At 43.4% G+C, this 56845-nt stretch carries 55 protein-coding genes, 1 tRNA gene, 1 rRNA gene and 3 pseudogenes; 26 read left to right on the top strand and 34 right to left on the bottom strand.

Features of this window, described 5'->3' with window-relative positions; all coding sequences use genetic code 11:
• Positions 1-157: 157 nt before the first annotated feature.
• From MAS10914_RS33125 to MAS10914_RS0122305, 3 genes are all read right to left on the bottom strand, one after another.
• Positions 158-373, bottom strand: coding sequence for a hypothetical protein (locus tag MAS10914_RS33125; RefSeq protein ID WP_156818218.1), 216 nt, complete (start codon positions 371-373; stop codon positions 158-160).
• 89 nt (positions 374-462) lie between these two features.
• A complete protein-coding gene (locus MAS10914_RS0122310) occupies positions 463-1551 on the bottom strand; it encodes a glycosyltransferase family 4 protein (protein ID WP_026082740.1) in 1089 nt (362 codons plus the stop codon).
• 395 nt (positions 1552-1946) lie between these two features.
• A complete protein-coding gene (locus MAS10914_RS0122305) occupies positions 1947-2951 on the bottom strand; it encodes a metal ABC transporter substrate-binding protein (RefSeq protein ID WP_017318166.1) in 1005 nt (334 codons plus the stop codon).
• 147 nt (positions 2952-3098) lie between these two features.
• On the opposite strand from MAS10914_RS0122305, the gene MAS10914_RS0122300 reads away from it, so the two are divergent.
• Both MAS10914_RS0122300 and MAS10914_RS0122295 read left to right on the top strand, forming a co-directional pair.
• Positions 3099-3884 (top strand): metal ABC transporter ATP-binding protein, encoded by a 786-nt coding sequence (locus tag MAS10914_RS0122300; RefSeq protein ID WP_156818308.1) that lies wholly within the window; start codon positions 3099-3101, stop codon positions 3882-3884.
• A 56-nt stretch (positions 3885-3940) separates the two neighbouring features.
• On the top strand, positions 3941-4777 hold the full coding sequence (locus MAS10914_RS0122295; protein ID WP_026082739.1) for a metal ABC transporter permease: 837 nt from the start codon (positions 3941-3943) through the stop codon (positions 4775-4777).
• A gap of 115 nt (positions 4778-4892) precedes the next feature.
• On the opposite strand, the gene MAS10914_RS0122290 is transcribed toward MAS10914_RS0122295, so the two are convergent.
• Positions 4893-5603 carry a choice-of-anchor E domain-containing protein gene (locus tag MAS10914_RS0122290; protein WP_232224213.1) on the bottom strand — a complete coding sequence of 237 codons (711 nt, stop codon included), beginning with the start codon at positions 5601-5603 and terminating at the stop codon, positions 4893-4895.
• Between the two features lie 343 nt (positions 5604-5946).
• On the opposite strand from MAS10914_RS0122290, the gene MAS10914_RS0122285 reads away from it, so the two are divergent.
• The 4 genes from MAS10914_RS0122285 to MAS10914_RS0122270 all read left to right on the top strand — a co-directional run bounded on the left by MAS10914_RS0122285 (position 5947) and on the right by MAS10914_RS0122270 (position 9938).
• Positions 5947-6735 carry an HAD family hydrolase gene (locus MAS10914_RS0122285; RefSeq protein ID WP_017318162.1) on the top strand — a complete coding sequence of 263 codons (789 nt, stop codon included), beginning with the start codon at positions 5947-5949 and terminating at the stop codon, positions 6733-6735.
• A 206-nt stretch (positions 6736-6941) separates the two neighbouring features.
• Positions 6942-8132, top strand: coding sequence for a DNA double-strand break repair nuclease NurA (locus MAS10914_RS0122280; protein ID WP_017318161.1), 1191 nt, complete (start codon positions 6942-6944; stop codon positions 8130-8132).
• A 144-nt stretch (positions 8133-8276) separates the two neighbouring features.
• Positions 8277-9083, top strand: a complete 807-nt coding sequence (locus MAS10914_RS0122275) for an FHA domain-containing protein (RefSeq protein WP_017318160.1) — start codon at positions 8277-8279, stop codon at positions 9081-9083.
• A 153-nt stretch (positions 9084-9236) separates the two neighbouring features.
• Entirely contained in the window at positions 9237-9938 is a 702-nt protein-coding gene (locus MAS10914_RS0122270; RefSeq protein WP_017318159.1) for a Uma2 family endonuclease, read from the top strand.
• A gap of 1 nt (position 9939) precedes the next feature.
• On the opposite strand, the gene dacB is transcribed toward MAS10914_RS0122270, so the two are convergent.
• Positions 9940-11409 carry a D-alanyl-D-alanine carboxypeptidase/D-alanyl-D-alanine endopeptidase gene (gene dacB / locus MAS10914_RS0122265; RefSeq protein WP_017318158.1) on the bottom strand — a complete coding sequence of 490 codons (1470 nt, stop codon included), beginning with the start codon at positions 11407-11409 and terminating at the stop codon, positions 9940-9942.
• Between the two features lie 742 nt (positions 11410-12151).
• Between dacB and MAS10914_RS30820 the strand changes: the two genes are divergently transcribed.
• On the top strand, positions 12152-13291 hold the full coding sequence (locus MAS10914_RS30820) for a hypothetical protein (RefSeq protein WP_017318157.1): 1140 nt from the start codon (positions 12152-12154) through the stop codon (positions 13289-13291).
• Positions 13292-13335: 44 nt separating this feature from the next.
• Positions 13336-14022 (top strand): RodZ family helix-turn-helix domain-containing protein, encoded by a 687-nt coding sequence (locus tag MAS10914_RS32270; protein ID WP_017318156.1) that lies wholly within the window; start codon positions 13336-13338, stop codon positions 14020-14022.
• 115 nt (positions 14023-14137) lie between these two features.
• Here MAS10914_RS32270 and MAS10914_RS0122250 read toward each other — a convergent pair whose 3' ends face one another.
• The 3 genes from MAS10914_RS0122250 to MAS10914_RS0122240 all read right to left on the bottom strand — a co-directional run bounded on the left by MAS10914_RS0122250 (position 14138) and on the right by MAS10914_RS0122240 (position 16151).
• Positions 14138-14275 carry a photosystem II reaction center protein K gene (locus MAS10914_RS0122250; RefSeq protein ID WP_017318155.1) on the bottom strand — a complete coding sequence of 46 codons (138 nt, stop codon included), beginning with the start codon at positions 14273-14275 and terminating at the stop codon, positions 14138-14140.
• A gap of 59 nt (positions 14276-14334) precedes the next feature.
• Complete coding sequence (gene tgt, locus MAS10914_RS0122245) at positions 14335-15489, bottom strand: tRNA guanosine(34) transglycosylase Tgt (RefSeq protein WP_026082738.1); 1155 nt, start codon at positions 15487-15489, stop codon at positions 14335-14337.
• A 209-nt stretch (positions 15490-15698) separates the two neighbouring features.
• Positions 15699-16151, bottom strand: a complete 453-nt coding sequence (locus MAS10914_RS0122240; RefSeq protein WP_017318153.1) for a hypothetical protein — start codon at positions 16149-16151, stop codon at positions 15699-15701.
• 391 nt (positions 16152-16542) lie between these two features.
• On the opposite strand from MAS10914_RS0122240, the gene cobS reads away from it, so the two are divergent.
• Positions 16543-17331, top strand: coding sequence for an adenosylcobinamide-GDP ribazoletransferase (gene cobS / locus MAS10914_RS0122235; RefSeq protein ID WP_017318152.1), 789 nt, complete (start codon positions 16543-16545; stop codon positions 17329-17331).
• Between the two features lie 43 nt (positions 17332-17374).
• Here cobS and MAS10914_RS0122230 read toward each other — a convergent pair whose 3' ends face one another.
• The 4 genes and pseudogenes from MAS10914_RS0122230 to miaE form a co-directional block, all read right to left on the bottom strand.
• Positions 17375-17836, bottom strand: coding sequence for a PPC domain-containing protein (locus MAS10914_RS0122230; protein ID WP_026082737.1), 462 nt, complete (start codon positions 17834-17836; stop codon positions 17375-17377).
• Between the two features lie 178 nt (positions 17837-18014).
• Entirely contained in the window at positions 18015-18686 is a 672-nt protein-coding gene (locus tag MAS10914_RS0122225) for a ComF family protein (RefSeq protein ID WP_017318150.1), read from the bottom strand.
• Between the two features lie 49 nt (positions 18687-18735).
• Positions 18736-19055 (bottom strand): annotated as a pseudogene (locus MAS10914_RS31715) (GNAT family N-acetyltransferase); the annotation flags it as partial.
• Positions 19056-19072: 17 nt separating this feature from the next.
• Positions 19073-19276 (bottom strand): annotated as a pseudogene (miaE, locus tag MAS10914_RS33120) (tRNA isopentenyl-2-thiomethyl-A-37 hydroxylase MiaE); the annotation flags it as partial.
• A 450-nt stretch (positions 19277-19726) separates the two neighbouring features.
• On the opposite strand from miaE, the gene MAS10914_RS0122210 reads away from it, so the two are divergent.
• Positions 19727-20344 carry a YqhA family protein gene (locus tag MAS10914_RS0122210; protein ID WP_017318147.1) on the top strand — a complete coding sequence of 206 codons (618 nt, stop codon included), beginning with the start codon at positions 19727-19729 and terminating at the stop codon, positions 20342-20344.
• 164 nt (positions 20345-20508) lie between these two features.
• Here MAS10914_RS0122210 and MAS10914_RS0122205 read toward each other — a convergent pair whose 3' ends face one another.
• The 3 genes from MAS10914_RS0122205 to MAS10914_RS0122195 all read right to left on the bottom strand — a co-directional run bounded on the left by MAS10914_RS0122205 (position 20509) and on the right by MAS10914_RS0122195 (position 22550).
• Positions 20509-21225: an SDR family oxidoreductase gene (locus MAS10914_RS0122205; protein WP_017318146.1), complete on the bottom strand. Its 717-nt coding sequence runs from the start codon at positions 21223-21225 to the stop codon at positions 20509-20511.
• 69 nt (positions 21226-21294) lie between these two features.
• Positions 21295-21690 (bottom strand): VOC family protein, encoded by a 396-nt coding sequence (locus MAS10914_RS0122200; RefSeq protein WP_017318145.1) that lies wholly within the window; start codon positions 21688-21690, stop codon positions 21295-21297.
• Positions 21691-21779: 89 nt separating this feature from the next.
• Positions 21780-22550, bottom strand: coding sequence for a ZIP family metal transporter (locus MAS10914_RS0122195; protein WP_017318144.1), 771 nt, complete (start codon positions 22548-22550; stop codon positions 21780-21782).
• Between the two features lie 46 nt (positions 22551-22596).
• Between MAS10914_RS0122195 and MAS10914_RS35810 the strand changes: the two genes are divergently transcribed.
• Complete coding sequence (locus MAS10914_RS35810; RefSeq protein WP_017318143.1) at positions 22597-22866, top strand: hypothetical protein; 270 nt, start codon at positions 22597-22599, stop codon at positions 22864-22866.
• Here MAS10914_RS35810 and MAS10914_RS30805 read toward each other — a convergent pair.
• From MAS10914_RS30805 to MAS10914_RS0122165, 5 genes are all read right to left on the bottom strand, one after another.
• Entirely contained in the window at positions 22854-23213 is a 360-nt protein-coding gene (locus tag MAS10914_RS30805) for a PRC-barrel domain-containing protein (protein WP_017318142.1), read from the bottom strand. The two genes, MAS10914_RS35810 and MAS10914_RS30805, sit on opposite strands and share 13 nt — an antisense overlap.
• 222 nt (positions 23214-23435) lie before the next feature.
• Positions 23436-23729, bottom strand: a complete 294-nt coding sequence (locus MAS10914_RS30800) for a DUF1816 domain-containing protein (RefSeq protein WP_017318141.1) — start codon at positions 23727-23729, stop codon at positions 23436-23438.
• A gap of 349 nt (positions 23730-24078) precedes the next feature.
• Positions 24079-24735, bottom strand: coding sequence for a DUF1295 domain-containing protein (locus MAS10914_RS0122175; protein ID WP_017318140.1), 657 nt, complete (start codon positions 24733-24735; stop codon positions 24079-24081).
• Between the two features lie 39 nt (positions 24736-24774).
• Positions 24775-25545 (bottom strand): SDR family oxidoreductase, encoded by a 771-nt coding sequence (locus MAS10914_RS0122170; RefSeq protein ID WP_017318139.1) that lies wholly within the window; start codon positions 25543-25545, stop codon positions 24775-24777.
• Positions 25546-25642: 97 nt separating this feature from the next.
• Positions 25643-26455 (bottom strand): Cif family virulence factor, encoded by an 813-nt coding sequence (locus MAS10914_RS0122165; protein WP_017318138.1) that lies wholly within the window; start codon positions 26453-26455, stop codon positions 25643-25645.
• A gap of 80 nt (positions 26456-26535) precedes the next feature.
• Here MAS10914_RS0122165 and murG point away from each other — a divergent pair, with 80 nt between their 5' ends.
• The gene (gene murG / locus MAS10914_RS0122160) at positions 26536-27609 is read left to right on the top strand and encodes an undecaprenyldiphospho-muramoylpentapeptide beta-N-acetylglucosaminyltransferase (protein WP_017318137.1); all 1074 of its coding nucleotides are present in this window, start codon (positions 26536-26538) and stop codon (positions 27607-27609) included.
• 46 nt (positions 27610-27655) lie between these two features.
• On the opposite strand, the gene MAS10914_RS32265 is transcribed toward murG, so the two are convergent.
• On the bottom strand, positions 27656-31999 hold the full coding sequence (locus MAS10914_RS32265) for a PAS domain S-box protein (RefSeq protein ID WP_156818216.1): 4344 nt from the start codon (positions 31997-31999) through the stop codon (positions 27656-27658).
• Positions 32000-32355: 356 nt separating this feature from the next.
• Here MAS10914_RS32265 and MAS10914_RS33115 point away from each other — a divergent pair, with 356 nt between their 5' ends.
• Positions 32356-32586, top strand: coding sequence for a DUF6737 family protein (locus tag MAS10914_RS33115; RefSeq protein WP_071599847.1), 231 nt, complete (start codon positions 32356-32358; stop codon positions 32584-32586).
• Positions 32587-32860: 274 nt separating this feature from the next.
• On the opposite strand, the gene MAS10914_RS0122150 is transcribed toward MAS10914_RS33115, so the two are convergent.
• Complete coding sequence (locus MAS10914_RS0122150) at positions 32861-33463, bottom strand: thioredoxin family protein (protein ID WP_017318135.1); 603 nt, start codon at positions 33461-33463, stop codon at positions 32861-32863.
• Positions 33464-33645: 182 nt separating this feature from the next.
• Between MAS10914_RS0122150 and MAS10914_RS0122145 the strand changes: the two genes are divergently transcribed.
• A complete protein-coding gene (locus tag MAS10914_RS0122145) occupies positions 33646-34050 on the top strand; it encodes an NIL domain-containing protein (protein WP_026082736.1) in 405 nt (134 codons plus the stop codon).
• 60 nt (positions 34051-34110) lie between these two features.
• Here MAS10914_RS0122145 and MAS10914_RS0122140 read toward each other — a convergent pair.
• Positions 34111-34183 (bottom strand) — tRNA-Arg (locus MAS10914_RS0122140).
• 257 nt (positions 34184-34440) lie between these two features.
• Positions 34441-34932, bottom strand: a complete 492-nt coding sequence (gene ruvC, locus MAS10914_RS0122135) for a crossover junction endodeoxyribonuclease RuvC (RefSeq protein WP_017318133.1) — start codon at positions 34930-34932, stop codon at positions 34441-34443.
• A 174-nt stretch (positions 34933-35106) separates the two neighbouring features.
• Here ruvC and MAS10914_RS0122130 point away from each other — a divergent pair, with 174 nt between their 5' ends.
• Positions 35107-36474 carry a gluconeogenesis factor YvcK family protein gene (locus MAS10914_RS0122130; RefSeq protein ID WP_017318132.1) on the top strand — a complete coding sequence of 456 codons (1368 nt, stop codon included), beginning with the start codon at positions 35107-35109 and terminating at the stop codon, positions 36472-36474.
• A gap of 72 nt (positions 36475-36546) precedes the next feature.
• Entirely contained in the window at positions 36547-37008 is a 462-nt protein-coding gene (locus MAS10914_RS0122125; RefSeq protein ID WP_017318131.1) for a bifunctional alanine racemase/tRNA (adenosine(37)-N6)-threonylcarbamoyltransferase complex ATPase subunit type 1 TsaE, read from the top strand.
• A gap of 398 nt (positions 37009-37406) precedes the next feature.
• Here MAS10914_RS0122125 and MAS10914_RS0122115 read toward each other — a convergent pair whose 3' ends face one another.
• On the bottom strand, positions 37407-38729 hold the full coding sequence (locus tag MAS10914_RS0122115; protein ID WP_017318129.1) for a dihydroorotase: 1323 nt from the start codon (positions 38727-38729) through the stop codon (positions 37407-37409).
• A 253-nt stretch (positions 38730-38982) separates the two neighbouring features.
• On the opposite strand from MAS10914_RS0122115, the gene lepB reads away from it, so the two are divergent.
• The 4 genes and pseudogenes from lepB (at position 38983) to MAS10914_RS0122095 (ending at position 43334) form a co-directional block, all read left to right on the top strand.
• Positions 38983-39627: a signal peptidase I gene (gene lepB / locus MAS10914_RS0122105; RefSeq protein WP_017318127.1), complete on the top strand. Its 645-nt coding sequence runs from the start codon at positions 38983-38985 to the stop codon at positions 39625-39627.
• Between the two features lie 25 nt (positions 39628-39652).
• A pseudogene (locus MAS10914_RS35805) lies at positions 39653-39805 on the top strand (S26 family signal peptidase); the annotation flags it as partial.
• 522 nt (positions 39806-40327) lie between these two features.
• Complete coding sequence (gene ldpA, locus MAS10914_RS0122100; RefSeq protein ID WP_017318126.1) at positions 40328-41488, top strand: circadian clock protein LdpA; 1161 nt, start codon at positions 40328-40330, stop codon at positions 41486-41488.
• A gap of 106 nt (positions 41489-41594) precedes the next feature.
• Positions 41595-43334, top strand: coding sequence for a R3H domain-containing nucleic acid-binding protein (locus MAS10914_RS0122095; RefSeq protein WP_017318125.1), 1740 nt, complete (start codon positions 41595-41597; stop codon positions 43332-43334).
• Positions 43335-43440: 106 nt separating this feature from the next.
• Here MAS10914_RS0122095 and MAS10914_RS30790 read toward each other — a convergent pair whose 3' ends face one another.
• On the bottom strand, positions 43441-43818 hold the full coding sequence (locus MAS10914_RS30790; protein ID WP_017318124.1) for a hypothetical protein: 378 nt from the start codon (positions 43816-43818) through the stop codon (positions 43441-43443).
• Positions 43819-44412: 594 nt separating this feature from the next.
• Here MAS10914_RS30790 and MAS10914_RS0122080 point away from each other — a divergent pair.
• Both MAS10914_RS0122080 and MAS10914_RS0122075 read left to right on the top strand, forming a co-directional pair.
• Complete coding sequence (locus tag MAS10914_RS0122080) at positions 44413-44769, top strand: type II toxin-antitoxin system RelE/ParE family toxin (protein WP_017318122.1); 357 nt, start codon at positions 44413-44415, stop codon at positions 44767-44769.
• Positions 44759-45037, top strand: coding sequence for a helix-turn-helix domain-containing protein (locus MAS10914_RS0122075; RefSeq protein ID WP_198014995.1), 279 nt, complete (start codon positions 44759-44761; stop codon positions 45035-45037). Before MAS10914_RS0122080 ends, MAS10914_RS0122075 begins: the two co-directional genes overlap by 11 nt.
• A gap of 19 nt (positions 45038-45056) precedes the next feature.
• Here MAS10914_RS0122075 and MAS10914_RS0122070 read toward each other — a convergent pair whose 3' ends face one another.
• Both MAS10914_RS0122070 and MAS10914_RS0122065 read right to left on the bottom strand, forming a co-directional pair.
• Positions 45057-46133 carry a GUN4 domain-containing protein gene (locus tag MAS10914_RS0122070; RefSeq protein ID WP_017318120.1) on the bottom strand — a complete coding sequence of 359 codons (1077 nt, stop codon included), beginning with the start codon at positions 46131-46133 and terminating at the stop codon, positions 45057-45059.
• An 18-nt stretch (positions 46134-46151) separates the two neighbouring features.
• Positions 46152-46649 carry a hypothetical protein gene (locus MAS10914_RS0122065; RefSeq protein WP_017318119.1) on the bottom strand — a complete coding sequence of 166 codons (498 nt, stop codon included), beginning with the start codon at positions 46647-46649 and terminating at the stop codon, positions 46152-46154.
• Between the two features lie 520 nt (positions 46650-47169).
• Here MAS10914_RS0122065 and MAS10914_RS0122060 point away from each other — a divergent pair.
• A complete protein-coding gene (locus tag MAS10914_RS0122060) occupies positions 47170-49098 on the top strand; it encodes an alpha-amylase family glycosyl hydrolase (protein ID WP_017318118.1) in 1929 nt (642 codons plus the stop codon).
• A gap of 45 nt (positions 49099-49143) precedes the next feature.
• Here the strand turns inward: MAS10914_RS0122060 and MAS10914_RS0122055 are convergent, their stop codons facing one another.
• Positions 49144-49824, bottom strand: coding sequence for a helix-turn-helix transcriptional regulator (locus MAS10914_RS0122055; RefSeq protein ID WP_017318117.1), 681 nt, complete (start codon positions 49822-49824; stop codon positions 49144-49146).
• A 106-nt stretch (positions 49825-49930) separates the two neighbouring features.
• Between MAS10914_RS0122055 and MAS10914_RS0122050 the strand changes: the two genes are divergently transcribed.
• The gene (locus MAS10914_RS0122050; protein ID WP_017318116.1) at positions 49931-50587 is read left to right on the top strand and encodes a DUF3386 domain-containing protein; all 657 of its coding nucleotides are present in this window, start codon (positions 49931-49933) and stop codon (positions 50585-50587) included.
• A gap of 545 nt (positions 50588-51132) precedes the next feature.
• On the opposite strand, the gene MAS10914_RS0122045 is transcribed toward MAS10914_RS0122050, so the two are convergent.
• Complete coding sequence (locus MAS10914_RS0122045) at positions 51133-52620, bottom strand: aminotransferase-like domain-containing protein (RefSeq protein ID WP_017318115.1); 1488 nt, start codon at positions 52618-52620, stop codon at positions 51133-51135.
• A gap of 216 nt (positions 52621-52836) precedes the next feature.
• On the opposite strand from MAS10914_RS0122045, the gene MAS10914_RS0122040 reads away from it, so the two are divergent.
• Complete coding sequence (locus tag MAS10914_RS0122040; RefSeq protein WP_017318114.1) at positions 52837-53064, top strand: hypothetical protein; 228 nt, start codon at positions 52837-52839, stop codon at positions 53062-53064.
• Positions 53065-53077: 13 nt separating this feature from the next.
• On the opposite strand, the gene MAS10914_RS0122035 is transcribed toward MAS10914_RS0122040, so the two are convergent.
• The 3 genes from MAS10914_RS0122035 to MAS10914_RS0122025 form a co-directional block, all read right to left on the bottom strand.
• Positions 53078-53482 (bottom strand): GFA family protein, encoded by a 405-nt coding sequence (locus MAS10914_RS0122035; protein ID WP_017318113.1) that lies wholly within the window; start codon positions 53480-53482, stop codon positions 53078-53080.
• 22 nt (positions 53483-53504) lie between these two features.
• The gene (locus MAS10914_RS0122030; RefSeq protein ID WP_017318112.1) at positions 53505-53855 is read right to left on the bottom strand and encodes a hypothetical protein; all 351 of its coding nucleotides are present in this window, start codon (positions 53853-53855) and stop codon (positions 53505-53507) included.
• Between the two features lie 132 nt (positions 53856-53987).
• Positions 53988-55475, bottom strand: a complete 1488-nt coding sequence (locus MAS10914_RS0122025; RefSeq protein ID WP_017318111.1) for a CIA30 family protein — start codon at positions 55473-55475, stop codon at positions 53988-53990.
• 103 nt (positions 55476-55578) lie between these two features.
• Between MAS10914_RS0122025 and MAS10914_RS0122020 the strand changes: the two genes are divergently transcribed.
• The gene (locus MAS10914_RS0122020; RefSeq protein WP_026082734.1) at positions 55579-56475 is read left to right on the top strand and encodes an alpha/beta fold hydrolase; all 897 of its coding nucleotides are present in this window, start codon (positions 55579-55581) and stop codon (positions 56473-56475) included.
• Positions 56476-56709: 234 nt separating this feature from the next.
• On the opposite strand, the gene rrf is transcribed toward MAS10914_RS0122020, so the two are convergent.
• A 5S ribosomal RNA gene (gene rrf / locus MAS10914_RS0122015) occupies positions 56710-56827 on the bottom strand.
• Positions 56828-56845: the final 18 nt, after the last annotated feature.

Here is a 56845-nt window from a genome sequence, read left to right as displayed (position 1 = left end):
AAATGTCAAATGTCAAAAGGGTAAAAGCTGACTCCACAGCGATTGGGTGTAGTGAAAAAAAGATGCAACTAACACCCATAGATGGGAACCAGCTTGAATAAGTTAACGTCAAAAGGGACAGAATGAATGCTGCACTGTCTACTGGAGGAGGTTGAACTTATTCGACTGGATGGGAGGTGTTTTGGAGGTAGGAGCACAGATGACAGATGCTTATTGCTGCACTTGCTCTGTCATCGTGGGAAAATAAATTGGGATGAAACTGGCTGCTGTCGAATAGGTGTGTGAGTGAAGAAGTCCGTCTGAGTACTCGATAACCGAGGGACTTCTTGCCAACAGGATTGACAAAAGCAGTAGCTTCCAATGTGACGCACATGACGCAGCAAAGAACTACCGCAACAGGGACAACTATTCGTTGTCTTTTTCATCTTTATCTCCTTTGGACGAAAGCTGATGATGGGAGCTTCACTTCACAGAAGCTATTGATCCCAATGAGGTTTTTAGGGCATGAATGAGTCCATTCTTGGGAGTGCGTTCTTTGAGGATGTTTTCATAAACCGCCTCATACCCATCCACCATCTGGGTCACGGTAAAGCAATTTTCTACGTATTCGCGACACCCTTGACGGTTTAATTCCAAAGCAGCAGGAATCATATCCACCATTTGTTCATAACTAGGGCAAACAAAACCTGTTGTTCCATGGGCAATGACTTCTGGTACAGAACCCATATTCATGCCAATCACTGGTGTACCAGTTGCCATTGACTCAATCATCACCAAGCCGAAGGGTTCTCGCCAGGTGATGGGAAACAGAGTTATGGCTGCATTCCCCAGGAGTTCAACTTTGGCTGCATGGCCTAATTCACCCAGGTATTCAATTTGCTGACCATCGATGTGCGGGGCAATCTCTTTTTCAAAAAACTCTGTGTCTACCACATCAACCTTACCAGCTATCTTCAAGCGCCAACCTGCTTGTTTTGCAATGGTGATCGCATGTTGTGGTCCTTTTTCTGGCGACAAGCGTCCTAGAAATGCCAGATATGGAGGTTCTTGTGGTTGTGCTACAAAAGGGTAATCTTCGATTTTGATGCCGTTGTATACAGTGCTGACGTAATTCAGGTCTAGTTGACGCTGGGCATCACTAATGCTGATATATGGTTGCGTTCGATGAAGGGAAAATACTTTGCTGTTGTCATTGGTGAAGATGCCATGCAGGGTGTGTACTGTAGGTGTTGACACCATATTTGCTAATGGCAACGCCCATATCCCCACATGGGAATGAATGATGTCGAATTCTGCCGCTTGTTGGTAAACCTGGCTAGCTTGCAGTACTTCGTACATCACTCCCTCTTTGATATCTGGGTCTAAGCGCAATGCACGCGGATAAACTGCTTGTAACTTAGCCAATGTTTGCGAATCGCCAGAGGCAAACAAAGTGACATCATGACCGCGACGTACCAGTTCATCAGTCAGGCGACTCACTACGAGTTCAATTCCTCCGTAAGTTGAAGGTGGAACCCGTTCCCACAAGGGGGCTATTTGAGCAATTTTCATATGTTTTCTTGGTTCAGCTGGTAAAGTGGTCGTTGAACAAGGGTTTAGATACTTTTGCTCCAGGTTATTGATACCTCCTTTTCTGGAGTTGGAATTCACCAAACTCCCTGTGAACAATGTATTTTCTGCTAAGTTTGCACCCTTTAAGCGCCACCTCCAAAATTTCTGCTGACTAGCCATAGTGCAGCTAGCTTCTACTTTATTCTACTATATTAAGATATCACATCTATCGGAAGAAATATATAACAAAAACCAATAATATAAATATGTTCAACTTTCTATAGGGTTAAAAGGTATGGGAAACAACATTCAAGAGGTATATAACTAATAACTGGTGCTGGTGTTAGAAAAAGCAGCATTTGATCTCAGCTAAATTCGCAATTCCTAAGTAAAGCTTATTGATTCGTTGAACGTTGAAACGGCGTATATTTTCCCCCCAATGCTTCTACAATAGTTCGCGTGTTTGCCTCTATCATTTTAATGTAGGTATCACCCTCACCTCCAGGCGCACCAATTGAATCAGAATACAGTTCGCGTGGTGCTAATTTGATTTTTGCTTCTTCAGCAACAGTTTGAATCAAAGCTGGGTTAATTGTTGTTTCAGCAAAGATTGCGGGGACGCCAATCTTTTTAATTTCTTCTACCAGCCTTTGCACGGTTTGTGCGCTGGGTTGTTCTTCGGTGCTGATACCAATTAAAGTGCCTGCAATGGGTATCTGATAAGCACGTCCATAGTATTGAAATGCATCGTGCGTTGTTACGAGTTTGCGCTTATCTGCTGGGATAGTTTGAATTTGCACCTTTACCCAACTATCTAATTGCTTTAATTCATCAGTCAGTTGCTGTGCTTTTTTTGTAAATTCCTCTTTGTCTTGTGGCGATAACTTTATTAAAGCATCGCGAATGGCATTTACCATTGCGATCGCATTTTTTACATCACCCCAAACGTGCGGATCGGGAACTTTCCCTTTTGCACCTTCGTTCAACTGCAAAGGCTTGACAACTTCGCCTACTGGTAGCTGACGCGCTTTCCCCCCCGCAGATTTCATTAACTTAATCAGTCCGGGTTCTAGGTTGTAGCCGTTGTATAAAATCAAGTTGGCTTCTTCCATCACCTGTGTGTCTTTCGGGACTGGTTCGTAGACATGAGGGTCAGTACCCGGTTTAAGTATTCCAGTGAGCTTAATTTCGTCTCCCCCTATCTCTTGTGTTAAGTCTGCAATGATCGTGCTTGTTGCTACCACTTTCGGCTTATCATTGCTGGCAGAGGAAGAGCTAGAGTTTTGTTGAGTACAACTAGATAAAGCGAAAGACAACACTATTCCCAGACAAAGCAGAGGAATGTGGATAAAAACATTTCTGTAAATGCTACTGCCTTCTTTCTCAAGTATTACTTTCATTTATGTAAGTTATTACTTCCAATTATAGATGTTTTCATATTTCTTTCATTTTTATAGTAAGCTCAAGCAAAGGAGTATTCAAGCACTGTTATGAACATTGCCTATTTGCACCCAAAATACCTGCTATTTAAGAAAAAGGCTGATGAAATGCCCGTTGTAGAGACGCGCCTTGTACAGACGCGCCATGATGCGTCTCTACAAGATACAGAAGCGATTCATATCGCTCATTTGGGGATACATTACCGCACTCAAGAAGCCTTGAGGGATGTCAATTGTACTGTGAAACCAGGGCGACTGACTGGGATTTTTGGTCCCAATGGTGCAGGCAAAAGCACGCTCATTAAGGCAATGTTAGGGTTAGTTCCTGGCAGTGGTATAGTTGACTACCAAGGCAAACCCTTAGCACAACAACTTGACAAAGTTGCATACGTACCACAGCGAAGCCAAATAGATTGGACTTATCCCGCCACTGTTTGGGATGTAGTGATGATGGGAAGGGTCAAGAAAACAGGATGGTTGCGTCAGTTTTCAGCGGTGAGTCGCCAAGTGGCAAAAAGTGCAATAGAACGGGTTGGGATGAGTCAATACCAGAACCGTCCTATTGGAGAACTTTCTGGGGGACAACAGCAGCGGGTCTTTTTAGCGCGTGCTTTGGCGCAAGAAGCAGAGATTTTCTGCTTTGACGAACCGTTTGTCGGTATTGACCAAAAAACCCAAGCGGTGATTTTTGATGTTTTCCATGAACTCACCGCCGCAGGCAAAATTGTCTTAGTTGTCAACCATGACTTAGGAGAATCCATCACCCATTTTGACGATTTGATTTTATTAAATCGGGAGTTAATCGCTACTGGTTCGCGCCAACAAGTCCTCACTGAAGAAAATTTGTCCCGCGCCTATAGTGGTAAGGTGATGTTTTGGAGTGAAGCAGCATGATAAAGTCAAAAGTCAAAAATGAGAAGTATTTTACTAAGGACTAATGACTAATGACTATATTGCAAGCTTTGATTGAGCCTCTACAATACGGCTTTATGCAGCGATCGCTTGTCATTGCCATTTTAGTAGGTTTATTATGTGCAGTTGTTGGTAGCTACTTAATGGTGCAACGGTTAGCTTTGCTGGGTGATGCTATCAGTCACTCGGTTTTACCAGGACTGGCGATCGCTTTTTTGGTGGGAGCGAATATTTACTTTGGGGCATTTATTGCTGGTGTCATCAGTACAATGGCGATCGCGTGGATTAGGACACGTTCTCCTATTAAAGAAGACGCCGCAATGGGGATAGTTTTTTCTGCATTTTTTGCCCTTGGGATCACTCTCATTACTGTTATTCAAAAAGACAATAAAATTGACCTCAATCACTTCCTTTTTGGAAATATTCTCGGTGTGACCATTCAGGAAGTGCGTGATACTGCCATCATTGCGGCTGTAGTTTTGTTAACTGTCTTTTTATTATACAAAGAACTACTATTTTATACGTTTGACCCTTTAGGTGCGAAAGCAGCAGGATTACCAGTCAATCGCCTCAATTTTGGACTCATGCTGCTGATTGCTCTTACTATCGTCGCCAGCATGAAAGCTGTAGGTGTCATCCTAGTACTCTCTCTTTTGATTACACCAGGAGCAACTGCCTACTTATTAGTGAAACGCCTCCATCAGGTGATGATTTTGGGGGCGTTTCTTGGTGTATTTTCTAGTATTTGTGGGATGTATCTCAGCTATTTTTACAATTTTCCCTCAGGACCAGCGATTGTTTTAGTCGTATCGGGATTATTTTTGTTAGCTATGCTATTTAGTCCTAGACATGGTGTTTTGATAATTCGTCATTAATTCGTCATTAATTAGAACCGCAGACGGACGCAGATGCACACAGATAAATCATCTGCGTCCGTCTGCGTTTATCTGCGGTTTTATTTTGTCCTGCATTCTTCTCAAGAATGACTTCTCAAGAATGACGCATTCTTGCCTCAATTCTCTTTCTCTGGGACCACAAACCAACCCCTGTCACAAAACCTAACCCAAGTATGGCAGAGGGTTCCGGTACCTTCTTCCGCTCTTGGTAGTCATATGTGACTTGGATACTGCTTTTAGCATATGTTGTGACATAAGAAAAGATATTACCCGATCCAGAAACAGTTGATTTCGCTGTTGCGGAGAACAACAAGTCTAGGTCGTCGGAACCAGTAAAAGTCTGTAATGAGTTGCTGTCTGTGTAAGTTTTTGTATCAGACTGGCTTGCTGTTAGCCCCTCAACAGTCTTACCAGAGGTACCAGCGTAATCAGTCGTGTCATCATATCCGGTGACATTGTAACTGTAATCCTGTTGCGGATTAAGCTCAACAACAGATGTCCCATCAGGCAGTTGTAATTTTAACGTGCCGGAAAGATCCACTGTGACTGTAGATGATTGTGGGCTTTTGTTTTCAAACCCTGCATCTCCTTTCAGGTCGCCGATAAAATCTATCGTGACGCTATTAAGTGTACCAAGAGACGAGTCAAACTTTTGAATACTTAAAGGTGCATCAATAATATCTGTATAACCAAAACCTGCGTAAGGTACTGTCCCGTCTGTAGGCGCATCGTATGCTGTGGTATATGTGACTGTAGCCGCATGAGCCACTCCAGTAGTTGCCACGATGCCTGTCAATGCGGTCATTGCAGTTAATGCGCTTAAAAATCTTGTTTTCATAAAAATGACTTGCTAAGACCTCGATAACTACATTGGTATCTACAATGCCAATCTATTTTTAACCTAAGGGTATACTTAAAGGCTTGATAAATCTACGTAAAATTTTTGTAAATTTTGCATGAAAAAATTCTATTTGCTAGTAGATTCGCTTAGTAATCACTATTTTAGCAGTTTCAGTAAAGTTTCGTAGATCATCAGTACGGTTAGTAATGTAGCACATTGGGATACCGTTGGCATAGCTACTGCATAATTTGCATTTGTCAGGTAAGCTGTCAACAGCAGCTTAAATCTGTTGAGTTACCTCAAAACAATGACGGCAAATAGTCCTACAATTCTGGCTCTAGACTTTGATGGTGTAATCTGCGACGGATTGATTGAATATTTTGAAGTAGCATGGCGTACCTATTGTCAAGTTTGGTTGCCAGAGCAAGAAACCCCATCTATTGATTTAGCCTCTAAATTTTACCGACTCAGGCCTGTGATTGAAACAGGTTGGGAAATGCCCGTTTTAGTCAAAGCATTGGTAGAGGAAATTGCTGAAGAAAGGATTCTTCAGGAATGGGCAAAAATTGCTCAAGAACTTTTGTTAAGAGACAATGTGAAGGCGACAGAAATTGGCAGTAAACTAGACAAAATAAGGGATGAATGGATTGCCACAGATTTAGATGGTTGGCTGAGTTTACATAAGTTTTTTCAGGGTGTGAAGGAGAAACTCAAAGCAACTGCTACCAGCACAGTTAAGCTATACATTATCACTACTAAAGAAGGACGTTTTGCACAGCAGCTATTGAAACAAGGAGGGGTAGAAATACCAAGAGAAGTGATTTTTGGCAAAGAGGTAAAGCGTTCAAAACACGAAATTTTACGAGAATTAATTCAAGGAACAAATACTTTACCAGACAGCGTGTGGTTTGTAGAAGACCGACTGAAAACATTACAGCTTGTTCAACAGCAGCCAGACCTGAATGAGGTGAAACTGTTCCTTGCAGATTGGGGTTACAATACCCCAACTGAAAAAGTAACAGCCCAAAATGACCCACGGATTCAGGTATTATCACTCACTAAATTTGCTCAAGATTTTTCTGAGTGGGAATACTAATGTAGAGACGTGCCATGGCACGTCTCTAAAATTAATGTACAGCGATAGTACTATTGATTATTAAATCTCTTAAATAAAGTCAAGAGTCATGAAAATCAAACTACAGATGAACACAGATGCACACAGATAAATTATCTGTGTTAATCTGTGTGCATCTGTGGTTCTAAATATCCCTTCATTATACTTTTGCAAGAAGTCTATTGACTATGCTTGACCTTACTAAAATCACAGGACAAATGCAGGGTTTGAGTCAACATCTGACGCAAGAGGCTGCTGCTAGTCGCCAGCGTTTAGAATTGGCTCAAAAACATTTTCAAAACGCTTTGGAATGTCAGGAAGAGTTAGTGCAGCGACAGGAAAAATGGCGCGATCGCATCCTGTTTGCCAATGCGACTCCTATAGAACCACTCAACACCTGCATTGATATTCCAGTTCCCCCGAAAATTCATACCGTCATTGCGACCGATGGTTCCCAAATAGCGCCCAGTCACCACGAAATTGCTTACTGCTATCTTCTCAACATGGGTAGAGTTGTTTTACACTACGGTCAAAACCGTTACCCAGTTCTAGATAGTTTGCCGGAGATATTTTATCGCCCCGAAGATTTATATCTTTCTCGTAAGTGGGGTATTCGTACTGAAGAATGGATGAGTTTTCGCCGGACAGCAAGTGAAGCAATGGTATTATCAGAACTGGCTTGCAGTGTAAAAGAGGGACAAGAAAACCAAGAAGTCCCCACGCTGGCGATGGTGGATGGTTCGTTGATTTACTGGTTTTTAGAACAACTGCCCTTAGATGCACGCGCTCACATTTTACCCCCCATCTTAGAAGCTTGGGGAAAGTTGCGGGAAGCGCAAATCCCCTTGATGGGCTACGTGAGTGCTTCTCGTAATGTCGAAGGGATGAACTTTTTGCGTCTTTTAGCTTGTCCCCACACAGTACCAGATTGTGCCAGCTTTTGCCCCAATCAATTAGAAAAAGTTCCTTGCAAGGTCTTTGAACCTTTACGAGATACAACTCTTTTGTCCACCCAACTCAAGCCAGGACAACGCGGGTGCTTATGGCGCAGTAACGTTCGCATTCTTGAGTTGTATGAAGACCAGCAAGTTTACTTTTGTTACGTTCATGTAGGTACTGAAATTGCCCGGATAGAAGTCCCATCATGGGTAGCCCAAAACACAGCGATGTTTGACTCTGCACTGGGACTCATGTTAGGACAGGTGCAGAAAGGATATGGCTACCCAGTGGCGATCGCCGAGGCGCACAATCAGGCGGTGGTACGTGGTGGAGATAAGGCGCGCTTTTTTGCCCTTCTCGAACGACAAATGATTAAAGCTGGCATAAAGAATGTAGGAACTTCTTACAAGGAAGCACGTAAGCGGGGAAGTATTGCTTAACCTAAATATCCAACAGATGGAAAAAAATAGGTAACAATAGGTATTACACCTAAGACAATTAAATGTCGGATTATCATTGAAGTGCTTTTGCCACAAGACAAGACAATCTAGAATAATTGAGAAATTGCTCCCCAAAAGCAAGCCATGCAAAACCTCAGCACATCACAGACAACAAGGCTAAGTTTAGAGCTTTTTCATGTTCAAAGTAACACCTCTTTTGAGTTGCTACCAAATCTTGCTGTCATTCGCATTGGTAAGCCAAATGACCAAATTGCACCAGATATTAACGTTTTAGCTTTGCCAAATGCTGATATTGTTTCTCGTCTGCATGCAGAGATTCAGGTAGAAGAAAGCACATATTATATTGTTGATGTAGGAAGCTCTAACGGGACGTTTCTTAATAATGTCAAGCTAGAGCCAAAAAAGCGCTATTCTCTCACCTTAGGAGATAAAATCGACCTAGGTCACGAAGAGAAGGTAACTTTTATATTTCAATGTAAACGAAATTTAGTTTTTCCCTCTCATTCCACACCGATTCGTCCAGATACAGTGATTCAGCCTGAGATTGTGCAGCCTCAAATTGTTGAGAACAAGAAACAACCTCAAGTGGATCGTCCCAGCAAGCTTATCGGTTTGGTGCTGATGATAGCAGGGATTGTGATATTTTCTGCGAACACTCGAATTGGTTTTTTTGTTCGTATCCCTAGTTTGCTGTTATGTGTTGCAGGAGTTGTCTTCTTAACCCAACGACGTCTAAATCGTAATATAGGATGGGTTTTGATAGGACTGGGAATAGCAGTCATGCTGTTCACTGGCAATATCTTTGCGTCAGTGAATCTTTTTGCTATTCTTGCATCTTCTGCTTTATTATTTGCGGGATATCAAGTGTTTAATACCGGGAAAATCTTGAATTATAGTTTGCGCTCTTTTAGGGAATTATTGAAAAAATAGTTATTCATACAGCGTCTTTTAAAGGTGAGCATTACCTCTGTAAGTTTATAATTACAAAATACACAATGAGGGGCATACTAAAAATGTCTGTAGGATTCTATCCGCAGCCTAAATTGTGCTAACTTGGAAGCATCCAGAGTGACGCGCTTGGTTATGGTTTCTCAACCTCTAGCAACAACTCCATCAGAAGTTATTTACCCGGAAAGCGACGGCAAGCCAATGGCAGATAATACCAAGCAGTTTCGCTGGATTATAGTGATTCAGCAAAATCTCGATTGGTTATACGCTGATGACCCAAATGTCTTTGTTGCTGGGGACTTGTTATGGTATCCGCTAAAGGGTCGCAATAATATTGTCACAGCACCAGATGTGATGGTAGCATTCGGTAGACCAAAGGGAGACCGTGGTTCATATAAACAATGGGAGGAAGACAACATCCCACCACAAGTCGTCTTTGAAATCCTCTCTCCTAGTAACAGTTCGACTGAAATGGAGAAAAAGCTCCTGTTTTATGACCGCTACGGAGTTCAGGAGTATTACATCTACGACCCAGATAAGAATACTTTGAAAGGTTGGTTAAGAACAGAGGACGGATTGGATGCCATTAGAGAGATTGCGAACTGGGTGAGTCCTCGATTGAGTATCAGGTTTGATATGTCTGATGAGGAGTTGCAGATTTATCGTCCCGATGGTAGCAAATTTTTCTCTTACGCTGAGGTGAACGCGCAGCTAGAACAGGAAAAGCAACGCGCTGAACAAGCACAACAAGAATTAGAAGCAGAACGCCAGCGATCGCAAAACCTAGAGGATGTGTTAAAAAGGTATCGTGATCGCTTTGGCGATTTGCCTCAGTGATTTAACAACGTTGCAGTTGAGCTAACAACACCACAATCTCATCAACTGCTTGCCTTACAACCCTTGCAGGCTGTTCGGTTTGATTCACCATAATACTAAAAACGACTCGACCGTACCTAGGCGCATTCACATATCCTGCCAAGGAAACAACACCGCCCATCGAGCCTGTTTTCGCTTGTACAATGCCCTCAGCAGGTGTGTCTTGAAAGCGATTTTTCAGAGTCCCACTTCTGGCTGCAACGGGTAAAGATGCTCGATACACCAATGCTGCTGGTGATTTTGCCATTGCTTGCAAAGTTTGAACCAACGCTTCTGGACTCACCAAGTCTTTACGAGATAACCCCGAACCGTCTACCAAAGAGTAACCCGCTGAATCAACTCCCATTTGGGTAAGCGTTGTCTTCATAACTTCCAAACCCGCATCAGCAGAACTTTGATTTTCAACTGGTGTTTTTTTAATAGCTAATGCTCTCAACAATGACTCAGCAAAGAGATTATTACTATTGATATTTGTTTGTGCGACAAGTTCTGAGAGTGGAGGAGATTCCACATTAGCTAATTCCTCTTCATTCTTGCCCTGAGTAGATGATACAAACGTCTGTAGAACGGGAATTTTCTCTGCTATTAAAGTACTACGAAAACGACGCAAGAAATATTCAGCAGGAGCAAGAACAGGTAAACTAACTAACGCAGGCTCGGAATTGAGCGCCAATTGCCCTTGAATTCGCAAAGTTTGTCCTTTCAAGTCACGGGTAACATTGATGAACGTTGGTTGGTTTTCTGCTGTGGTTACCGACTGATTAATAACTTGCCACTGTCTATCCTCATGGATATCAACCCAGATAACTTTGAGAGGTTTGCCTACACTTTGCGGCAGAAGTCTTATACTAGAAACATTTTGATTCAAAATTAGGCTGTTAATGGGTGCGCCATAGTCTGACTGTATATCCTCCCATTGCCAGGAGGGGTGAACAATATCTCCTCGAATGTAAGTATCATCAGCAATCAACTGATTGGCTATCCGAATACCCCTCTCCTTCAACTGCTTTGCCAAAGCTGCTAATTGTGCATCAGTCAAACTGGGATCTCCCCTACCCACAACAGACAACACACCGTTACCACCGCGATACACAGAGGTGCGAAAGCGAAAATTTGTACCTAGTTGCTGTAGTGCAGCCGCAGTTGTCAGCAGTTTAGTCGTGGAAGCCGGGGTAAAGTATTTTTGGGCATCTCGACTGTAAAGAGTTTGGGGAGAAGACAGAGGTTGTACTAAAATGCCCCAACGTGCCCGACTGAATAGAGGACGATTAATCACAGCATCCACATCTGCTCCTAGTTGGGCGGGGCAAACTGTTTTCGTGGTAGTTGTTATAGGTACGACTTGTGTTTGTGCTTGAACTGGTTTGAGAGTAATACCTACCTGGCTGCCCAAAAACACAAGCAGGAACCCAAGAGAAATTCTTTTAGGCATTAGGTGAATTGAAATAATTATTGTTGCTTTATGAATGTTTTATCATCCATGAAATAGCAAAATACTTCATGTAAAAAAAATAAATTTTTAAAGTGTTTATTTATACAAAAAACCTCTGGCTATAGAAAAAACCCAGGCTATCACCTGGGGAATCTTAAAACCACGACGGCATATGGCTGGCACTCATGTCGCGTCGTACAGTACAAGACCGCGTAGCACCGGTAAGAGGAGGTTTAAGCCTTGTGCTGTGTGATTTTTTGTGCAAGAACGTATTAACACCTACGATACTTCTCTCTAAATTGGCGCAGTTGCCAAAATGCCAATTCATGGTTAACTGACATTCGCCTGCATCCTGATTGGGAAACATACAATCGCGTCTGAGCTTCGCTCTACGAAGCATGACAAAACCTCACTTCATACCTTCATCCCCACACCCAAAAAAAACTCTCCGCATCACTGGGGGTGTAAAAGTGGTAAGAGGCTAGGGGGGTTGGTGAGTTTTGCTGAAAATTCATTTTTTGTGTATTTAAGTGTTCTCACTGAAGCCAAATACAAAAAATCCGTTTACAAAAGACAAGCAATGACTTCATCTATTTACAGGATTAACATCTTTTCAGGTTCAGGCAAAACCCTTAAATTGACGTGTTTTCGTCATTAAAGATGATTGGAGGAATTAGATATCTAACAGCTTTTTCACGAGTTTTTAATTTGATTAGTTAATTTTAAACATTTTAAATCTCTAATGAATAAAGAAAAAATACTTAATGCTACTGCTAGTCTCAAAGTTAAATATAGGCGGTGTATTTATTTGGGTTTAGGGACAACTTTAGCAACCGCCATTATGCAAAGTACAATACCTATCTCAATAAATTCCGCATTTGCTACAGATGGTATTCTAGACGTTTCTCCTTTTCAAAAAATGAATCCTGCATCTGCTACAGATGGTATTCTAGACATTTCTCCACTCCAAAAGTTGACCACTGAAGCAGATTTGAGTGATATTCCTTTTGAAGTTGCCTCATCTTCCAAGATGATGCCGGAGAAAGATAAAGAATTTATCAAACCTGAAATCTCATCTGCCAAGCAACTGACCCCAATCAGGCGAATTGCTCAAACAGATTCTTCCGGTGTTGTTGGCGACTCCTTAGGAGAGATTAATAAGTTACGTCAACAGCTTCTGATTGACCCAATTTTTATAGAAGGCAGACCTGTGGGTCAAGCAGCGCCGGCTTCCAGTGCTGGGACTCCCACAGGTTATGGTGCTAGTTGGCGTCAAGCATATGTGGGTGTTGGAGGATATGTACCTTTTGATGGCGATAATATCGACGGTTCAGCATCTGTTGGTTTTGGCTTGGGAGACGCGGTTAAATCCATAGGTGCTGAAATCAGCGTCAACGTTACTAGCTTAGGTGGTCAAAATTTTGACTTTGGCGAAAGTGGAGGTATTGGTCTAAAACTACATAAGTACTTTGCAGATGGCACGGCAGTAGCTGTTGGCTGGTCAAATCCCGTAAAATGGGGAGAAGTCAACAATGCAAGAGACACTTTTTATGGTGTCGTGACTAAGCCATTTTATTTACAGCCCAATAATCAATTGCCTTTAACTGTTTCTCTGGGTCTTGGGACTGGCAGTTTTCGTTCTAAAGGGGCTATCGAAGCAGACGAAAATCCCATCAATTTTTTTGGTAGTGTGGGTTTGCGAGTTGCTCCACAAGTCTCTGTAGTCAGTAGCTGGACTGGAAATAGCCTTAATGTAGGTGGCTCATTTACTCCTTTGCGACAAACCCCCATAGTCATCAATGCTATTTTCACAGACGTGACGAACAATCTTGAGCAAGCTAGTGGCTTAAGCTTAAGTGCAGGCTATGTTTTCCAGTTCTAACTTCTCAGCTTTGTAGAAAAATTAGGAAATTTCATCCAGCAGTAATGAAAAAGCAAAAATCTCGCCTCAGTCTGGTTTTTTTACTATTGTTTGCGGGTTGTCTTGTAAGCGCTACACCCTTAAAAGTCTACGCTGGTCAGAATGTTGTTAACGGAACTAGTGTAGAATCATCCACGTTCTCTGGCGATACTTTTAATCGTACAAATCAGCCAGCACCTACTCAACCCGTACCGGGTACTAATGTATCAGTTGAGGTAAACGGTACAATTAGCATTCCACAGCAAGTTCAACAAAGTTTGAATAATGTGGCTAGCAATATAGTGCAACAATCTATCGATGCTGACTCTACGAGCGGTACTCTTGGCACTTCAACAAGTCCTGTTGTTGTTGTCCTCGTGCAGGGATCTGATGCTAGTGCAGCAACCAGTGCAGTACAGACTTCTTTATCTAGTTTAGGAGTTTCTCAATCTCTAATTACAGGGCTTGTGAACAACTTAGCAGGTTTGTTCAAAGGCTTTGATTCTGCAACAACACCAGGTGTTACTCTAGCTGCATTACAACCAGTACAGTTAATTGTAGATGTCAGTCAATTGAATGGCGCTATTGAGGCTTACAACAGCATTGTTCTTAAAAGCAACGTTGAAACTCTCGAAAAGCTCTCTAATAACGCAGAATTTGTAGAAGTTGGTCTTGTGCTCAAAGAATTAAGAGCGGCGCTTAAAGCGAGCTAGTGACCATCTATTGCTAAATTATAGACTTAAGTAGGGTGAGCATTGCCCACCCTACTTAATGTTGTCATATTCTCATAATAGTGGGGACGCGATGCATAGCGTCCACCGATTTTATTTATCTGAAGCCAACGGCTGCTTGCCAAACAAAAGCCAGCAATAAGAAAAATACAGGGATGAGTGGTAGAACATCTACCAGAGGGTCGAAGATTTGGTAAGCTTCAGGTAGTTTTGCTAATAACAATGCTGCTTCCATATTTATTAAATCCACCTATCCAACACAGCTTTCACAATTGACAAGTATCTTAACACGGTTTAGTCATTTATGAGTCCTGAGTGTTTTTCTACTGAGTCCTCAGCACTTTCTGGAGTAAGCCAGTTGGCAAATTCTGTGGTAAATCGGTCTTCCAATATTGCCTTGCGTATCCTTTGAGTGAAGTGAATGAGTTCGGTAATATTGTGAATGCTTAACAAGGTGTAAGCCAATATTTCTTGCGATCGCACCAAATGAGACAAGTATGCACGGCTAAAGTTTTGACAAGTGTAGCAAGGACAAGTTTCATCTAAAGGCGTAAAATCTTCACGAAACTTTGCATTCTTTAAGTTCCACCGTTCGCCTTGCACCATCGCCGTACCATGTCTCGCCCAACGAGTGGGAATGACGCAATCAAATAAATCCACACCTGATGCGATCGCAATAGCTATCTCCCGATAAGTCCCGACACCCATCAAATAACGCGGTTTTTCTGGTGGTAGCAGCGGCGCTGTTGCTTGCACAATTGTTGCAATCAGTTCTGGTGGTTCGCCCACACTCACACCACCAATCGCATATCCGGCCAGATCCAACTTTGTTAAAGCAACAGCGGCTTGGGAGCGCAAATCAAGATGCACACCTCCTTGGACAATACCAAACAATGCCTGATCACTGCATTGATGCGCCGACATACAACGTTCTAGCCAACGGTAAGTTCGTTGCGTTGCTGCTTCCACCTCTTGGCGACTCGCTGGGTACGGTGGACACTCATCAAACGCCATGATGACATCCGCCCCCAGAATATTCTGAATCTCAATAGAGCGTTCTGGTGTTAAGTTAATAATTTGACCATCATGGGGTGAGCGAAACGTGACACCCTCTTCACTGATTTTTCGCATTTCGCTCAAGCTAAAGACCTGAAAGCCTCCAGAGTCAGTCAAAATCGGACCATCCCAGCCCATAAATTTGTGCAGTCCTCCTCCACCAGCCACAATTGCTTCACCTGGTTGGAGATGCAGATGATAAGTATTGCACAATATCATCTGTGCTCCCGTATCCCGCAGTTGGGCTGGAGTGAGAGTTTTAACATTTGCCAGGGTCCCCACCGGCATAAATCGTGGGGTTTCCACCAGACCATGAGGGGTAAAAAAAATCCCGGCTCTAGCTTTTGTTTGGCTACAACGGGCAAGACATTCAAAAGAAAATTTTTCTCTCAAGACACAATTAACCTTTATCGAACACTCAGCAACGCCAGTCGCCTCAACTCGGGGAACCCGCTCACGGTGAGACAGCGCTGCTTCCCCAACGCACTGGCTCCTTAGAGTCAGCTTTTTAACTAACAGGTTATCTTAAAATTAAGTTAGACTAGACAAAAACGTTTGTTCCTAAAAAATACTCAAAAGCTGATATCTAAGAACTAATAGCTTTAGAGCAAATCTGAATTATCGTCATCAAACTCCGCATCCCATTTGGCTGATAGAACCTGCTCCATCATCACTTCTATATCGTGGACATTCAAGCAACGCTGTTGTCGCTCTTGTAAGGGAGTCGAGAGGGGAATCAGTCGCAGACACACCCCTTCTTGCACTAGGTCAAAGTAGGTTTGTTTTTCTGCGGACTGTTTCAGTTCCAAATAATCAAAACTGTAAATATTCAGGTAAAGAGTATGGTTGGCGACTAGGGTAGACCGTTGTGGATTGGCAAAGACTTCCATAACATCCCCCTCTCCCTCGCTGTGTAACTTACCCTCTAAGGTGTAGATGTAACGGACACGACCTAAATCTGCTAGCAATCGCCGGATATCAAGCTTGTTGACAACCACGCCTGTATTGATAATGCACGGAGCTGGTATCTTTGCGTTAGGTAGATGGTGAGTCATAATCAAATAACTTCAAGAGCGCAGGTGAGAGACAACACAGCCAAGCAGTCAAACCAAAAGCTTTTTTTACCCCCTACATTTTAATTAAATATCAACTCTGTAGAGCGAATGACTAAAAAGCTGCGATAACTGATTCTTTGGGAAACAGTATTGCTAAACTGCCAGTGAACTCAAACTTTGATTGCCTAATCTCAGTATAAAGCTGTTAATCTTATACAAGATAGTTAACTTCTATCACTGCGATAAGCATAACAAAGTTTCTTGGATTAAGTTTCTCATAAATGCAAATCTTATTTAAAGCTTTAAAAATTATGCCGCTGTATGTACCGAAATTGTCAGTGTAATTCCTTATTGTCACAGTCCAGGGACTCCCTATTTCATTGTGATAGTTATGGCTAATCAGTATCCTTGGTGGAAACAACTGCTATTAGATATAGCAGCATCTGTTATATTCTATACTTCTATCCCCCTACCTTATGTAAACGGGTTAGACTTCACGAAGGTGGCGCGGCTTGCCCCACAAGTAGGATTCATCATTGGGGGAATTTTAGGGCTATTTGATGTCAGCATGAATTATTTGAGTGTGCCAACACTCACTCGTAGCGCTTTGGTAGTGGTTGTTTGGATTGCGATGACTGGTGGACTGCATTTAGATGGAGCAATGGATACTGCGGATGGATTGGCAGTGGGTGATCCAAAGCGGCGACTAGAGGTGATGGCAGATAGTGCTACAGGTGCATTTGGCGCAATGGCAGCAATTGCCTTGATGTTACTTAAAACAGCGGCATTGACAGATTTAGACAAAAACCGTTGGTTGGCTTTGATGGCTGCTTGTGGCTGGGGACGTTGGGGTCAACAACTAGCAATTGTCCGGTATCCTTACCTCAAACCAACTGGCAAAGGTGCATTTCATAAATATGCAATTCGTTTATATAAAGATTTATTACCAGGACTATTCTTGATGGTAAGTTTGAGCGGTTTACAAATACTACTGGACAAAGAACGTTTGTTTTTTGCTTTGGGAATGATATTGGCAGGAAGTGCGATCGCCACTCTGACTGGTGCTTGGTTTAACTATAAATTAGGGGGACACACAGGAGATACCTACGGCGCAGTCGTGGAATGGACTGAAGCTTTATTTCTTTGTGTACTAACGGCTTTGGAAAACCATGGATTGTAAATAATTAAAAATTTTTCTAATTCATAATTTAGAATTTATAATTTTATTTAACTGGCTGTAGCCGTGTGACCTTGAGTTTAAAAGCCCCAATCCCAGTTTCTCCAAAAGACCGAACGCGAATGACGTAAGTACCTGTTTCCGCGACGCGGGTAAAAAGTAGGGAATTACTACTGCCATCAGGACCATCATCATTTTCTGCTACTGTTGTTCCGTCTGGTGCCAACAGCGTGATGATACAGTCAAAACTTTCAGACACCAGATCAATTGCCAGATTATCACCCTTACTCAACTTGACCATGTAATCACGGGCAAATCCACCTTGACCTGTGGGAATGTCTTTGTCAGAGAGTGTATCGAAAACTTCATTACCGAGAGGTATGGGAATTGGACTATACAACTTATTAGCTTGAGCGAAAGCTGCCGTTGTACTTATACCAACTGCTAGTAATGTAGCAGGAATTATTGTGACTTGTTTCAATCCCACGGCAAAACCCTTACTTCTCATCCCAAAGACTATTCCCACAAAAACTTCCCATAAAAACAGAGTAGCCTGGTCAATTATAGTTTTCCTATACAGGATTTGCCTATTTGGGAACAGAGCGCAAGGCTTTAACAATTCAAAATCCAAAATAAAAAAAATAATCCCTACACCTACCTCAATAAGGACGCAAGACTCTGCGCCTCTACTCTCTCAAGGTCATGGCAGTTGCTGCTAACCCTAAAACTGCAATTCCTGCTTGATTAAGTGTTTGCATAGCAGACATAGCAGTAGCACCCGTAGTGTAAATGTCATCAATCAAAAGCACTGGAGCTTCTGGACGGCGACGAAAATCTTGCCCTATGCCAAAGGCTTCAGCTAAATTTTTTGCTCGCTCACAGGCAGATAAAGAATGCTGTGCCTCAGTCGTTCGCACCCTTTCCAAACCATTTTGTTTCAATTTTAATCCAGTCGTTTCGCAGAAACTTTGTGCTATCAATCCAGCTTGATTGTATCCTCGTTGTTTTTGCCTGCTTGCGTGGAGTGGGATAGGAACAACCACAACCTTGCGTTCGCATATAGGCGAATTTAGTAGCCATGCTTCTCCTAACCATTGACCCAAAGGACGGGCAATCTGGGGTTGATTGTCGTATTTCATTGTAGCGATCGCCCGTTTGAGGATACCGCCATACGCCCCCCAAGCAAACACTGGTAGGGGGTCTTTCCACAGATATCTGGGGTCTTTTAGGTGACATTTTTGCAACTGTCTGGCACAGTTTTGACACAATTCCTGGGAGGTTGGACGCTGGCAAAGGGGGCAGTTTGATTGGAGAAAAAGGTTTAATAAGCTTGCGAGATTTTTAATCAAAGGTTGCATTGAGAACTAGAGCGCAGCGACTTTACATACAAGCGATCGCTGCCTCTCACTGTTGTAGCAAATATTTTCCCAGACCTAAACCCCTAACACTCGGCAAAAAATACATTTGGTGGATTTCTACGGCTTTTTCCCTCGCTTAATAGGGTAGTATACCCCAGTAACCACAAGTTGGTTTTGGTATTCAATGACCCAAAACTCTCCTCCAACTGCTAAGTAATATTCTTCCACTTGCAGCACATCTCGGTCTGCTCCTTCTGGCTGCCAACCCAAACCGTATTCTGATAATACACAACGAATAACTTCACCAGTTCGGATGCGATCGCTTTTTTCCCAATCACGAATCAAAAAATCTCGATAGGAATGTTTCATTCTCTCCCTTAGTACTGTTAGCTATGAATTCGGGGTTCTGAGTGCAAATTTGCCAGCACCTGACTTTCGACAACCGCCAACTCATCCAGCCGTTGCATGACAACTTCACGGTCAAAGTAGGTATCAGCGAGAACCCAGTAGACACCATAGTGCCGCGCCTCAGATGCCATCAAGCTGTGGTAAAATTTCGCTAATTCTGACTCAGGGCAATGAGTCGCTATATCCAATACATATATCCAATATAAGTACAGCAAGAACTTCCTGTATCCTTATAACAATGACAGGTTAACTCACCTGCGCTTGAGAAAGTCTAAACATAGCACTCGACTCTGTTTGGCTCAAAGCTGCTCTTTCACGAACACTTTGTAAATCAGTTTTTCTTGGGAAAGATTTTAATAGTTTTAGTCTGATGATTTAATTTGATTATGCAGTGGATGCATATTTTCTATATTTAGACTCTTTAAAAAATTATGTATTCATGTAATAAATTATAAAGTAAGCATTCTACTACAGGCTCAACTTGTTCCAGTACGTAAGTGGCTGAATACTCTAACGATTTCTAGCCATGTGAGTAAATATGTTTGTTTTCACTTCCCCAATTAGAATCAAGCCTGGTAGGGGTAAATTCCCACGTTGCAATATTCTCACCAAAAAATAATTGAGGTTTCTTCATGCGTCAAGTACTATCTTCTGCAAAATATATTATGCTTTTGCCTGCATTATCTAATGTGCTGGCAGCATGTGTTTTGATCATATACAGTGCGATACACACTTTGACGACTATTGTTGAACTCCTTAGCAAAAGCCTGACTGGAAAAATTCACAAAGCAATGATTTTCAAAACGGCTATTTCCTTTATTGAAATCGTTGATATCATGCTTCTAGCCACTGTAATCTTGATTAGTGGTCTGGGCTTATACGAGCTATTTATTGGTAACCTTAAACTCCCCAATTGGCTACTGATTCGTAATTTAGATGACCTCAAAGAAAAACTTATTAAGGCGGTAGTAGCTGTTATAGCTGTCCAGTTTCTTGTTGCCGTAGTGAATAATGATCCCAACTTACTATCCTATGGTACAGCAGTGTCTATAGTAATTATTGCTTTGACAATTTTTACTAATTTTTCGCCTAGTAAGTTAAATAAAAATTATCAAACTGAAAATTATGATTCTAAATTAGAAAAAATGGTAGAAGACGTGAAAGATAGGTTCATTGAATCTCTAAATCAACCGAAAAATATCACATTGGTTCCTCGAGAATCTCCTCGCAATGGTAAACATAAAAACTAGACTTGTCCGAAAATAAACTGCGCCTTCGTCGGGCGCTTTTTACATTTGCTGTAGACTTCACCTATACCCCTAAGATATTGCGGGTGCGTAGTTCACACAATCAAATTTAAATCCCCAAACTCATGCCACAGATAACCTCGCTGCACGGCATCCTCTATTTAAAACTACCAATCAATTGGTTGACGATCTCTGAAGAACCCACCCCTAGCACCTTCATCAGGAAGCGTTGCTAGCCACACAATCGTATCGACTCCTTGTTCTGGCGTGCGAGGCGCATTTGGTCCGCCCATCTCGGTTTTCACCCAACCAGGACAAACTGAATTCACTAAGATGTTTTTGCCTTCTAATTCGTTAGCAAAAATTCGCGTTAAAGCATTCAAAGCAGTTTTGGAAACGCGATACGCAGGCGTACCACTCCCCATATCGCTCAGTTGTCCCGCACCAGAAGAAACGTTCACTATCCGTCCGTAATTCTGTTTCTTCATCAACTCAATTAACGCTTGAGTCACTCGCAAAACACCGTAAACATTTGTTTCCATTGTTTGACGTAAAGTGTCAACTTTGGCATCAAACACGCTGTTTCCACCAGCTTGAGCATCAATATATATAGCTGCGTTATTCACTAAGACATCGAGTTTGCCAAACTGCTCACGAATAAATTTGGCTAATTTTTGACTGCTTTCATCATCTGTGACATCAAGAGGATGAAAAATGACATCCAAGCCTTCAGTTTGTAACTTTTCAGCAGCAGCTTTGCCTTTGGCTTCATCACGACTGGTCAGAATGACTTTATATCCCTTTTTAGCCAATTGACGAGAAGCTTCAAATCCCAATCCACGATATGCACCTGTTACAACTGCAACTTTTTGCGTTGTGGTCATTGCTTTTCTCCTGTAACTTAGCTTGTAGTAAGCGCTGAAGCACTTACTATAAAACCATTACCAAATTAATTATTTCAATGAGTACTCTGGGTTATATTCAACTAACTCAATCTCATTACCATCTGGGTCATTGACATAAATTCTATGCTTTGTTTCAGGCGCTGTCATTGTGTAATATTCAATGCTCTCAGCATCAAGCAATTTTTGCATGGCTTCGCCGTCTTTAATTACAAAGCCAACATGGTTTATACCAATGCTTTCGTAAGGCGTATGCACACGCTCTTGGTCAGTTTCATCATTGAGAGCAAGATAAAATTGGTTATTGCCTAAATGCAACCAGCGTCTACCCTCAAACACTCCTTCAGCGCGTACGTACCAATCAGGAAATAGGGTTTGGTAAAACTTCTTGGTTGCGTCGAGATTTTTACAAGAAACGTTGATGTGTTCAAAGCGAATAAAGTTCATGTTTCCTCCTTGTTATTGGAGAATAACCCATGGATAGTGGAGATTAGTTATTAGCAATTTTTAACAAAAAACTACTAACTCCTATCGATTTAACCTAAAGCAATATCTAAAAACATCATGACGACAAAGCCAAACATCACACCAATAGTTCCTTCTTTTTCCAAACCTTTACGATGAGACTCGGGAATGATTTCATCACTAATCACAAACAACATTGCTCCTGCAGCAAACGCCATCGCCCAAGGCAATATGAAATTGGCAATACTCACGACACCAGCACCAATTAAACCGCCAATTGGTTCGACTAAACCCGTCAGCAGCGAAATCCACAAAGCATAACCTGCTGAATATTTCTCACCTACTAAAGATAATGCTACTACTAACCCTTCTGGAATATTTTGCAAGCCAATACCTAAAGCAACGGGAATTCCATCGGTAATATTGTTGTTGCCAAAATTCACTCCCACTGCTAATCCTTCTGGAAAGTTGTGAATAGTAATTGCGCCAATAAATAGCCAAATTCGCTTGAGGTTATTGCTACGAATTTCTTCCTCTTTAAAAAAGTGTTCGTGCGGCATAAACCGATGTGCTAGTTGCAGAAATAATCCGCCAAGCAGAATACCCGCCACCATAATTAAGGCTGCATTCGCTTTGGAGTAACCTTGGGAAATCGCTGCTTCCGTACCAGGCACAATTAACGAAAACGATGTCGCCGCTAACATCACTCCCCCACCAAACCCCAGCATAATTCCTTGCACTCGCTGTGTGAGATTTATTGGTAGTAAAATCGGCAAGGCACCAAGAACTGTAGCAAGTCCTGCACCTAAACTGGCAACTGCACCTATAACAAGGCTTTGCATACTTGGGGTTTTGAATTTAATCTATCTTCTTTAAATCATAGTCGGTATGATTATGAGTTGCAAGTATTTTGCAAAAAAAATCGCTGACATTTTGTTTGCCTGCGATTATCCGACAAGTGTTGAAGCGCTGGGTGCAGTATTTGGGGCAGTCTTATGGTATCTCTCACCAAGTACCAACTTGCCTCAAAGCGTTACCCCTACTAAGTTTCAGTATCTGGAACTAGGCGCGCTCTCACTACCCCTAAAAGGACAAATAGCAGAATTTTTCAAAAATGGTTGTCAAATCCCCCTCCAGGTAAAACCTTACAAAGGATAGGAACAAGAAACCACTTCCTCGTTAGAGCCGGATACTATTTTGTGGTCAGTTGGGTTGTAAGCCATTAACTCAGTAACTTGCGCTTTGTTAAGTCTCCTAAGGTAGACGCGTCTTGTCGTTTGGTCAACATGAAACTCCTGTTGGGGTAGTAATACCTGCTTGTCAGTCATTCCGTCATTGAGGTCAACAACCAGGTACTGGAAATGTCCGGCTTCATCGACTAAGATATCTACCACTTGCCCCGCCTTTTCCTCTTGAGCGGTGTAGACTTCAAAGTGCATGAACTCATGCTCCTTAAAAGAGCGACGGGAGCTAGCTTCAAAGTCTTCGAGTCTTGAAAGTGCCATAGCCTCCTCCAGTTTTCTATCTAGTTTTCTGTGATGTCTTGTTATCGATAAGTAAAGTAAGGTCGTCCCCACTTTAATGGGTCACTCATTTATGAGCACATTGCAAGTAGGTGAAGTACAACGCGCTTTGTCTAAAAGCCAGACACAGAGCCAATTTTACTTCTGACTTCTGACGACTGACGCCAATATTGCTGCTGTATGAGCACCATCACTCACTACGGCTCAACTTTTCAGGTCGTTGGCTGTGTGATTAAACTCTCCCCACACTTGAAAACTCTCTGCCTCATCTTCAGGGAAAATAGTCAGACCCCTAGGCTTGCACCATTTAATCTGAACAGTAATTCCCTCTGCTCCTTCGTTTACTAAATCCTCTATGTAGCCATCTTGAGCCAAGGCAGCTTCTTTTGCACTGTCAAAAGGTCCAAAGTAGTAGATACAGCAGGGCTTATGGCTGAGAATTTCAACCCACCAGTCCATTTCTATCTGCTCTTTTTCAATAGTTCCTGCCGAATTCATGGGAGTTCTCCGCAATTATCTAGGCTGGGCTATCTACATTCCCTTAAGGGATGAAGTCAACGCTCAAAGCTGAGAACTTAGCTATCAACCAAATACTGAGAAGAGGCATTGCTTAGGTCAACCTCTTTAGGAATGTGGGGGTTAAACTCTTGAGAGTTTTCTTAGAGAAAATACACAATCGTTGCCGAATAAAAAGCTTTTTATTCGGCAACGATTGAGAACCTTATTCTTTAGACTATAGAAAATAGCTGTCAAATTCAGTAGGATATCTACCCAATATAACTAGGTAGATACCCGCTTGTAGTGGAGGGAATACCCCCACTCAATCTACTGGCTCTTCGTTGAAGCTTTACCAAATAAACGGAATCAAACGGGCGCTAGATTGTTTATAATCGGCATAATCTGGGTATTTTTGGGGCATTGACTGTTCTTTTTGAGAGATAAGCCAAAGGTAGATAACTAAGACATATCCAGGCACCAAATAAGCCCAAGGTGAACCAGCGACGACACTAAAACTTAGATATCGCAGTAAATCACCAAAGTAATTGATATTGCGGGAGAAGCGCCAGATACCATCACGAACTAACCCTGCGCCGAACTGCTTTGCGGTAAGCTTTTGCACATCGGCGGTTGCATTTATCAGGCTACCAAAAATGTAAAGCGATAGTGCCACAGCAGTTGTGGTCATTGATAAGGGGACGGGGTTGACAAACGCTAGGTATCCCGGCAAGCTGTAAAAAATCCCGACGCTCAACAACGTAAAGAGCAACCCAAAAGCCCCCATGCGCTGATTAAATATTTGTTGCCGTTGGGGGAAAAGCCACTGTTCCACCAGCCACCATAGACAATAGCTGATGTGCAGGCACAGATAGATGACTTGTCGCCAGTCTTGAATGCCGAAGACAAAAGCAAAAGCGACCAAGCAGCCTATTGTGGTAACTTTTGCTATGTTAATCGCCGTGAGTGCTGTGATCGCAGCTTTTTCAGCGTTGGCAGTGTTTTGCATATAGCCATACCAAATTTATATTCTTAACAGTGCCTGATTTTAATTTCGCCGATTTACCAAAGTTGTGCTAGCTTGATCAACTGGCATGAGTACAACTTCATTAATATTTACATGGCTGGGTCGCGTAACACAGAAAAATATGACATCGGCAACGTCATCTGGAGTCAAGGGAGTGACTCCCTGGTAAACTTTTTTAGCGCGATCGCTATCCCCATGAAAGCGCACCTCGCTAAATTCTGTTTCCACCATACCAGGATCAACGGAAGTTACGCGGATAGGCGTTCCTAATAAGTCTTGTTTCAAACCTTCAGAAATGGCTCTGACGGCGGCTTTCGTGCCACAATAGACATTACCACCGGGATAGGTTTGATGCCCAGCAATAGAACCAATGTTGACGACATGACCGCGATCGCGTTTCACCATCCCAGGGACGACATAGCGAGTCAGGTAGAGCAACCCCTTGATGTTGGTATCAATCATTTCTTCCCAGTCTTGGAAGTCGCCTTCGTGAAGTTTGTCTAAACCGCGACTAAGACCAGCGTTGTTAATTAAGATGTCGATGTCAGACCACGAGGGCGGTAGGCTAGAGATGGCAGATTCTACAGCAGCGCGATCGCACACATCTAGCTGTAACAAATGTATCTGTAGAGACGTGGTATGCAACGTCTCTACAACCTGCTGCAAGCGCTCCAACCGTCGTGCAGCTAAAATCAGCTTTGCACCTGCACTTGCGAATACTTTGGCACAAGCAGCACCGATACCACTGCTTGCGCCAGTAATCAAAATGATTTGATTTTGAACAGAAAGCATTTTTAGTCAAAGGTTAAAAGTCAAGGGTCAAGAGTCAAGAGTCAAAAGTCAAAAGCCTTTTACTAATGACTGATGACTAATGACCAATGACTAATAACTAGTTTTTCACGACCTGCATCCGCTGAGTTATCATAACCATGCCTTCTCCTCGCATGATGACCGCAGAAACCCACTGGCTACCAGGGGTAGCTGGTGCGCGTCCAACTTTAAAAATTCCACCAGATGAAAGTAATTCCAGTTCTACAGGTGTGGGAGCAAGAAACTTATCTGGTTTAATTGGTTCTTCCAACGCTGTTCCTAAGAGATAGTCATCGCCGAGAGGTTCTTTGACAACCGCGTCAAAACTAAACTGCTGACCAACTTTTACCTGCTGGGGTAACTTAAGCTCTACTTGGGGTGGCTTGGTACCAGAAGTCAATTGAGTGCGTTCAGACAAAATGTCTTGGCGGAGAATTTTTCCTCCAGCAACGCGCTGGCGTGACCTAATTGTGGCATTGAGAACAGAGTTATCACTGCTAGTAGAGGGTACACCAGTTATATTAGTTACTGTTTCGGTGACAATGGCATTACCTTGAGGTTTCCAAGATTGTATCTGGGTGCTGTATTTCAATTGAGGGTATCGCTGCCAAAGCGCAGTTAAAGCTTTTTCCATGTTCTGACGGGTTAAGCCATCTCCATGAATAAAATTGGGGCTGTAGAACTGCATCACCCCTTTGACATCACCTCGGCTTGCTGCTGTATCAATTTGCGTCAATAAGTTTTTCAATTCAGCGGGTGCATCCTGGGGTGTACTCGCTTGAGCACATTTCCAACTAGTCAATAAACCTAGTGTCAGCAGAGAACAAACTAGCAAGCGACTGGGTTGGAACAGTATTTGACGTTTGTGTAGAAAGGAAGCAAGATTTGGCATGAGTAATAATTGGCAACTTGAGTACAGAAAGTATGGAAATTGTTTTATCTTAGGTTAAGCGCTAACAGGGTGGAGAGTTAATGGTACACACTCCTATACGGTTACTGATAGCTGCTAGTGGGACTGGCGGACACTTGTTTCCTGCGATCGCACTGGCTGAACACTTGAGCGATTATCAAATTGAATGGCTTGGTGTCCCTAGTCGATTAGAAACTCAGCTTGTTCCCAAGCAGTATCGATTGCATACGATTGCGGTTGAAGGTTTTCAGCAAGGTTTTGGTATTTCGTCTCTTGGCATTTTAGTAAAACTTATTGGTTCAATTTTAGAAGTCAGGAAACTTTTACGACAAGGAAAATTTCAGGGAGTGTTTACGACAGGCGGCTACATCGCCGGACCTGCTGTTATTGCGGCGCGTTCGTTAGGTTTACCTGTCATTCTCCACGAATCTAATGCCTTGCCAGGTAAAGTCACGCGCTTTTTCGGTCCTTGGTGTAGTGCGGTGGCAGTGGGTTTTGAAGTGGCTTCTCAGTATTTGCCCCGCGTCACAACAATTTATACTAATACCCCAGTGCGTTCTCAATTTCTTGAAGAGGGAATTGAAGCAACCCTGAATCTCCCTATTCCTGAGGGCGTTCCCTTAATCGTTGTCTTTGGTGGTAGCCAAGGAGCTGTTGCTGTCAATAAGCTAGTGCGCCAGTCTGCCAATGCTTGGTTTGATGCTGGTGCTTGGGTTGTGCATTTGACAGGCGATAAAGATCCTGAGGCTGAGAGCCTGAAGCATTCGCAGTATATTTGTTTACCATTTTATGACAATATGGCTGCACTGTTGCAACGTGCAAATTTAGCAATTAGTCGTGCAGGAGCTGGCAGTGTTACGGAATTGGCAGTATGTGGAACACCAGCAATATTAATTCCTTACCCGTTTGCCGCAGAAGACCATCAAACTTATAATGCCGAAGTTTTTACCTCAGTTGGTGCAGCGATCATGTTTAAACAGTCTGAGTTAACAGCACAGATATTGCAAACTCAGGTCTTGGATTTGTTGCACAATCCAGAAGAGTTGCGTCATATGGGGGAAAAGGCAAAGGCGATCGCTGTTCCCGATAGTGCTCAAAAATTGGCGCAATTGGTGCGTGAGGTGGTGGAAAGATGATGGGGTGATATGTATGTAAATTCTCGCAATCTCCCCAGATCCCCACTTACTCCACCAATCGAATGCTTTGATAGCAATTTCGACCATTATCCTTTGCTTGATATAATGCCCTATCTGCCGCTTTAATCAAAGCTTGTACAGAACCATTGTGAGAGGGGATAGTTGTAGCAATCCCAAAGCTTAGGGTGACATATTGTCCTACTAGAGAAGCAATATGTGGAAGATTTCGTTGTCTAACCTTTGTTTGGATAAGTTGAACAACCTGTATTGCTCCGTCAGCGTCCGTATTAGGCAAAAGCACTGCAAACTCTTCGCCACCATAACGAGCCACTAAATCGGCAGGACGCTTAACAGCAAGACTAATTGCTTGAGCAATCTGCACTAAACAAGTATCACCAGCTGGATGACCGTAGGTATCGTTATAAAGCTTAAAATAATCGACATCGCACAAAATGAGGGATAAAGGATTTTGCTCTCGTGCTAACCGCAGCCATTCTTGATTAAGGTGTTCATCAAAATGTCGTCGATTGGCAAGCTGAGTCAGTCCATCAAGCGTAGCTAGGCGTTGCAGTTCCTGATTTGCGATTTGCAACCGCTGGTAAAGTTCCGATTGCTGAATGGCAATGACCAATTGGTCAGCAACTGTCATAGTCAGTTCTACTTCTGAGTCTTGCCAAGTCGAGTGTTGTCCGTTTCTTGCTAGACTCAGGCTACCCCAAACTGTCGAGTTGATATGTAATGGCACTAACAGCCATGTTCCCAAAAAGATTTGAGCAAACTTGGAGTTAACCTCATCATCTATAGTCCTAGGATCATTAATACGGACAACTTCTAATTTTTTGATTCGAGCGGCAACTTCATTTCCCTCATCTGGGATATCCACTCCCAAGGCAGTTGGTAAGTCAGGCGTTCGGCGATATTCTGCCACGTGCTTCCAGAGCTTTTGGCTTGGTATGTACTGAGCAATTTCTGCGCGATCAGCTTGCAAAAGTTTAGCAGTCTCAGCAACAGCGGTGTTGAAGATAGTTTGCAACTCGAGTGAGTTACGAATCGTTTTAATGACTCGATTGAGTGCCTTTTCTTTTTCTGCTTGTAACCGTAATGCTTGTTCTGCCTGTTTAATTTCAGTGACATCAACTACAAGCCCATCCCAAACAATCCGTCCATCATTGAGACAACGGGGCGTTGAACGAAAGTGCAGCCACTTGAGTTTGCCGCTCGGTGTTCGTATCCGCAGTTGAATGTCTATAACTGACATATTTTTGAGCGACTCATCAATTGCTTGTAAAAACTTTGGGTAATCCTCCTCTAAAAATTGGTTATGAAGGAAGCGACTATCTTTTAAGGCATCTTCAGGTTTAACTTCAGTAATGTTTTCTACACCTGCACTGATGTAGTAAAAGCAGTAGCTGCCATCTCGTTCGCCGGCAATTTGGTAGATTGCACCATGAGGCAAGTTATCACCAATAGAACGCAGTAAGGTCTCCCACTCTGCTAAAGCTAGTAGTGCTTGCCTATACTCAGTAACATCAACAGCGACGCCTCCCACAAAATGTTGCCCAGACAAACCTTTAATGGGAAACTCATACACCAAAAAATCACCTACAGTACCATCTCGTCGGGGCGCAGTCTCGATTGCTTCCACAACTTGATTGGAGACGGCAACCTTTTTGATATTATCAATCCACTGCTGGGCAAACTCCGCAGGATATAAATCAAATAAACTTTTCCCGATGATACTGTCAGTTGCTTGCTGGATTGTGCGGAGGTATGTTTGACTGGCGTACAGCATCCTACCATCTGTATCTGTTATCCAAGCTAACGCTGGACTGTGGTTCATAAAAGCTTGGAAACGTTCTTCACTTTCCCGCAACGCAGCTTGAGCTGCTTTGCGTTCTGTAATTTCTGCAACGACAATCCCAAGTGAGCACCTGATTTGGTCATGAATTGGAAAGTACGAGACTAACCAAGTTCGGTTTACGCCAGGAAGTTTTGGGGTTTCACCATTGATTTCGACATTAAGGATAGGTTGACGAGTTGTTAGGACTTGCCGAAAAATCTCTTCTTGCTTGGGTGCCAAATGTGGTATCATTTCCCAAGGAGTTTTACCCATATGTTCTTTTGCAGGAATGCCATTTATTTCTGCTAAAGCTTCATTAATGAGCGTATAGCGCAGTTGACTATCGAGAACTGTCATACCTACAGGCGCATTGCTGATGAAACCGTTGAGTAATTGTTGCTTGAGAGCTACCTCTTCCTCCAATGCTTTGCGTTCAGTAATGTCTACCAAAGAGCCTACAAACTCCACAGCATTACCCTTTTTATCTCGGACTAATTTGGTGTGAGTTTCGAGCCAGCAATATGTGCCATCAGCACACAAGAACCGATATTGGTGGGAGTGATAATTTCTTTCAAAAATTTGCGGTATCTCTCTCAAGACGCGTTCAACATCTTCTGGATAGACGTGATTTACCCAAAAATCAGAGTTATCTAAAAAGTCTTGTGGCTGGTATCCTAAAATTGTAGTGACGTTTTCACTTATAAAAGTAGCTCCATAATCTCCGTGGGGTCTACAACTGAAAATGACTGCTGGGCTAGCTGTGAGTAGATACTTTAAACGTTCGCTAACTGACAGCAGTTCTGATTGTGTCCTTTTGAGGTTGGTAATATCTCGTCCTTCTGGAATGAGCAGCACCACCCGACCTGACTCATCTCGCACTGGTTTGAGCGAAAAATCAAAATCTCTCATGACACCATCAGCATCTGGTAAGATGACTTCCATCCGGATGAATTGTCCTGCTGCTGCTTGGGCGATCGCCGCTTTCAAGTTCTCTTGAATTTCTACTGTGCAGCTCCAGCAGGAAAGCTCCCAGAAAGGTCGGTTGATGGCATCCTCTCGTCGTGCCCTAATAAATTCCAGCGCTCCTTGGTTAAGTTCCAACACTGTACCATCAGGAGTGAGAAGCCCGATCAATTGGAATGTCTGTTCAAAGGTAGCTCGGAATTTTCGCTCACTGTCTTCAAGTGCTTGTGTGACCCGTTGGCGTTCATAGAGTTCGTGCTGCAACAGCAGGTTGATCTTTGCAAGTTCTGCTGTCCGCTTCCTCACACGCATTTCCAACGTGGCATTCATCTGCACTAAAGCTTCTTCAGCTTGTTTGCGTTTGGTGATATCAATTGCAGTGGTCAGCACCAATCGCCTACCATCTGGAGTTCTGCCTAAAGGAGCAGAATAAAAGTCCCAAATGCGCTGCTCTCCACTACGTGTACAAACAGTGAATTCTCCTTCTGCAACACGGCAATCGAAATTGTATAAGCGGTCAATGGCTTCTCTAACATATTCTTGACGCTCTCCGTAGGCTTGTTCTGTCCATTGGGCAATAGTCCGGATCTCTTCAGGCTTGTATCCAGTAATATCTGTCCATACGTGATTAATCTGCACGATCTCTCCGTCCTCAGCATGGATCATGATAGGTAGTGGAGAACTCATCACAGCACGTCGGAATTGCTGTTCTGATTCCCGTAGTTTGTGCTCTGCTCTTTGACGATAGGCTTCTACCTGGTCTATTAATGAAGCGTTCGACAAAATGAGAATCGAGAGTATGAGGAATATGATCACGGTTTCTAAAGCGTGAATTAATGTATAGTCATACTTGTTGACCTCAAGCCAAGTAGTAAACGAATTGATGGCAAGCGGCACAATGATTGCCCAGGGTAAGAATCGACGTGCGATCGCCCCACCGATTGAGGAACTTGTCACAGTCTGCATTAGCCCCTTATTTGGATGTGTAAATAAAATCCCGACGCACAGTACAATTAATGCCATAGCCGTGTGGAGTGCAGTTGCCCTTGTGGCAACGGCAAACTCATTTAAAATCCGTGCTCCAAACAAATAACCAACCAATGTTAATGTTGCGGTAAAACCCACAACACAGCTTAGGCTTTGAGCAAGCCAATACCTCTGTCGAGTTTTTTGTGCTAGCAACACAAGGGCAATTCCCAACAGCGTTAAGTTAAATGCTGTGACTTCCTCTATTCGCCCTGGGTAGAGATGGGTTGCTGTTACGATTCCATCATCAAACAGTAATTCATCAATGCCGAGATTCCATCCAAAAAAATACTCGCCCAGAGTGACTAATCCGATGGTTGTTGTCAGCAAAGCACTTCCTTGGGCAATAAAATAGAGCGACTGAGGGAGTCTTTGTCGCTGCAACAGTCCCAATGATACGCCTAATAACAAGAGGCACACCCCTGTGTTTGGCTTCATTGTGTGAGGATTGCCAGGGAAACCAATCTTGAGCAGAGAAATGTCTTGGTGCCAACCCAGCAAGACACTGCACCCTATGAAGGTAACAAAGACTACTACAAATTGACCAATATGTTTATTCATTTGTAGAAAAATATCTGGATACAAGTTTTTTTTGGCTAGCTGCTCTCAGCCATTGACCTGTTTCAAAGACGAGAGAAATAAACACTTCTGTCCTTGCTGCCAAAAATCCACTATGTTTTGGTTACTTTCAACACAGCCACAAATGACTCCAGAGTAAATCCACTTAAAAACTGCTCATTTTATAGTTGTGTAAGAATCAGGTTTTTGACATCACTTTCACATCTTTATACCATTTCTCACAATACTTAATTTCTCAAGTTGAAACAGAGTAAAAATATAATTTTATATTTTGTAACATTAAGAAAAAATATTTAAGGTTTTTGATAATAATTAATTGCAGATTAACTGTCAAACAAATGTCTGATCCAAAGCCTGTAAGTCCTTGGAAATACAAACCGTGGTGGTGTCAGCCTTGGTCTATTCTTCTGACAGGAGTGACCCTGATTGGTGGTAGTTGGGTAATATTTAGGATAGCCTGGTTGACTATTCTTGTCTGTCTACCTGTATTGACATGGATGGGTTTCTTTTTAATAATTTGGCCTCAACTGGTTATCCGCAGTGGTGTTTTGGAGTCGCATCAGGATTAGCTTTAAATTAAAAGCCCGCATACGTGGGCTTTGTAGCCTACAGGAAGTAGCCCGGAGGGTGTCTATATTTGACCAAGAACGGAGTGTAGGGGAAAACAAAGGGTTTAGGGGGATAGGGGTGTAGGGGTGTAAGTGAAAAGAAAAATAATTTACGTAGAGCGCGTTTGTTTCCTTCTTCCCCCCTACACAGTGACTAGTGAACACTAAACAGTTATCAGTTTTTTTGTCCACTGTTTACTGTTCACTGGTCACTGGTCACTGGTCACTGTCAAAATCAATTCACGACTTGAGCGCCATGACTACGGGGGTCATCCTGACTAGTTGTTGATGTCACTGGTGCATTAAATTGGGAAACTCTCCCACTTGCTTGAGCATAAGGCAAAGGCGAACTAGCAACTAAGGCTTCTAGGTTACTTGTCATAATCGTGCGGGGTTGGTCACCAATTGCCTGGGCGACAGCTTCCCCATCCTTATTTAAATACACCAAGTGGGGAATACCATCCACTCGATATCTCAACATCTCTGGCAGCCACTTGGTATTATCCACATTCAGCATGACAAAATTCACCTTGTCAGCATACTGCTGTTCCAATTGTGCAATATCTGGTGCCATTTTCTGGCAGACAGTACACCAATCAGCATAAAACTCCATCAAGGATGGCTTACCATTGGTTAAAGCCACCTCTAAAGGTATAGACTGCTCACCTAACTGAGCAAGAGTTGCAGAGGTTGTTTGAGTTCGCAGTCCCAAAACTAGAGCAACGCTTAGGGCGATCGCTACAATTGCAATTAAGAAATTTCTCAAACGCACCCCAATGGAGGCTTTAAATTTTTCTGGAGAATGAACTGGAGAATGAACAGGTGAATCCGTACTCATAACAGATTTATTAAAACTTATTAAGTACTACCCTCTTCAGTTTAACCTCCTCCCTATCTCTGTTGCCGAGCACTTCAGAGCGCCGGAAGCCTCGCTCTGCCTGCCTCGTCTTAGTGGTTCGTAACACTACTCTAAAATAAGAATGTATCCCCAGAAGCTTGGGGAAGCCACTCAATAGAACTGTGAAAAAAAGAGTCACCCTTACTTTCCCCAAACGAGTCGTTCAAATGCCAGTTACCTACCGATTGGCAAGAGATTTCAACGTTGCTGCAAATATTATTCGCGCTCAGGTTGCCCCAAATCAAATTGGCAAACTAGTGGTGGAACTATCGGGAGATATTGATGAATTGGATGCAGCAATTGAGTGGATGCGATCGCAAAACATCACTGTCTCCCAAGCTTTAGGGGAAATCGTCATTGATGAAGACTTGTGCGTCCACTGTGGCTTGTGTACAGGGGTTTGCCCAACAGAAGCCCTCAACCTCGATTCCCAAAGTTATAAGCTGACATTTACGCGATCGCGCTGCATTGTTTGCGAACAGTGTATTCCCACCTGTCCTGTGCAGGCAATTTCCACTAATCTTTGAGGTGAGAGAAAACTGAGAGAGAATCAACACCCAGTTTTGTGGTTAGTTTTGTAAAAGTAACGAGCGCGGAGGGATTTGAACCCCCGACCAACAGAACCGGAATCTGTTGCTCTATCCACTGAGCTACGCGCCCTTAAAGCAGCAAAAACCAAAGGTTGCCACTTTTATAAATAATAGTATAGCCTTGATCTGCCTTAGACGGCAAACGCCACCTCAATACCACCACCCATACTTGGTTTTTGATGTCAGACCCGAAATACGGGGTTTGTAGCCGCTTGGCACAAATCATGGAAGACCTGTGCCATGATAGCGTCAATCAGTTTCGGTTTTACTATTGCGATCGCCTATGACCTGCCAAGCACTAGTAGCGGGACTTATTTAGCTACAAATCTAACTCCCAAACCACGCCGTCAACGCCACCGCCAATGCATCCGCTGCATCATTGGGATGAGGAATGTAGTCTAAATTCAACTCCCGCGCGACTGCTTGCTGAACTTCTTGTTTGTCAGCATTACCGTACCCTGTTAACGCTTGTTTAATTTGGGCAGGGGTAAACTCTACAATCGGTAAGTGATGCTGTGCTAAAACCAACATGACCACACCCCGCGCTTGAGCAATGAGGATAGTATTTGACATACGATAAAAGAAGAGCTTCTCAATTGCTGCCAACTCAGGTTTAAACTCTTCTACCAGGGTGTGCAAATCGTCGTATAACGTACACAGTCGCTGTCCGACTTCCGTGCCCGATGGCGTATTTATCACACCGAAATCTAATAGTTTTACTGAATCAGATTGCACCCTGTTTTGATTTTTTTGACATATAATCGCCCCAAACCCTAAAATTGCTAATCCCGGATCTATTCCTAAAATTCGCTTTTCCATTGACTTATTTGTTTGTGTTGACCACAAGGCGTAACATCTCGGCATACTGGCAACAGGACTTACGCACTTTTGGTCTAATGAGATTGAAAAGTGTAACAATTCCACACTTGGGTTTAAACCAGGTGGTGTACATTTTCTGTTAATCATTGTTAGTAGTACTGCTGTGGATCAGGTATGTCAATCGGTTTTCTCAGACAAGCCCTCAAAGCCCTGCAAAAGCAGTCACGGCGTCGCACCTCCCATCGAGTTAACCAGTGGTTCAAGTGGTTATCGCCTGGGCTATCGGTGAAACGATGGTTGCTTATCAGTGTCGGAGGTGTCATTTTAGCCAGTCTGGGACTGGCTATTTGGATTAGGCTAACGCCGATTTTTTGGGCGATTGAGTTTTTGAGGGGCATTCTGGGATTCATCACCGACATTGTACCGTACTACATCAGCGGACCATTGGTGATACTTTGCGGCTTGCTGTTGCTTCTATGGGGGCAAACTCGGACAGTAGGTTCAATTACTCAGGTACTCAGACCAGAAGGGGATGAGGAACTTATTGATGTCCTGCTGGCACATCGCCGATTGTATCGGGGACCGAAAATTGTCGCAATTGGCGGTGGTACAGGGCTTTCCACATTGCTTAGGGGATTGAAAGTTTATAGCGCCAAGATTACCGCCATTGTCACCGTAGCTGATGATGGTGGTTCTTCTGGACGGTTACGCCAGGAATTTGGCGTGCTACCACCTGGAGATATTCGCAACTGTTTAGCCGCACTGGCTGACGAAGAAAAGTTATTGACAGAACTGTTTCAGTACCGATTTAAGGCTGGGGATGGGTTGAGTGGTCACAGTTTTGGCAACTTATTTTTGACGGCGATGAGTGACATTACTGGCGATTTGGAAAGAGGTGTCGCCGCCAGTTCCAAAGTCCTAGCCATCCGGGGACAAGTTTTGCCAGCAACCTTGAGCGATGTGCGCCTCTGGGCTGAGTTAGACGATGGTCGCCGCATAGAAGGGGAATCTAAAATTACGGAAGCTGGTGGTACTATTGTCAAGATTGGCTGCATTCCAGAAAATCCCCCTGCCTTGCCAGCAGCTATCAAGGCTATTAAAGAAGCCGATTACATCATTATGGGTCCTGGCAGTCTTTACACCAGTGTCATTCCCAATTTGCTGGTACCAGAGATTGCCGATGCGATCGCCGCCTCGCAAGCACCGCGTATTTATGTATGCAACATCATGACACAACCTGGAGAAACTCAGGGATACACCGTTGCTGACCACATCAGGGCGATTGATGCTGCTTGCGGCAGACCGCTATTTAATGCTGTCCTGGTACACAAAAAATCTCCTACTGCTCACGCACTTATCCGCTATGCTCAACAACAGTCCCATCCTGTTTTCCTAGATCGAGAAGCCGTAGCGGGGCTGGGACGGCGAATTGTTCTGGCTAATGTGATGCATGAAGATGAAACAGGTTTTGTTCGCCACAACCCCCAACGACTGGCGCGAGTGTTGTGGCGATGGTACACTGGAGCGCATCATGGAAGGTGAGTTGTGGTTAGTAGATAGTGGGTAGTAGGTAGTGAAATAACCAACAACTAACAACTATCAAATGACCCATTTATGAAAATTTTTCTAGCAGATGCAGCAGCGACACGAAAGCTTGGAATCACTCTCGGTCAATCGCTGAATAAGGCAAGTGTCATTTTACTAGAAGGTGATTTAGGGGCTGGCAAAACCACTTTAGTGCAAGGTATTGGGGAAGGTTTGGGCATAACTGAATCAATTGTTAGCCCAACTTTCACTCTCGTTAACGAGTACACACAAGGACGCCTTCCCCTTTACCACCTTGATTTATATCGCTTGGACTCAAAAGAAGTCGCTGCTTTAAACCTAGAAACCTACTGGGAAGGTATTGAGGTCACACCAGGAATTGTTGCGATTGAATGGGCGGAACGAATGCCCTACAAGCCGGATCGTTATTTGAACGTGTGCTTGATTTATGGGGATGAAGGCTCTCGTCAAGCCGAAATTACTCCGCATAATTGTGACATAAGCGAAAAAATCGCTGCTCTGCAAATGTAATTCATTCCTTTCACCCTGGTGACATCTGCCACTACCACGTTCGTAGCTTGGATTAGTTAAAATTTTCATCTTGATTACACCCATGACTTCGAAAATTATTTGACAGGAGGTATTTCCAGCATTGATCAGCTGTTCCACGTCTTACTGGCACTTTTTGTAGGCTCAAGCCCTTACAATCAGGTTTTCTGAATGGAAAATGAGATAATCGACAGCTTATTTGCTAGACCCTTTAACTATGTAAGCAAATATCTACGTAAAATTGCATCTATATTGGACAAAGTCTGTATCAAATTAAAAACGTGTCGAGCAGAGAAATTATCTGCTGGACACGTTCAAAAGCTGATGCTTGTAACTGGGAAGCACCTAGGAGCGCTTCCCATAGGATGAATAACTTATAACTAATGACGAAAAGTTAAAGCTTGACCCCGCACCTGTGTATTTACCTTGCCTTTTTCATACACAATCTGACCGCCTACTATAGTGATTACAGGCCATCCAGTAAGGTTCCAGCCTTCAAAAGGACTCCAACCACACTTCGTCAACAATTCCTCACGTAACACAGGGTGAGAATTATTCAAATCTACAAGAACTAAATCGGCATCATAACCAGGAGCGATCGCCCCCTTATTTGGAATGCCATATGCTTTGGCTACAGCCTGTGACATCCATTGAGTCACTTGAGCAACGGTACACTGACCCTGCATTGCAGCTGTTAACATAATAGGTAGGGAAGTTTCTACTCCGGGCATCCCAGAAGGAGTGTTTGGGTATTGTTGAGCTTTCTCCTCTAAGGTGTGTGGGGCGTGATCTGTGGCAATGAAATCAATCACTCCATCACGCAAAGCTTGCCAAAGGACTTCGTTATCGTGAGGCGATCGCAAAGGTGGATTCATCTGCGCCAAAGTGCCAATCTTTGCATAAGCACTGGTATTGAGAAATAAATGCTGGGGCGTCACCTCTGCTGTGACCCAACTTGGTTTATCCTGACGCAGTAACTCTGCTTCTTCTGCCGTTGACATATGCAGAATATGCAAACGACGTTGATATTTTTTAGAAAGTCTTAATGCCTGTTGAGTTGCCAAGAGCGCTGCTTGATTATCTTGGATTTGGGAATGAACTGCAGGATCAGTAATCCCAGCAAATTCCTTGCGTCGTTGGTTGATTCTATCTTGGTCTTCAGCATGAACGGCAATTAAGCGATCGCCTTGGGCAAATATAGCCTCGAGTGCGGTTTCTTGGTCAACCAGCAACTGTCCATGCATTGAACCCATGAAAATTTTGATTCCTGGCGTCGGCTTTGCCAAAAGTAAATCAGGCAGGTTGTCTGCTGTTGCCCCGATAAAAAAGCCATAATTAACCAAGCTCTTTTGTGAAGCTCGTTGTAGCTTGTCATTTAGAGCTTGCTGGGTCGTGGTTAAGGGACGTGTATTCGGCATTTCCAAAAAGGAGGTGACTCCCCCTTTGGCACACGCGCAACTAGCGGTAAATAAGTCTTCCTTGTGTTCCAGTCCTGGTTCCCGGAAGTGTACCTGCGGATCAATCACTCCTGGCAACAAAGTTAACCCTTCTGCGTCAATTTCTGTGGTAGGCGTTGCAGCAGAAATTTCTGGTGCGACTTCGACTATTGTGTGATCGCGCGTCAGCACATCCCCAACAAGCGATTCACCGTTGGGTAAAATTATGCGAGCGCGACGAATCAGCAAACTCGTAGGAGATGACATGGGGGCAACTGCGTTAAAACAAGAGCTGAGTTTAACAGATAACGAGTCCTATAAGTTAAACTTAGTTGGACTCTTAACGGGGTTTTTGTGTTATTTTTTACCTAAAACTTGATTCTTCTTAATGAACGAAAAAGCCTGTCAAGATGACTACATAACCTCAACAGCTAATTTGTAAAGTTAAGATAAATAGATACAGCATCCCTGCTGGGGCAAGTGAATCACCTGCATCTCAAGCCATTACTTTTGTAATTTCATGCAAAATCAAGTGTCTGATAACAACTCTAGCCGCCCACAACCCAATAACTCTTGGCTCGCAGAACTCAGTAGGACGATTGTATTAAGTATTGTCCTAGCCTTGGGAATTCGCACCTTTGTTGCTGAAGCTCGTTGGATTCCCTCTGGTTCAATGGAACCAACCCTGCATGGTTCTCCAAACCAGTGGGAGGCAGACAAAATTATTGTCGATAAATTGAGTTATAAATTTTCTAACCCGCAGCGAGGCAATATTGTAGTATTTTCCCCTACAGAAGAATTACAAAAAGAACAATACCAAGATGCCTTTATTAAGCGTGTCATTGGCTTACCTGGAGAAAAGGTACAACTCAAGGATGGAAAAGTTTATATCAATAACAAACCTCTACAGGAAGACAAGTACCTAAGCGCTGAACAGCGTACAATCATCGATGTTTGCACATCAGGTCAGCAACCACCTTTCCTATCCCAACCTGTCACCATACCGCCCAACTCATACCTAGTGTTAGGAGATAACCGTAACAGTAGCTATGATAGCCGCTGCTGGGGTGTTGTTCCGCGTGAGAATATTATCGGTCGTGCCATAGTTCGCTTCTGGCCATTGAATCACCTTGGTGGAATTGATAAGTCGCCACTGTATCCATAATTAAAGAATATAAAGAATATCTATCTCATACCTAGTGTTAGGCGATAACCGTAACAGTAGCTATGATAGCCGCTGCTGGGGCGTTGTCCCGCGCAAGAACATTATCAGGCGTGCCGTAATTCGCTTTTGGCCGCTTAATCAAGTTGGAGGAATAGATAAATCACCACTGTATCGGTAGTAATGGTGTTCTTATAAGACCATTATTTTGGTTTTGTAAAACACTTTATACCCTTATAACCACATTAGCCTCTAGAGCGGGTGGCAAGCAGGTTAAACACCTACTGCATCAAGGATTTAGCCCAATCCACCTCTCAAAAAAGTATGTCTTATTGACATTGTTGATTGACAATAAAATCACTGTCCTCCCTGAGGGGGACTCGCACCTTGGAACTCTTGCACCGGATGACTTATTTGGTATTACGGTACAAGCCAGATGATGGCATATCTATTGTCAATATACCTGTCAATAAGCAGAACTGGCTGTTGAGTAAAAACAAATACAATCAAGCTTTGTGATTGATAGTTTGTCCCTCATACTGCAAGTAATAACGAAGAGAAAACTCAAAAAATATAACTTTAACTAGAAAGTCTTAAAAGACTCGAAAACAGAACGTTTCTAGGTTCAAATGAAAAAATTTAGGACTCAAAACTTGTGTGAGTTACATCCTATATTTTTCTATTGCATAGCATAATAGATAATGTGAATGATCTGCTAGACCCTTTACGATCGCTTAAGGAAGGTCGCTGGTTCAAGCTCATTTGTGGAGCCAGCTACCAACATCTGCCTGCAGTCAGAACTTTAACATTAGCCTACACCTTGGCTGGTGCTGACTGCATAGATGTTGCCGCCGATCCATCTGTAATTGCCGCAGTCCAAGAAGCGCTGCAAGTTGCCTCTGAGTTGGCAAAGGTTGCTGGGCAGCGAGGTTTTGGGTGGGGCAGAAAATCGCCTTTTTTGATGGTTAGCCTTAACGATGGAGAAGACCCTCATTTTCGCAAAGCTGAATTTAATTCTACAGAATGCCCCATAGATTGTGATAAACCATGCCAAAAAATTTGTCCAGCGCAAGCAATTGTTTTTAAGAGTATAAAAAACGACTTTTCGGGAATTCTATCACAAAAGTGCTACGGCTGTGGTCGTTGCATACCAATTTGTCCATATGATATAATTTATACAAGATCATATGTATCAACGCCGGGAGCGATCGCACCATTGATCCTGTCATCTGGGGTGGATGCCGTAGAAATCCATACAAATGTTGGGCGTTTGGCAGAATTTCAAAGATTGTGGCAAGCAATTTTACCATGGGTTGAGCGTTTGAAGTTAGTTGCCATCAGCTGTCCAGATGGAGACGGTCTGGTTGACTACCTTCATGCCCTTCATAACGTGATAGCCCCCTTACCGTGTGCCTTAATTTGGCAAACTGACGGTCGTCCCATGAGTGGTGATATTGGCGATGGTACTACTCTCGCCGCCGTCAAATTAGGGCAAAAAGTCTTGGCAGCTAAATTACCGGGATATGTGCAGTTAGCAGGTGGAACCAACAACTACACTGTTGCCAAGTTAAAGGCAATGGGCCTTCTTAGGAGAGAGGGAGTGGGGGAGTGGAGGCATGGAGGAGCGGAGGATTCTTCTTTCCCATCTTCCCAACCCCCTCTCCCCCCCTCCTCCATTGCCGGTGTTGCTTACGGTAGTTACGCCCGGGTACTACTGTCACCGATTCTCGAGCAGTTAGAAGCAAGGGAGGTGAAAAATACCAGTGTCAAACCAACTGTCAGCCTAGAAGAAGAACCAGAATTACTCTGGCAAGCTGTAGGGCTTGCCCATTCTCTCGTTTCCCAGCTCAAGTCACAGCAGTAGGGAACTACTGTGTTTCCTACAATCGCGTTCCGGACATTTTCCAAGGGCGGGAATTCCCCCCACGGAGGTGTTCTCCCTATCTCTAAAAAACGTCACCATAGAAAGCATGACGATTACAGACGATCTCCAAAAGTTGTTAGATATTTTGCCCCAAGACCTGCGGCAAATACTAGAAAAGCATCCGCAGCGAGATAGCCTAGTAGAAGTGGTCTTGGATTTGGGTCGTCGCCCAGAGGCTCGCTTTCCTAATCAAGCAGAGTATCTGAGCGAAACACCCGTTACGCAAGAACAGATAGATGATTGCATTAAGAGAGTGGGAACCTTTGGCGGAGATAATCGGGCAGGAATTGAGCAAACGCTGCACAGGATCAGTGCCATCCGCAACCGTAGCGGTAAAATTATTGGCTTAACGTGTCGTGTCGGTCGGGCAATATTCGGCACAATTGGCATGATCCGCGATTTGGTGGAAACAGGAAAATCGATTCTCATGCTGGGGCGTCCGGGTGTAGGCAAAACGACTGCATTACGGGAAATTGCCCGCGTTTTGGCGGATGAACTTAATAAGCGAGTGGTCATAATCGACACCTCCAACGAAATCGCAGGAGATGGTGACGTTGCCCACCCCGCCATTGGGCGCTCACGGCGAATGCAAGTGGCTCATCCCGATTTGCAGCATCAAGTGATGATTGAGGCAGTGGAAAACCATATGCCAGAAGTCATCGTCATTGATGAAATTGGTACAGAACTAGAAGCCTTGGCAGCTCGTACAATTGCCGAACGAGGTGTCCAGTTGGTAGGTACTGCCCATGGGAACCAGATTGAAAACCTCATAAAAAACCCCACACTTGCCGATTTAGTTGGTGGTATCCAAGCTGTGACGTTGGGAGACGATGAAGCCAGACGACGGGGGTCTCAAAAGACCGTTTTGGAACGCAAAGCCCCTCCCACTTTCGAGATTGCTGTAGAAATGTCAGAACGGCAGCGCTGGGTCGTCCACGAAAGCGTTGCTGACACAGTGGATAATCTCCTACGGGGACGCCAGCCAAGCCCACAAGTCAGGACTATCGATGACAATGGCAAGGTGAATATTACCCGCCATCTCGTCGCCATCAACGGTCGTGGCGGACAAACACTCGGTGGAGAGGAATCTTTTGTTCCACCAGCACGACAGGCTAACGGCTGGCGTGCAAGTGGACAAATGGTACCCCTACCGTCACTACCTACTGAAGCCCAAAAGGTTTCTGGACGCAGTGAGTTTGACCGCTTGTTGGATGAATCCTTAAATGACTATGATGGCTTTGATTTTGCCAACACTAAACAGGCAGGACCTAATGGCGAAGATTTGCCACTGCACGTATACCCTTATGGCGTCAGCCGCAGCCAATTGGAGCAGGTCGTTGAGGTGCTTTCTTTACCAGTCGTCTTGACAAAAGATATCGATAGTGCTGATGCAATATTGGCACTGCGATCGCACGTCAAAAACCATGCCAAATTACGGCAAATGGCTAGAGCACGTCAAGTCCCGATCCACATGATCAAATCTAGCACCCTACCACAGATTACCCGTGGGTTGCGGCGGTTGCTGAACATCGACGACCCAGATGTAGGCGACGATCGCGAAATGCAACTGTTTCTTCACAGCGCCAGTGATGATGAGATGGACGCTCTTGAAGAAGCAAGACTTGCTGTAGAGCAAATCGTGATTCCCAAAGGACAGCCAGTCGAATTATTGCCCCGTTCTCCACAAGTGCGGAAAATGCAGCACGAGTTGGTAGAACACTATCGCCTGAAGTCCCATAGCTTTGGGGAAGAACCAAATCGGCGTCTGCGGATTTATCCGGCGTAAAAGGTAACAGGTGATAGGTTACAGTTTCTCCATTTCCTGTAACCTGTCACCTGTACCTCTAAAATCTGTGTTTGTGCTTAATTTGAAATCACACAAAAAGAAAAATTTAGTATTTCTTGCCTGCCTGCGCCGGATAATCGGGTTGGGCACCAGCACTTGTTTTAATAGTGTCTGGGTACAGCTTGCCGAAGTCTTTTACAGCTTCTGCTGATTCTCCTGCAATTTTTTGAAGTCTTTCACCAGGAGCATCTTCTGTTTCACGAGCTTCCTTATTCCATTCTCCTGTTGTTTTCGGTCTGTCGGAATCGCCTTGATGTACCGCTTGGTCAATCTTCTTGGTTAAGACTTTGCTACTACTCTCATTACTAACGCTTGTTGTCAACACAACAAAACCAACTAGGACAACAGCCAAAAAACGCTTTACCTGAAATTGGTTAAGTAGGGAATTGATGTGAGCGATCGCTCTAGAAATCAAATTTATCATGACAAGACTCCATGAGTTCATTCTCAAGACTTTTCACAGTTTTGGGGCTTCCACAGACTCGCCTCAATCATAGGTTTCCTCCTAAAAAGGAGTGAATAACCTATTTTGAAGAGTACTGAGATGCCCCGACTCTAAGTCAAGACTAGCTGTAAAAAGGTAGTCGTTCTTCTAGCAGAAGTCATAGTTTGGTTATAAACAACATAAGACTATGTGCGGATTTGCTGCGACGCCGCTAAGGTGCATATTTGAGCTTATGGTTGGAATATGCTGGTTTTTTCAAGATTTAGAGTGTTGGCTGTCTTGCAGCGCAGTAAGAAGAGGTATAGATGTCAATATAGATAAAATGAAGGAATATACAACTCACTAAACATTGCTGATGAGCAAGCCTGTATCTTTACAGACAGTCATTGAATATGTAGAGGCTCTTTCAACCGAAGAGCAAGATTTATTACTGGAACTGATTTATAAAAGACGCGTTGAACAACGGCGTAAATAAATTGCCACAAATGCAGCACAAACCCTGGAAGCAATGAGAACAGGTACGGCAAAACGTGGTACTGTTGCTAACCTACGGGCTGATTTGCTGAGTGACGAATGAGAGAGGTTGTCTTTTACCGTACAGATTTGGAACGCTGCCCTATTGAAGAATTTCTCGATTCTCTGTCTGGCAAACAAGCGCAAAAAGTACTATGGGTATTACGCCTGATTCAAGAACTTGATTCTGTTCCAAGTCAATATCTTAAAAAATTAGTGAATACAGATGATATCTGGGAAGTGAGAGTTCAACTAGGCAATAATACATTTCGTCTACTTGGCTTTTTTGAAGATGATAACTTGATTGTTTTAACAAACGGATTTGCTAAAAAGACACAAAAAACTCCTTCACTCGAGATTGAGTTAGCAGAACAGCGAAAAAGAGATTATTTAAGCAGGAAGCAAAATGATGAGTGATGTAGAGAAATACATTGCCAAACGCAAGCAAACCGATGCGGAGTTCGCGGAAGATTTTGAATCTGGATATTCCAGTTTTAAAATTGGGGTGCTACTGGCGCAAGCAAGAATTGAAGCGGGAATCACACAAGAAGAATTAGCACGTCGGTTAAATTTGCATGAATCTATAATCATCAGAATCGAAAACGATGGATCAGATGTTGGTATTTCTACTTTAGAAAGATATGCGAATGCCTTGGGGAAGAAACTTTATGTAGAAATTCAATAAGTGCGTAGACGCAAAGCAGCTATACATTACACTCTACAAGTCTTGACGCGATGGAAGATATCTCAACCCCACCTCGCCATTCGTTCCACATTCGCGGAAGATGTCCTTCTGGAGCATCTAGGTTGAAGTTGATTTGAGAATAATAAGACCATTCTCTAGAAGTCCAAGTAACTAAAAAAATCTGATGATGTCTTGTTGTTCGCCATCCTACACGTTCACCAAAACTAAACCAAGTTTCTTCATTAAATACACCTGGGTTCCCTCCAACACTCTGCCAAATATGCTTTTGCATACTAAAGCCGAAGTGTTCTTTGCTATACTTCGCCCAGAGAGTGTCCATGGTGCGTAAGTCTGTGCAGGGAAAACTTTCAATGTCTTCTTTTCTCAGCCAGCTTTCTTGTTCTTTCCCAGCCACTCTTAGCATAACTGTCAGAGTTTCCTGATCCGCTTCTTTCCACTGTCCTGCTTTTAGCAAATCTCGCAGCTGCGTGTAGTTTACACCGCGAGCGCTACTGAGGTTATCATCTAAATCATCTTGTTGATTTTGCGGGGTGTTTTGAGTTTCAATAACTTCTAGGTTTCTCAGTTCTTGGGTATTGGGGACTTCTTTCTTCGGTTCATAACTGACGTCATCGCTTTGACTTTGCGGGATCGCCTTCACTATTGGCTCTGGCTTCTTCCCAGTAATGCCCCACTCCAAATCGTACAACGCATTCTCATCATCAATTCCGTCAGAGAAACTTACCCATTTAAACTCTTTCAAAAAGAGTAGATCTTGGGGAAACTCGCTTACACCGGGAAGCAGGGCGGGTATTACAGAGATACCATTTTCTACACACCTTGTTGTCAGTGAACGTAATTCCATGATCTGCCACTTGCCTAATCCCTGTAAACCAAGAAATATGGCGGCAGATTTGGACAGTGGAATCGCCTGTTGAATTTCATCTTGAAATGAGCGTCCTGGTGGAATTTGCTCCTCGTCTAACCAAGGGTTTAAACCGCGCCGCTTGAGTTCATTTGCAATTGCTCTAACGAGAGGTTTATCCTGGCTGTTATGAGCTAGGAAGACATCGAATTGATGTTGAGCGTAGGACATCTAGAAGCTTCTCCTGTGTTATTCCTTCACACCAGCAATAATTGCCAGAGCATTGGCATATTGTTCCAAATCCCTTCTCAACGCTTCCAACTCATCCCGCAAATTCGCTTCCTCAGACCAATTGCGCTCATGCTCTTTAGGACTCAGGTGAGGAGGACGCTGTGCTTCCCATGTCTGCAACAGTGGATGCCACTTGGCAAGGATGGGGCGCAAACCATTATTCAACACCGCTATAGCAATACCTCCAACTGACTCGCGGGATGCACCAACATCTGGTCCAGCTTGTTTGAGGACTTCCCGTGTTATGCCAAACAGACTGTATAAAGATGTCAGCGCCTCACGCAACAGTCCTTCGTCAATTTCCAAAGGTTGAACAGCAATACGGGTAACAAGTTCAACATACAACGACCATGCAGCCCGACGCTCCGTTGGATCGGCTTCCCATTCAGCAGAACCGATGCCAAAGGGAAGGCTGACAGAGACTTTTTTAAACTTGGCGGGGTCTATTTTAGGCATGAGTTTGTTGTCACTAGTATAGAGTCGCAGCTTTTAGGTCTTAACAACCGTCCACCTAGCATACTTGAGCGGTTGTAGGAAAATCTGTAATTTAGTTTAATAATTTAATAGTTACATACAGCCTGCTAGCGGTGAATTCCGAGTGAGTACCAACAAAGCACCACGCTCAGGCGAATAGAGTTTGCTTTATCTAAATCCTCTATCCCCAATTGGGTAACGTATGCCAATGACGTATTCAATAATATAATTTGTGAGAAATGCGGGTTTAGCGCTAAAGCGCTTACTACAAAACACGTCTAACCCTCAATTATTTCTTGACAGAGATTTACTATATTCTTTCTGTTTTATCTTCTATCTATAGGAATATCATTATAAGTAGATTTATAAACTAGCTAGGGATAGATACCTAAAACCAAAGAGAGAGTAGATAATACCATTGTTTGTAGTTACACCTATTACTTAAAAATAGACTACTCTGGGATGTGCAAACCTTAAGTTGCGTAAAATTTTTCATCCTCATATGGTAAATACTCCTCCATCGCTGTTTTCCGAAGATCAATACAAGGTAGAAGACGCAGAGGCAGAAGTAGCTGCCATTATAGAAACTCCACCATCAGAGACAGAGATTGATCTAGAGTTTCTCTACACCAGAGATATTGAATTTCGTCAGGAAACGATTTACTTTATTGTTGTGGATCGCTTTCATGATGGCGATCGCTCAAACAGCGAAGGTGAAAATGCAGAGCTGTATGACCCCACAAAACAAGATTGGGGTAAGTACTGGGGCGGAGATTTGCAAGGTGTCATCGATAAGTTAGACTATCTCAAAAGCATGGGAGTGACGGCGATTTGGTTAACTCCTTTGTTTGAGCAAGTTGAAGATTTGTTTGTTGGCAATGCAGCAATGCATGGCTATTGGACGAAGGACTTTAAGCGGATTAATCCTCGCTTCATTGCAACAGGAGAAGAGCCTTCGTTAAACAAAACCCAAGAAACAAGAAATACAACTTTTGATAGGCTCATTGCGGAACTGCACGATCGCAAGATGAAGCTGGTGCTGGATATTGTCTGCAACCATAGCTCCCCTGATATTAGTGGTACTAAAGGTGAATTATACGACGATGGAGTGAAAATTGCTGACTTTAATGATGATGAGCAGCACTGGTATCACCATTATGGCGAAGTGCAGGACTGGGAAAACGAATGGCAAGTGCAAAACTGTGAACTCTCCGGTCTTGCAACGTTTAACGAAAACAATATTGAATATCGTAATTATATCAAGTCGGCAATTAAGCAATGGCTAGACCGGGGTGTGGATGCACTGCGGGTAGACACTGTTAAGCATATGCCCATCTGGTTTTGGCAAGAATTCACCGGTGATATGTACAATCACAAACCAGATGTGTTTATTTTTGGTGAATGGATTTTCAGCCATCCCTATGACGATCGCTCTGTAGAATTTGCCAATAATTCTGGCATGACGATGTTAGACTTTGGGCTGTGCGTAGCCATTAGGGAAGCTTTAGCACAAGGTGCAGAAGGTGGATTTCATCTGATTCAAGAGATTTTTGACCAAGATTATCGCTACAACGGAGCCACAGAGTTAATTACTTTTCTTGACAACCACGATATGCCCCGTTTCCAATCGCTGAACTCTGATCCAGCGATACTGAAAGTGGCAATGACCCTGATTATGACTTCTCGCGGTATTCCTTGCATCTATTATGGGACGGAACAATATCTCCACGATGACACTAATGGTGGAAATGACCCATACAACCGTCCCATGATGGAAAATTGGGATACGGATAGTGAAATTTATCGTTACATGAGGCTACTTTCTGGCTTACGGCGACTCAATCCAGCGATTTCGATGGGTAGCCAATGGCAAAAATACATTACGCCCGATGTTTACGGCTACGTACGTCGCTATCGGGACTCGTTGTGCTTTGTTTTACTCAACAGGGGCGAAGCAGTCACTATACCAGAAGTCGAAACAGAACTACCTGAAGGGGAACACACCTGTGTCATGACTCGCAACAAGTATGAAGTGAAAGATGGTAAAATTTATGACTTGCAACTCGAAGAGCGAGGCGTGATTGTCTTAAGCCGAGTTGGAGAACGAGTGAAAGGGCAAACAATTGTGCGAGTTCAACTTAATGGTGTACAAACTCAACCAGGTGAAATTATTGTCGTCACTGGGGACTGTCCGGAACTGGGCAATTGGGATATAGCCAAAGCATACCCTCTGGAGTATATTAACACGAATACGTGGTTTGCTGAAATTCCCTTTAACGAAAGTGCTGGCAAGCTCATTAGTTATAAATACGCTATGTTGCGAGAAGGGCGATCGCCCCTGCGAGAAAATCTCATGAATCGTCGCTGGGTAATTGCCAAAGAAGGGACTGTGAAATGGCGTGATACTTGGGCACCCGGACGCGAATCTTAACAGTTAACAGTTAACAGTTAACAGTTAACAGTTATCAGTTATTAATTAACTGATAACCGCTCCCAAACTATCTTGCAGTTTTGCCACCATCTCAGCACGCGCTGAAACTCCCAGCTTACGGAACATACGTTTTAGCGCTTGTTTGACAGAATTTTGTGTGATCCAAAGTTTTTCGCCAATTTCCCCATTGGTTAACCCTTGTGCGACTAACTCAGCAATTTCTAACTCACGGGGAGTCAGACGACTTGCTAACAGGGAGTGCGATGTGTTTGGTTTCGCCCGTAGGGTGGCAAGTTTTGCTGAAACATGAAGGCATAAAGCACTCATATCAGCGAGATCGTTCACGTTAAAAGCAGCAGTCCCACTCACGCGAGCGAGGTTAAGCGTTCCTACAAGACGACCATCACAGACAATGGGTCCGCTCATCACATGTTCATGGTCATGGCGTGAGCAAAAATGCTTCCAGTCTCCTGTTGGTAACACCAATTGCTCGTGAGCAGGAGCATGACGTTCAACCACGTAGCGTCCAACCGGGTTACTTTCCATACATACACCTGGAACAGCCTGAACATCTACCTCTGGTGGAAACGGCTCACCCAGCAGATGGATACCCCAACGCTGCACGCCAAAATACTCTGCCACTGTATCTATCAGAGCTAGTCGTAGTTCTTGCTCATTGCTGACAGAAGCTATTTCATGAAATACAGTTTGAAGAGAATGAGACATACCATAGGTGTACCCACTTGGGGTCTATGCGAAAGTTCATAATTACTTCTATGCTAATAGCAGCAAAGGTAAAAAGCTAACATAACAGGTGACAATAGGAGAAACAATGACAGCAACACAAGTTTCTGCCCAAGAACTTTTTCGTGCTGCTTACGAAAACCGTTACACTTGGGAGAAAAACTTCCCTGGTTACACCGCAGATGTCACCTATAAGCAGGATGAGCAGGTGTTTACAGGCAAAATTCGCGTCAACGCCAATCTCAAGGCGGAAGTTTTTGAGGTAGAAGACGAGCAAGCGAAGCAGTTCATTAACAATCAAGCATGGGAGATTGCGATTCACCGCATCCGTCGCTCTTTTGAAGAAACCCATGGCGCAAATACATTTCGCTATGGTGCAACTGACGAAACTGGTGCTGTTGAGATTCTTTTAGGCGGTAAGTCCGAAGGCGATCGCTACAAAGTTCGTAACAATGAAGTGAGCCACGTCCACCGTCATATCCACAATGTGGTTGTGACGATTGACACCTTCAGCAGCCACGATACAGGCGAAGGCTACCTGTCTCATCAATATGACTCCGTATACCACGACCCAAAAACGGCTGAACAAAAAGGCGGAAGAAGCGAATTTACAGATGAGTACGAAAAGGTTGGTGATTACTTTATCCTAAATCGCCGAGAGATTCGCACCGAGACAGAAGGACAAACATCAATTCAGGAAATTATCTTTTCCAACATTCAGTTGTTGGAGCCTGTTGCTGCCTAAGTTTTGTAATAGGGCTAATATATGCAAATATTTGTATATATTAGCCTGTATTTTTAGAGTCTTATTTTGTTACCAAGTTGTCAGGAAATTCTACTTGGTTTTGTATAAGCAATCGAAATATACTATTCTAGTATTTATTTACTTCTTCTGCTGTTTCTGACTTCTGTCGCACGACAGATAATTGGGGCAGAAACAATCACCAGAGCAATCAAAGCGAGATTACTGAACATTGTTTAACCTCTCTTTCTTAAGTTCTTCTCTGTATTGGACTACAGAGAGTTCCTCTACAGTTCCGGAAATGTCTGGTGTTTAGGACACTTTTCAAAGCTTCACATTTAAATTTAGCTTTTGGGCATCTTTTCTCCTTAAAGCCCAATACAGTTGCTGATAAGAGCAAAACCGTTATCAGGACGGCAATATCCAGACGCGCTGTTTGAAGCGTCTGGGCATATCTCCGAATCTGACTAAAAATCGATAACTGAACCGTATTGCCTGAAAGCCAGCCAATGAAATCACGCTGCTAAAGAAGGAAGGCTAAAGGGGAGCTAAATACTGTGAACAAGCGTTTGATATTTGTTTCTCCTCTCGCCACTTTTGTCAAGATGTTTTTTCAACAATTTACCCAAAACAGAGATACCTTGCTCGATGTCCTGTGGTGAGTTGGCAAAAGTTAGTCGCATCGCTGGATAACCCTGTTTATCGGGGAAAAATGCGGAACCACAGAATATCAGTACATTTTCCGACAAGGCTTCCTTAGTCATTGCTTGAATAGGAATATCGGCTGGTAATTGCACCCAAAGAAATAACCCTCCTTTGGGAATTGTCCACTTTGCTTCTGCGGGAAAATAACGCTCCATCGCTTGCACCATAATATTGCGACTTTGGATATTTTCCGCTCGCAGTTGGCTGAGGTGACGACGGTAATGTCCTGATGCAAGGAATTCACTCACTATTGCTTGAGAAACCGTGGATACATGAATGTCATGAACTAATTTCCGCTCCAAAATTGCTTGATAATGCTTGCCTGTCACCACCATATAGCCCACTCTTAACCCAGGCATCAAAGTTTTAGTAAAAGTACCGACGTATGTCACAAATTCGTGTTTATCTAAAGCTTTAATTGGCGCTGGTACAGGCTCAAAATTCAATCCTTCATAAGCATTATCTTCCAAAATCGGACATTCATATTGTTCGGCTAATGCCAGCAATTTTTGGCGATGTGTCTGAGTGGTCGTCAAACCGGTAGGATTGTGTAGGGTACTGATGGTGTAGATTAATTTCGGGCGATGGCTCTTGAGGTATTGCTCTAACAATTCCAGATTCATCCCCTCGGGTTTCATGGGAATACCGATGATTTTGGCTCCTAAGTTTTCTAAGATGGCGATCGCACCATAATAGGTGGGAGCTTCTACAATCACCCAATCTCCGGGTTGCACAAAATGAGACATTGCCAATGACAAAGCTTGCTCAGAGCCATTGGTAATAATTAAATCCTCAGGTGATACATCCAGTCCCTGATGTACCAACATTTGAGCAATTTGTCTGCGTAGTATTAACTGTCCTTGTGGCAAGTCGTATTTACATAATACATCTACCTGCTTGAGCGCTCGTTTGGAAATTTGCATTATATTTTTCGGTGGACAAGGAAAGCCAAAACTCAAATCAATCATTCCAGGTTGAGCTTGTGCTTGCACTCTCGCCACATGCATATCAAAAAAAGAATTGCCTCCTGGCTCTTTTATGATGACCTCTTGCTCTGGGGCAAATGTTGGTTTCAGGTTCGCAGAAACCAGAGGCTGAGTGTTTACGAAATAACCAGAACCTTGACGAGCACAAATCACTCCATCTGCTTCTAAAACGTTGTATGCCTCAATAATGGTTAGTTTATTAACTTGCAAATTTTCTGCCAAAGAGCGGATTGAGGGGAGGCGATCGCCTTGTTGCAGTGCGCCGGATTTAATCAGACAACTAATGCGATCGCGTATCTGCAAATAAATAGGCTTAGGTGACTGCCGATCTAAAAAAATCTTCATTTTGGCGCACTCACTTATGACGACAACAGCACTATTACTGGCAATATAAGCGATTTTTCACGGTTGTGCATGGTACAGTTGGGCGAATTTTGACTAGAACAGTTGTCAAGGTGCATAACTGTTCTAGTACAAATCTGCAAAAACTGTACCTTCTCACTCTTAAATTCCTGAGCGAAGGTAAAAGTAATAGTTCTCTCTTCATGCAGGTAATTTGTTATGCAAATATTTAATACTTCAAAACAACTTTTGTTGCCCTTGAAAAAAGTTTGGGAACATGTTGTGATATGGCTGGTTAGCAGTTCTGAACTGCAAGTATGGCAGGAATCAGACCGTCATGGTCGTATTTTTTCTTGGCGTGCTTACGACCCCCTCACAGGACGATCTGCTTGTTTTGGTTCTGAGGAAGAAATGCGAATTTGGATTGAGGAATGTTACTACAGGTAACAGCGATCGCCAATCAATCCGCAGTTTTTTCCCTCAACTTGTGGACATTCTGCTCCCAATTAACGCCATCAAAATTCACAATTTCAAATCGCGAAATGACATCGCCATCAAGACAGCGGACATTGACATCAATGCAGTCAGGATGACTGCGCGGAATGTAAAAAGAGTGAATTCCACAAATGCTGCAAAATTTATGCTTTGCGACTCCTGTGTTAAATGTGTAGCTAGTTAGCTTATCCTCGCCGTGCAGCAAAGTAAACTTATCTTGCGGCACAATTAAATGTAAAAAGCCTTTCATTTTGCAAATTGAGCAGTTGCACTCATCAGCTTTGTGGTTGTCAACTACCACTTGAAAGCGCACTGCACCGCAGTGACACCCGCCTTCATAAGTCACAGATTCATTGATACTTGCTGTCATGTCAATTCAGTGAGAATTTGGGTTAGCGTTTCTCCAACTTAACAACTCGCCCCTCTAATTGATTGACTTGCTGCTTAAGTTCTATCACCAGAGTTGCAAGCCTATCAAACATCTTCTCTCGTTCTTGCTGTGACACGTTTCTTCCAGAACGCGAAGACGGTGGTGATGTCGCTGGTGCGTTAGAGGGTGCGCGACCGGTTTGACCCAGTTGCGCCTCAATGCGGCTTACTCGAGATTCCAAACGATTAAAGTCCGCTTCTAGGTTGTAGAAGCGGGATTCTATTTGCTGAGACAAGGCGGTGTTTGAAAACACCCCACCCCAAAGCATAATCACCAAAAACAGGGCTAACGCCACCAGCCCAATACGTTTCATCGCTTTGCTCCAACTATGAAATTAGGCTTAGTAGGGCGTCTACGCTCATTTGGTGCATGAAGGATAGTCTGGATAAAGATTTGTCAATCAATTTCAAGCTTCGTAATACACAATTTTGACATAGACGCGCTACTAGCGTAAGTTTGATTGCAGTTGAGAAAATAATCTTTGCCAGTCAATAGAACTAGCGGTCTTTTCTCCCTCTTTTACCTCAAACGTGACGTGACACGCTTTAGTTTGTTGTAGCGCTTCTACACATAGTTGAGCGACATCCTCACGGCTGATTTTTCCCCTAATATTATCGCCTTGCTCAACAATAAACTCCTTGCCTCCTGGTTCCTCAGTGAGCGCACATGGTCTAATAATCGTGTAAGGGATTCCACTTTCTCTTAAACTCTCTTCTCCCTTCAATTTCCACGTTAGAATTCCTCCCAATTGGTCATTTAATCTGACTGCTGGCGGTTCTTCATCTAAGTTAATTCCGGGGCGTCCGGGACGAGTCACACCCGCTGAACTCACTAAGATAAACTGTGGAAAATTTGCTCCACCATAAGCTTTTATTGATTCCACCTGCAAAGCAAAACCACCAGGAGAAAATTTTGGATTTAATTCGCCGTCATATTCAAACTTGCTCAACATAAGTTGAAATGAGCAAATTTTGCTAGCATCAATTGGCGAGCCATCTTTTAATGTTTTGGCACGAAATACCGGAATCATATCGGCAAAGGGAACGCGGACATCTATCCAGGTATTAGCCTCCGTGTCAAAAGAAAAACTGTAGGCAACACCATCCCATTGTGCCTCTGTACGCAGGAGGAATTTATAACGCTTACCGTCACCTTTCAAACGCAATTCCACGCCTTCATAAGAGGATAAGTTGAAAGGAGGAGTGAAATTTTTTGTTCTTACAGAAGCAAATCCCCCAGAGTTTGCGGTTGAGACATGACCAGCAAACAAAGCTGTCTCTTCCACCAATTGAATATGACTTTGACTCACGCCACCCATCACGACATCATCCACCGCACCCCAGGTATTCTTTAATTCTGTTGATGGTTTTGTGAAATCAAATAAGAATTTTTCCCCTGGTTTGGGCAAATATTTCACAGCAGCTTCTACCAAGTTTTTCACCCCCTGGTATTCCACATTTTCAGGGGTGTCGCCAACAATTTCTGGCTGGTAAAATTTGATGCCTTGATTGTATTTGTCGCGTTCTGGGGTATCTCCTTCTACTGGTTGCACGCGCACAGCCGTGCAGCATATCACAGCTTGTATATCAGCCATGACGAGAGAAGTCAGAGTTTCAGGCTTGGTAATATCCGCACCGACTAATTCAACGTCATTGCCAAGAATTGACCGTGCTTTGTCGATGTCTCGCACAAGTGCGCGCACTTTATAACTTTGTTCCAGTAGTCGTCTGACCACTCGCTTACCGACTCCACCCGTTGCACCTACTACTAGTATTACACCCACTTGTCTTGCTCCATTAGATATATCGCTGCTACTCTGAGAACGACCTTGGATAAAATCCTGTATCCAGTTGAGAAAAGGAATGACCTCAAAATAGGTGAGGGTTTGGATGAATCTCCCTAAATCCCATTGAGAGCGATTTTTGTTAGTCACGATTCATTACACCTTGTCTTCTCGAATTACTTTGTTTGGAAGCAACTTCGTATGAAGTGCTAGGGGAAAATTTGAGAAAGAAGAGTTTAGGCTTTATCTAATGATGCTACAGTTTCAACCCCCAGGCTTTGGGCAAAAAGTTATTAATACTTCCCTAGGGTTTATGGTTTACTATACCCAAACGACTGAACCTTGGTTGATTGCTAAGACAGAAAATTTACCTCCCCTCGTCTTCCTCCATAACTTTGGTGGTGGGGCTTCTGCTTATGAATGGTCTAAAGTTTATCCTGCTTTTGCCGCTACGTACCAGGTATTAGCCCCGGACTTAATCGGTTGGGGTGAATCTACACATCCCGTGCGAGAATACCAAATTAACGATTATTTAACGACTATTGCAGAGTTTATCAGACATACTTGTCGCCCACCTGTAACGGTGGTTGCGTCTTCATTAACTGCTGGTTTGATTATTCGCCTCGCCATTGCCCACCCTTTTTTATTCCAAGGGCTATTTCTGGTGTGTCCCTCAGGATTTGATGACTTTGGGCAAGGTGTTGGACGCAGACTTCCTCTTCAGGTTATCAACACACCCCTGTTGGATAATCTAATTTATACTTTAGGCGCTGAAAATGAACTGGCGGTACGCAACTTTTTGCAAAGTTTTCTGTTTGCCAAACCAGAACGAGTTTCTGAGGAAATGGTACAGGCTTACTTAGCCTCTGCACAACAGCCCAATGCTAAATTTGCCGCCTTAGCATTTTTGCGAGGTGACCTTTACTTTGACTTGAGTTTGTATATTCAACAACTAACAATTCCTACGGTAATATTTTGGGGTGAGGAAGCACAGTTTACCAGTGTTAAGCTAGGACAGCGTTTGATAAAGTTGAATTCTAGTGCAATTCGGCATTTTCATATAATTCCAGGTGCAGGAGTTCTCCCCCATTTGGAAAAACCAGAGGTCGTGATTGGTTTGTTACAACAGTATTTACACGGTAATACTTAAGTAATGTTAACAATCGCAACTCTATCTAATCACTCTAGTTTTTTACGTGAATTCACGGTAAAAGGAAGAACGTAAAAATTCCTAATTAACTGACTTTGGTCAACTGCTTAATTCCTCTACTTGATAAACATCTAGACCTGTTAGCTTACGTTTTAAATGCTGCAGGTGTACATATCACACAAAACAAAAAGCCTCTTTCTGGGTTGGAGAAAGAGGCTTTTTGCTTAAAAATAAACCTGGCACCGAGCTATTGTAGCAGGCAGCAACCCGCCAACTATCGTCGCCACAGCAGCGTTTCACAACTGAGTTCGGGATGGGGTCAGAGTGGTTCCACTGCGCCATAGGCACCAGGAAAGACAGTGGTCAGTGA

Origin of the sequence: Mastigocladopsis repens PCC 10914 (assembly GCF_000315565.1) — a bacterium.
Classification (GTDB): domain Bacteria; phylum Cyanobacteriota; class Cyanobacteriia; order Cyanobacteriales; family Nostocaceae; genus Mastigocladopsis; species Mastigocladopsis repens.
This window is presented reverse-complemented; position numbering and strand designations above follow the sequence as displayed.

Coding starts and splice junctions, on each gene's coding strand:
- MAS10914_RS33125 (WP_156818218.1), bottom strand. CDS start 373: ATGTGCGTCACATTGGAAGCTACTGCTTTTGTCAATCCTGTTGGCAAG.
- MAS10914_RS0122310 (WP_026082740.1), bottom strand. CDS start 1,551: ATGAAAATTGCTCAAATAGCCCCCTTGTGGGAACGGGTTCCACCTTCA.
- MAS10914_RS0122305 (WP_017318166.1), bottom strand. CDS start 2,951: ATGAAAGTAATACTTGAGAAAGAAGGCAGTAGCATTTACAGAAATGTT.
- MAS10914_RS0122300 (WP_156818308.1), top strand. CDS start 3,099: ATGCCCGTTGTAGAGACGCGCCTTGTACAGACGCGCCATGATGCGTCT.
- MAS10914_RS0122290 (WP_232224213.1), bottom strand. CDS start 5,603: ATGACCGCATTGACAGGCATCGTGGCAACTACTGGAGTGGCTCATGCG.
- MAS10914_RS0122285 (WP_017318162.1), top strand. CDS start 5,947: ATGACGGCAAATAGTCCTACAATTCTGGCTCTAGACTTTGATGGTGTA.
- MAS10914_RS0122280 (WP_017318161.1), top strand. CDS start 6,942: ATGCTTGACCTTACTAAAATCACAGGACAAATGCAGGGTTTGAGTCAA.
- MAS10914_RS0122275 (WP_017318160.1), top strand. CDS start 8,277: ATGCAAAACCTCAGCACATCACAGACAACAAGGCTAAGTTTAGAGCTT.
- MAS10914_RS0122270 (WP_017318159.1), top strand. CDS start 9,237: ATGGTTTCTCAACCTCTAGCAACAACTCCATCAGAAGTTATTTACCCG.
- dacB (WP_017318158.1), bottom strand. CDS start 11,409: ATGCCTAAAAGAATTTCTCTTGGGTTCCTGCTTGTGTTTTTGGGCAGC.
- MAS10914_RS30820 (WP_017318157.1), top strand. CDS start 12,152: ATGAATAAAGAAAAAATACTTAATGCTACTGCTAGTCTCAAAGTTAAA.
- MAS10914_RS32270 (WP_017318156.1), top strand. CDS start 13,336: ATGAAAAAGCAAAAATCTCGCCTCAGTCTGGTTTTTTTACTATTGTTT.
- MAS10914_RS0122250 (WP_017318155.1), bottom strand. CDS start 14,275: ATGGAAGCAGCATTGTTATTAGCAAAACTACCTGAAGCTTACCAAATC.
- MAS10914_RS0122240 (WP_017318153.1), bottom strand. CDS start 16,151: ATGACTCACCATCTACCTAACGCAAAGATACCAGCTCCGTGCATTATC.
- cobS (WP_017318152.1), top strand. CDS start 16,543: ATGGCTAATCAGTATCCTTGGTGGAAACAACTGCTATTAGATATAGCA.
- MAS10914_RS0122230 (WP_026082737.1), bottom strand. CDS start 17,836: ATGAGAAGTAAGGGTTTTGCCGTGGGATTGAAACAAGTCACAATAATT.
- MAS10914_RS0122225 (WP_017318150.1), bottom strand. CDS start 18,686: ATGCAACCTTTGATTAAAAATCTCGCAAGCTTATTAAACCTTTTTCTC.
- MAS10914_RS0122210 (WP_017318147.1), top strand. CDS start 19,727: ATGCGTCAAGTACTATCTTCTGCAAAATATATTATGCTTTTGCCTGCA.
- MAS10914_RS0122205 (WP_017318146.1), bottom strand. CDS start 21,225: ATGACCACAACGCAAAAAGTTGCAGTTGTAACAGGTGCATATCGTGGA.
- MAS10914_RS0122200 (WP_017318145.1), bottom strand. CDS start 21,690: ATGAACTTTATTCGCTTTGAACACATCAACGTTTCTTGTAAAAATCTC.
- MAS10914_RS0122195 (WP_017318144.1), bottom strand. CDS start 22,550: ATGCAAAGCCTTGTTATAGGTGCAGTTGCCAGTTTAGGTGCAGGACTT.
- MAS10914_RS35810 (WP_017318143.1), top strand. CDS start 22,597: ATGATTATGAGTTGCAAGTATTTTGCAAAAAAAATCGCTGACATTTTG.
- MAS10914_RS30805 (WP_017318142.1), bottom strand. CDS start 23,213: ATGGCACTTTCAAGACTCGAAGACTTTGAAGCTAGCTCCCGTCGCTCT.
- MAS10914_RS30800 (WP_017318141.1), bottom strand. CDS start 23,729: ATGAATTCGGCAGGAACTATTGAAAAAGAGCAGATAGAAATGGACTGG.
- MAS10914_RS0122175 (WP_017318140.1), bottom strand. CDS start 24,735: ATGCAAAACACTGCCAACGCTGAAAAAGCTGCGATCACAGCACTCACG.
- MAS10914_RS0122170 (WP_017318139.1), bottom strand. CDS start 25,545: ATGCTTTCTGTTCAAAATCAAATCATTTTGATTACTGGCGCAAGCAGT.
- MAS10914_RS0122165 (WP_017318138.1), bottom strand. CDS start 26,455: ATGCCAAATCTTGCTTCCTTTCTACACAAACGTCAAATACTGTTCCAA.
- murG (WP_017318137.1), top strand. CDS start 26,536: ATGGTACACACTCCTATACGGTTACTGATAGCTGCTAGTGGGACTGGC.
- MAS10914_RS32265 (WP_156818216.1), bottom strand. CDS start 31,999: ATGAATAAACATATTGGTCAATTTGTAGTAGTCTTTGTTACCTTCATA.
- MAS10914_RS33115 (WP_071599847.1), top strand. CDS start 32,356: ATGTCTGATCCAAAGCCTGTAAGTCCTTGGAAATACAAACCGTGGTGG.
- MAS10914_RS0122150 (WP_017318135.1), bottom strand. CDS start 33,463: ATGAGTACGGATTCACCTGTTCATTCTCCAGTTCATTCTCCAGAAAAA.
- ruvC (WP_017318133.1), bottom strand. CDS start 34,932: ATGGAAAAGCGAATTTTAGGAATAGATCCGGGATTAGCAATTTTAGGG.
- MAS10914_RS0122130 (WP_017318132.1), top strand. CDS start 35,107: ATGTCAATCGGTTTTCTCAGACAAGCCCTCAAAGCCCTGCAAAAGCAG.
- MAS10914_RS0122125 (WP_017318131.1), top strand. CDS start 36,547: ATGAAAATTTTTCTAGCAGATGCAGCAGCGACACGAAAGCTTGGAATC.
- MAS10914_RS0122115 (WP_017318129.1), bottom strand. CDS start 38,729: ATGTCATCTCCTACGAGTTTGCTGATTCGTCGCGCTCGCATAATTTTA.
- lepB (WP_017318127.1), top strand. CDS start 38,983: ATGCAAAATCAAGTGTCTGATAACAACTCTAGCCGCCCACAACCCAAT.
- MAS10914_RS0122095 (WP_017318125.1), top strand. CDS start 41,595: ATGACGATTACAGACGATCTCCAAAAGTTGTTAGATATTTTGCCCCAA.
- MAS10914_RS30790 (WP_017318124.1), bottom strand. CDS start 43,818: ATGATAAATTTGATTTCTAGAGCGATCGCTCACATCAATTCCCTACTT.
- MAS10914_RS0122080 (WP_017318122.1), top strand. CDS start 44,413: ATGAGAGAGGTTGTCTTTTACCGTACAGATTTGGAACGCTGCCCTATT.
- MAS10914_RS0122075 (WP_198014995.1), top strand. CDS start 44,759: ATGATGAGTGATGTAGAGAAATACATTGCCAAACGCAAGCAAACCGAT.
- MAS10914_RS0122070 (WP_017318120.1), bottom strand. CDS start 46,133: ATGTCCTACGCTCAACATCAATTCGATGTCTTCCTAGCTCATAACAGC.
- MAS10914_RS0122065 (WP_017318119.1), bottom strand. CDS start 46,649: ATGCCTAAAATAGACCCCGCCAAGTTTAAAAAAGTCTCTGTCAGCCTT.
- MAS10914_RS0122060 (WP_017318118.1), top strand. CDS start 47,170: ATGGTAAATACTCCTCCATCGCTGTTTTCCGAAGATCAATACAAGGTA.
- MAS10914_RS0122055 (WP_017318117.1), bottom strand. CDS start 49,824: ATGTCTCATTCTCTTCAAACTGTATTTCATGAAATAGCTTCTGTCAGC.
- MAS10914_RS0122050 (WP_017318116.1), top strand. CDS start 49,931: ATGACAGCAACACAAGTTTCTGCCCAAGAACTTTTTCGTGCTGCTTAC.
- MAS10914_RS0122045 (WP_017318115.1), bottom strand. CDS start 52,620: ATGAAGATTTTTTTAGATCGGCAGTCACCTAAGCCTATTTATTTGCAG.
- MAS10914_RS0122040 (WP_017318114.1), top strand. CDS start 52,837: ATGCAAATATTTAATACTTCAAAACAACTTTTGTTGCCCTTGAAAAAA.
- MAS10914_RS0122035 (WP_017318113.1), bottom strand. CDS start 53,482: ATGACAGCAAGTATCAATGAATCTGTGACTTATGAAGGCGGGTGTCAC.
- MAS10914_RS0122030 (WP_017318112.1), bottom strand. CDS start 53,855: ATGAAACGTATTGGGCTGGTGGCGTTAGCCCTGTTTTTGGTGATTATG.
- MAS10914_RS0122020 (WP_026082734.1), top strand. CDS start 55,579: ATGCTACAGTTTCAACCCCCAGGCTTTGGGCAAAAAGTTATTAATACT.